The organism is Hutsoniella sourekii ATCC 700629 (assembly GCF_000518205.1).
GTDB lineage: Bacteria > Bacillota > Bacilli > Lactobacillales > Aerococcaceae > Hutsoniella > Hutsoniella sourekii.
The window spans coordinates 1-57,671 of record NZ_JADD01000014.1 but is presented as its reverse complement, the minus strand read 5'-3'; the positions used below and the strand labels follow the sequence as shown (position 1 = coordinate 57,671).

At 40.6% G+C, this 57,671-nt stretch carries 61 protein-coding genes and 1 pseudogene (1 of these 62 running past the window's edge); 44 read left to right on the top strand and 18 right to left on the bottom strand.

Going from position 1 to position 57,671, the window contains the following annotated elements; genetic code table 11:
* The 17 genes from rplF to truA form a co-directional block, all read left to right on the top strand.
* Positions 1–427: the 3' portion of a 50S ribosomal protein L6 gene (gene rplF / locus T408_RS0104135; RefSeq protein ID WP_028118830.1), read on the top strand. Its footprint begins 110 nt before the window's first position; the window shows 427 of its 537 coding nt (coding positions 111–537); the start codon falls outside the window, past its left edge; the stop codon is at positions 425–427.
* Positions 428–457: 30 nt separating this feature from the next.
* A complete protein-coding gene (gene rplR / locus T408_RS0104130) occupies positions 458–811 on the top strand; it encodes a 50S ribosomal protein L18 (protein WP_028118829.1) in 354 nt (117 codons plus the stop codon).
* Between the two features lie 20 nt (positions 812–831).
* Positions 832–1,335 carry a 30S ribosomal protein S5 gene (rpsE, locus tag T408_RS0104125; RefSeq protein ID WP_028118828.1) on the top strand — a complete coding sequence of 168 codons (504 nt, stop codon included), beginning with the start codon at positions 832–834 and terminating at the stop codon, positions 1,333–1,335.
* A gap of 13 nt (positions 1,336–1,348) precedes the next feature.
* Positions 1,349–1,528, top strand: coding sequence for a 50S ribosomal protein L30 (gene rpmD, locus T408_RS0104120; protein WP_028118827.1), 180 nt, complete (start codon positions 1,349–1,351; stop codon positions 1,526–1,528).
* A gap of 25 nt (positions 1,529–1,553) precedes the next feature.
* A complete protein-coding gene (gene rplO, locus T408_RS0104115; protein ID WP_028118826.1) occupies positions 1,554–1,994 on the top strand; it encodes a 50S ribosomal protein L15 in 441 nt (146 codons plus the stop codon).
* Positions 1,994–3,289: a preprotein translocase subunit SecY gene (gene secY, locus T408_RS0104110; protein ID WP_028118825.1), complete on the top strand. Its 1,296-nt coding sequence runs from the start codon at positions 1,994–1,996 to the stop codon at positions 3,287–3,289. The genes rplO and secY overlap by 1 nt, the downstream gene beginning before the upstream one ends.
* A gap of 25 nt (positions 3,290–3,314) precedes the next feature.
* Positions 3,315–3,965, top strand: a complete 651-nt coding sequence (locus T408_RS0104105; protein ID WP_028118824.1) for an adenylate kinase — start codon at positions 3,315–3,317, stop codon at positions 3,963–3,965.
* Between the two features lie 59 nt (positions 3,966–4,024).
* Positions 4,025–4,243, top strand: a complete 219-nt coding sequence (gene infA / locus T408_RS0104100; protein ID WP_028118823.1) for a translation initiation factor IF-1 — start codon at positions 4,025–4,027, stop codon at positions 4,241–4,243.
* 28 nt (positions 4,244–4,271) lie between these two features.
* The gene (gene rpmJ, locus T408_RS0104095; RefSeq protein ID WP_028118822.1) at positions 4,272–4,385 is read left to right on the top strand and encodes a 50S ribosomal protein L36; all 114 of its coding nucleotides are present in this window, start codon (positions 4,272–4,274) and stop codon (positions 4,383–4,385) included.
* 14 nt (positions 4,386–4,399) lie between these two features.
* Entirely contained in the window at positions 4,400–4,753 is a 354-nt protein-coding gene (rpsM, locus tag T408_RS0104090) for a 30S ribosomal protein S13 (protein ID WP_028118821.1), read from the top strand.
* Between the two features lie 27 nt (positions 4,754–4,780).
* Positions 4,781–5,170, top strand: a complete 390-nt coding sequence (rpsK, locus tag T408_RS0104085; RefSeq protein WP_028118820.1) for a 30S ribosomal protein S11 — start codon at positions 4,781–4,783, stop codon at positions 5,168–5,170.
* Between the two features lie 79 nt (positions 5,171–5,249).
* On the top strand, positions 5,250–6,194 hold the full coding sequence (locus T408_RS0104080) for a DNA-directed RNA polymerase subunit alpha (RefSeq protein WP_028118819.1): 945 nt from the start codon (positions 5,250–5,252) through the stop codon (positions 6,192–6,194).
* A gap of 28 nt (positions 6,195–6,222) precedes the next feature.
* A complete protein-coding gene (rplQ, locus tag T408_RS0104075) occupies positions 6,223–6,603 on the top strand; it encodes a 50S ribosomal protein L17 (protein ID WP_028118818.1) in 381 nt (126 codons plus the stop codon).
* Positions 6,604–6,851: 248 nt separating this feature from the next.
* Positions 6,852–7,691, top strand: coding sequence for an energy-coupling factor ABC transporter ATP-binding protein (locus tag T408_RS0104070; RefSeq protein ID WP_028118817.1), 840 nt, complete (start codon positions 6,852–6,854; stop codon positions 7,689–7,691).
* Positions 7,661–8,551 carry an energy-coupling factor ABC transporter ATP-binding protein gene (locus tag T408_RS0104065; RefSeq protein WP_028118816.1) on the top strand — a complete coding sequence of 297 codons (891 nt, stop codon included), beginning with the start codon at positions 7,661–7,663 and terminating at the stop codon, positions 8,549–8,551. The genes T408_RS0104070 and T408_RS0104065 overlap by 31 nt, the downstream gene beginning before the upstream one ends.
* Positions 8,544–9,347 carry an energy-coupling factor transporter transmembrane component T family protein gene (locus tag T408_RS0104060; protein WP_028118815.1) on the top strand — a complete coding sequence of 268 codons (804 nt, stop codon included), beginning with the start codon at positions 8,544–8,546 and terminating at the stop codon, positions 9,345–9,347. Before T408_RS0104065 ends, T408_RS0104060 begins: the two co-directional genes overlap by 8 nt.
* Before the next feature lie 8 nt (positions 9,348–9,355).
* On the top strand, positions 9,356–10,132 hold the full coding sequence (gene truA, locus T408_RS0104055; protein WP_028118814.1) for a tRNA pseudouridine(38-40) synthase TruA: 777 nt from the start codon (positions 9,356–9,358) through the stop codon (positions 10,130–10,132).
* A 237-nt stretch (positions 10,133–10,369) separates the two neighbouring features.
* Here truA and T408_RS0104050 read toward each other — a convergent pair whose 3' ends face one another.
* Positions 10,370–11,020 carry a hypothetical protein gene (locus tag T408_RS0104050; protein ID WP_028118813.1) on the bottom strand — a complete coding sequence of 217 codons (651 nt, stop codon included), beginning with the start codon at positions 11,018–11,020 and terminating at the stop codon, positions 10,370–10,372.
* A gap of 130 nt (positions 11,021–11,150) precedes the next feature.
* Here T408_RS0104050 and T408_RS0104045 point away from each other — a divergent pair, with 130 nt between their 5' ends.
* A complete protein-coding gene (locus T408_RS0104045; protein ID WP_028118812.1) occupies positions 11,151–11,636 on the top strand; it encodes a hypothetical protein in 486 nt (161 codons plus the stop codon).
* A gap of 91 nt (positions 11,637–11,727) precedes the next feature.
* On the opposite strand, the gene T408_RS0104040 is transcribed toward T408_RS0104045, so the two are convergent.
* From T408_RS0104040 to ilvB, 5 genes are all read right to left on the bottom strand, one after another.
* Complete coding sequence (locus tag T408_RS0104040; RefSeq protein WP_028118811.1) at positions 11,728–12,762, bottom strand: branched-chain amino acid aminotransferase; 1,035 nt, start codon at positions 12,760–12,762, stop codon at positions 11,728–11,730.
* 12 nt (positions 12,763–12,774) lie between these two features.
* Positions 12,775–13,569 carry an ABC transporter ATP-binding protein gene (locus T408_RS0104035; protein WP_028118810.1) on the bottom strand — a complete coding sequence of 265 codons (795 nt, stop codon included), beginning with the start codon at positions 13,567–13,569 and terminating at the stop codon, positions 12,775–12,777.
* 62 nt (positions 13,570–13,631) lie between these two features.
* A complete protein-coding gene (gene ilvC / locus T408_RS0104030) occupies positions 13,632–14,633 on the bottom strand; it encodes a ketol-acid reductoisomerase (RefSeq protein WP_028118809.1) in 1,002 nt (333 codons plus the stop codon).
* A gap of 25 nt (positions 14,634–14,658) precedes the next feature.
* On the bottom strand, positions 14,659–15,138 hold the full coding sequence (gene ilvN, locus T408_RS10825) for an acetolactate synthase small subunit (RefSeq protein ID WP_035420071.1): 480 nt from the start codon (positions 15,136–15,138) through the stop codon (positions 14,659–14,661).
* Positions 15,135–16,832: a biosynthetic-type acetolactate synthase large subunit gene (gene ilvB, locus T408_RS0104020; protein ID WP_035420069.1), complete on the bottom strand. Its 1,698-nt coding sequence runs from the start codon at positions 16,830–16,832 to the stop codon at positions 15,135–15,137. The genes ilvN and ilvB overlap by 4 nt, the downstream gene beginning before the upstream one ends.
* A 526-nt stretch (positions 16,833–17,358) precedes the next feature.
* Here ilvB and ilvA point away from each other — a divergent pair.
* The 4 genes from ilvA (at position 17,359) to T408_RS0104000 (ending at position 20,077) form a co-directional block, all read left to right on the top strand.
* Entirely contained in the window at positions 17,359–18,618 is a 1,260-nt protein-coding gene (gene ilvA, locus T408_RS0104015) for a threonine ammonia-lyase IlvA (RefSeq protein WP_028118807.1), read from the top strand.
* A 10-nt stretch (positions 18,619–18,628) separates the two neighbouring features.
* Complete coding sequence (locus T408_RS0104010; RefSeq protein WP_028118806.1) at positions 18,629–19,009, top strand: RidA family protein; 381 nt, start codon at positions 18,629–18,631, stop codon at positions 19,007–19,009.
* A gap of 215 nt (positions 19,010–19,224) precedes the next feature.
* Positions 19,225–19,686 (top strand): LytTR family DNA-binding domain-containing protein, encoded by a 462-nt coding sequence (locus tag T408_RS10820; RefSeq protein ID WP_051444781.1) that lies wholly within the window; start codon positions 19,225–19,227, stop codon positions 19,684–19,686.
* Positions 19,687–19,696: 10 nt separating this feature from the next.
* On the top strand, positions 19,697–20,077 hold the full coding sequence (locus tag T408_RS0104000) for a DUF3021 family protein (protein WP_028118805.1): 381 nt from the start codon (positions 19,697–19,699) through the stop codon (positions 20,075–20,077).
* Positions 20,078–20,182: 105 nt separating this feature from the next.
* Here T408_RS0104000 and ilvD read toward each other — a convergent pair whose 3' ends face one another.
* Positions 20,183–21,868, bottom strand: coding sequence for a dihydroxy-acid dehydratase (gene ilvD / locus T408_RS0103995; protein ID WP_028118804.1), 1,686 nt, complete (start codon positions 21,866–21,868; stop codon positions 20,183–20,185).
* Between the two features lie 173 nt (positions 21,869–22,041).
* On the opposite strand from ilvD, the gene T408_RS0103990 reads away from it, so the two are divergent.
* The 7 genes from T408_RS0103990 to T408_RS0103960 all read left to right on the top strand — a co-directional run bounded on the left by T408_RS0103990 (position 22,042) and on the right by T408_RS0103960 (position 28,458).
* Positions 22,042–22,383, top strand: a complete 342-nt coding sequence (locus T408_RS0103990; protein WP_028118803.1) for a metal-sulfur cluster assembly factor — start codon at positions 22,042–22,044, stop codon at positions 22,381–22,383.
* A gap of 132 nt (positions 22,384–22,515) precedes the next feature.
* Positions 22,516–23,286, top strand: coding sequence for a Fe-S cluster assembly ATPase SufC (gene sufC / locus T408_RS0103985; RefSeq protein ID WP_028118802.1), 771 nt, complete (start codon positions 22,516–22,518; stop codon positions 23,284–23,286).
* Between the two features lie 6 nt (positions 23,287–23,292).
* Positions 23,293–24,585 (top strand): SufB/SufD family protein, encoded by a 1,293-nt coding sequence (locus tag T408_RS0103980; protein WP_169730298.1) that lies wholly within the window; start codon positions 23,293–23,295, stop codon positions 24,583–24,585.
* 23 nt (positions 24,586–24,608) lie between these two features.
* Complete coding sequence (locus T408_RS0103975; RefSeq protein ID WP_028118800.1) at positions 24,609–25,859, top strand: SufS family cysteine desulfurase; 1,251 nt, start codon at positions 24,609–24,611, stop codon at positions 25,857–25,859.
* Positions 25,846–26,343, top strand: coding sequence for a Fe-S cluster assembly sulfur transfer protein SufU (gene sufU, locus T408_RS0103970; protein ID WP_028118799.1), 498 nt, complete (start codon positions 25,846–25,848; stop codon positions 26,341–26,343). The genes T408_RS0103975 and sufU overlap by 14 nt, the downstream gene beginning before the upstream one ends.
* Positions 26,336–27,730, top strand: coding sequence for a Fe-S cluster assembly protein SufB (gene sufB, locus T408_RS0103965; protein WP_028118798.1), 1,395 nt, complete (start codon positions 26,336–26,338; stop codon positions 27,728–27,730). The genes sufU and sufB overlap by 8 nt, the downstream gene beginning before the upstream one ends.
* 200 nt (positions 27,731–27,930) lie before the next feature.
* Entirely contained in the window at positions 27,931–28,458 is a 528-nt protein-coding gene (locus tag T408_RS0103960; protein WP_028118797.1) for an AmiS/UreI family transporter, read from the top strand.
* Positions 28,459–28,512: 54 nt separating this feature from the next.
* Here T408_RS0103960 and T408_RS0103955 read toward each other — a convergent pair whose 3' ends face one another.
* The gene (locus tag T408_RS0103955; RefSeq protein WP_268870433.1) at positions 28,513–29,118 is read right to left on the bottom strand and encodes a TetR/AcrR family transcriptional regulator; all 606 of its coding nucleotides are present in this window, start codon (positions 29,116–29,118) and stop codon (positions 28,513–28,515) included.
* Between the two features lie 138 nt (positions 29,119–29,256).
* On the opposite strand from T408_RS0103955, the gene T408_RS0103950 reads away from it, so the two are divergent.
* Positions 29,257–30,927, top strand: coding sequence for an FMN-binding protein (locus tag T408_RS0103950; RefSeq protein ID WP_028118795.1), 1,671 nt, complete (start codon positions 29,257–29,259; stop codon positions 30,925–30,927).
* A 422-nt stretch (positions 30,928–31,349) separates the two neighbouring features.
* Here the strand turns inward: T408_RS0103950 and leuD are convergent.
* From leuD to T408_RS0103925, 5 genes and pseudogenes are all read right to left on the bottom strand, one after another.
* Positions 31,350–31,946: pseudogene (gene leuD, locus T408_RS10815) on the bottom strand (3-isopropylmalate dehydratase small subunit); the annotation flags it as partial.
* Positions 31,947–33,329, bottom strand: a complete 1,383-nt coding sequence (gene leuC / locus T408_RS0103940) for a 3-isopropylmalate dehydratase large subunit (protein ID WP_028118794.1) — start codon at positions 33,327–33,329, stop codon at positions 31,947–31,949.
* 15 nt (positions 33,330–33,344) lie between these two features.
* Positions 33,345–34,412 (bottom strand): 3-isopropylmalate dehydrogenase, encoded by a 1,068-nt coding sequence (leuB, locus tag T408_RS0103935; protein WP_035420054.1) that lies wholly within the window; start codon positions 34,410–34,412, stop codon positions 33,345–33,347.
* Entirely contained in the window at positions 34,399–35,934 is a 1,536-nt protein-coding gene (locus T408_RS0103930; RefSeq protein WP_035420051.1) for a 2-isopropylmalate synthase, read from the bottom strand. The genes leuB and T408_RS0103930 overlap by 14 nt, the downstream gene beginning before the upstream one ends.
* A gap of 294 nt (positions 35,935–36,228) precedes the next feature.
* Positions 36,229–37,020 (bottom strand): L-threonylcarbamoyladenylate synthase, encoded by a 792-nt coding sequence (locus tag T408_RS0103925; RefSeq protein WP_028118791.1) that lies wholly within the window; start codon positions 37,018–37,020, stop codon positions 36,229–36,231.
* A gap of 246 nt (positions 37,021–37,266) precedes the next feature.
* On the opposite strand from T408_RS0103925, the gene T408_RS0103920 reads away from it, so the two are divergent.
* The gene (locus T408_RS0103920; protein WP_028118790.1) at positions 37,267–38,430 is read left to right on the top strand and encodes an ABC transporter substrate-binding protein; all 1,164 of its coding nucleotides are present in this window, start codon (positions 37,267–37,269) and stop codon (positions 38,428–38,430) included.
* 51 nt (positions 38,431–38,481) lie between these two features.
* Here the strand turns inward: T408_RS0103920 and T408_RS0103915 are convergent, their stop codons facing one another.
* A complete protein-coding gene (locus T408_RS0103915) occupies positions 38,482–39,459 on the bottom strand; it encodes a lactate/malate family dehydrogenase (RefSeq protein ID WP_028118789.1) in 978 nt (325 codons plus the stop codon).
* Between the two features lie 468 nt (positions 39,460–39,927).
* On the opposite strand from T408_RS0103915, the gene T408_RS0103910 reads away from it, so the two are divergent.
* The 6 genes from T408_RS0103910 to T408_RS0103885 all read left to right on the top strand — a co-directional run bounded on the left by T408_RS0103910 (position 39,928) and on the right by T408_RS0103885 (position 45,278).
* On the top strand, positions 39,928–41,091 hold the full coding sequence (locus T408_RS0103910; protein ID WP_028118788.1) for an ABC transporter substrate-binding protein: 1,164 nt from the start codon (positions 39,928–39,930) through the stop codon (positions 41,089–41,091).
* 204 nt (positions 41,092–41,295) lie between these two features.
* Positions 41,296–42,174 carry a branched-chain amino acid ABC transporter permease gene (locus T408_RS0103905; protein ID WP_028118787.1) on the top strand — a complete coding sequence of 293 codons (879 nt, stop codon included), beginning with the start codon at positions 41,296–41,298 and terminating at the stop codon, positions 42,172–42,174.
* Positions 42,175–42,183: 9 nt separating this feature from the next.
* On the top strand, positions 42,184–43,155 hold the full coding sequence (locus tag T408_RS0103900) for a branched-chain amino acid ABC transporter permease (RefSeq protein ID WP_028118786.1): 972 nt from the start codon (positions 42,184–42,186) through the stop codon (positions 43,153–43,155).
* Positions 43,155–43,934: an ABC transporter ATP-binding protein gene (locus T408_RS0103895; protein ID WP_028118785.1), complete on the top strand. Its 780-nt coding sequence runs from the start codon at positions 43,155–43,157 to the stop codon at positions 43,932–43,934. Before T408_RS0103900 ends, T408_RS0103895 begins: the two co-directional genes overlap by 1 nt.
* Entirely contained in the window at positions 43,934–44,638 is a 705-nt protein-coding gene (locus T408_RS0103890; RefSeq protein WP_028118784.1) for an ABC transporter ATP-binding protein, read from the top strand. Before T408_RS0103895 ends, T408_RS0103890 begins: the two co-directional genes overlap by 1 nt.
* A 4-nt stretch (positions 44,639–44,642) precedes the next feature.
* Complete coding sequence (locus T408_RS0103885; protein ID WP_028118783.1) at positions 44,643–45,278, top strand: CBS domain-containing protein; 636 nt, start codon at positions 44,643–44,645, stop codon at positions 45,276–45,278.
* A gap of 95 nt (positions 45,279–45,373) precedes the next feature.
* Here the strand turns inward: T408_RS0103885 and T408_RS10810 are convergent, their stop codons facing one another.
* The gene (locus T408_RS10810; RefSeq protein ID WP_084543897.1) at positions 45,374–46,663 is read right to left on the bottom strand and encodes an MFS transporter; all 1,290 of its coding nucleotides are present in this window, start codon (positions 46,661–46,663) and stop codon (positions 45,374–45,376) included.
* A 244-nt stretch (positions 46,664–46,907) separates the two neighbouring features.
* Here T408_RS10810 and T408_RS0103875 point away from each other — a divergent pair, with 244 nt between their 5' ends.
* Positions 46,908–48,311, top strand: a complete 1,404-nt coding sequence (locus T408_RS0103875; protein WP_028118782.1) for an aldehyde dehydrogenase family protein — start codon at positions 46,908–46,910, stop codon at positions 48,309–48,311.
* Between the two features lie 96 nt (positions 48,312–48,407).
* On the opposite strand, the gene T408_RS0103870 is transcribed toward T408_RS0103875, so the two are convergent.
* Entirely contained in the window at positions 48,408–49,289 is an 882-nt protein-coding gene (locus tag T408_RS0103870; RefSeq protein WP_028118781.1) for a hypothetical protein, read from the bottom strand.
* A 583-nt stretch (positions 49,290–49,872) separates the two neighbouring features.
* On the opposite strand from T408_RS0103870, the gene T408_RS0103865 reads away from it, so the two are divergent.
* From T408_RS0103865 to T408_RS0103845, 5 genes are all read left to right on the top strand, one after another.
* Complete coding sequence (locus T408_RS0103865; RefSeq protein ID WP_028118780.1) at positions 49,873–50,538, top strand: Crp/Fnr family transcriptional regulator; 666 nt, start codon at positions 49,873–49,875, stop codon at positions 50,536–50,538.
* Between the two features lie 14 nt (positions 50,539–50,552).
* Positions 50,553–51,491 carry an NAD(P)/FAD-dependent oxidoreductase gene (locus T408_RS0103860; RefSeq protein ID WP_028118779.1) on the top strand — a complete coding sequence of 313 codons (939 nt, stop codon included), beginning with the start codon at positions 50,553–50,555 and terminating at the stop codon, positions 51,489–51,491.
* 19 nt (positions 51,492–51,510) lie between these two features.
* Positions 51,511–51,822, top strand: a complete 312-nt coding sequence (locus tag T408_RS0103855; protein WP_028118778.1) for a thioredoxin family protein — start codon at positions 51,511–51,513, stop codon at positions 51,820–51,822.
* 17 nt (positions 51,823–51,839) lie between these two features.
* Positions 51,840–53,714 (top strand): aryl-sulfate sulfotransferase, encoded by a 1,875-nt coding sequence (locus T408_RS0103850; protein WP_028118777.1) that lies wholly within the window; start codon positions 51,840–51,842, stop codon positions 53,712–53,714.
* 96 nt (positions 53,715–53,810) lie between these two features.
* Positions 53,811–54,806, top strand: coding sequence for a YeiH family protein (locus tag T408_RS0103845; protein ID WP_084543895.1), 996 nt, complete (start codon positions 53,811–53,813; stop codon positions 54,804–54,806).
* Between the two features lie 100 nt (positions 54,807–54,906).
* On the opposite strand, the gene glnA is transcribed toward T408_RS0103845, so the two are convergent.
* Positions 54,907–56,244, bottom strand: a complete 1,338-nt coding sequence (gene glnA, locus T408_RS0103840) for a type I glutamate--ammonia ligase (protein WP_028118775.1) — start codon at positions 56,242–56,244, stop codon at positions 54,907–54,909.
* Positions 56,245–56,400: 156 nt separating this feature from the next.
* Here glnA and T408_RS0103835 point away from each other — a divergent pair, with 156 nt between their 5' ends.
* On the top strand, positions 56,401–57,282 hold the full coding sequence (locus T408_RS0103835; RefSeq protein ID WP_028118774.1) for a LysR family transcriptional regulator: 882 nt from the start codon (positions 56,401–56,403) through the stop codon (positions 57,280–57,282).
* 76 nt (positions 57,283–57,358) lie between these two features.
* Here the strand turns inward: T408_RS0103835 and T408_RS0103830 are convergent.
* The coding region (locus tag T408_RS0103830; protein WP_028118773.1) for an IS3 family transposase at positions 57,359–57,671 on the bottom strand (313 nt) is incomplete at its 5' end.

Sequence of the window (57,671 nt, the reverse complement as noted above, 5' to 3'; positions counted from 1 at the left end):
TAGCCCGATTATTTCACTCAATATCGAAGATAATGAAATCACATTTGCCCGCCCAAACGATGAGAAGGAATCTCGTTCTATCCATGGTACAACTCGTTCACTAGTAGCTAATATGGTAGAGGGTGTATCGACTGGATTCAAGAAAGAACTTCAATTAGTTGGGGTTGGTTATCGTGCGCAAAAGCAAGGGAATAAGTTAGTTCTTAACGTTGGACTATCTCACCCAGTTGAATTTGAAGAAGCAGAGGGAACCACAATAGAAGTTCCATCTAACACGCAAATTATTGTTGAAGGCTACCACAAGGAAAATGTGGGACAACTAGCTGCTTCAATTAGAGGCGTTCGTCCACCAGAACCTTACAAAGGAAAAGGTATTCGCTATGTTGATGAATATGTTATCCGTAAGGAAGGTAAGACTGGTAAATAATCGTTAAAATAATAAAAAAGAGGTGACAAGATGATTTCTAAACCAGACAAAAATAAACTACGCAAGAAACGTCATTATCGTTTACGTAATAAAATTTCTGGTACTGCTGAGTGCCCACGCTTAAATGTGTTCCGTTCAAACACAAACATCTACGCTCAAATTATTGATGACGTAGCGGGTGTGACGCTAGTGAGTGCCTCAAGTTTAGATGAAGGTATTAGTGGTTCTAAGAAAGAACAAGCTAATGCAGTAGGTAAATTAGTTGCTGACCGTGCAACTGCTAAAGATATCAAGAAAGTTGTTTTCGACCGTGGAGGATATGCATACCATGGACGTGTACAAGCCTTAGCCGAAGGCGCACGTGAAAATGGCCTAGAATTCTAAAAGAAGGAGGATAACCAAGAATGCAATTTATCGATCCAAATACATTAGGTGAAATTGAAGATCGTGTTGTAGCGATTAACCGTGTTACAAAAGTTGTAAAAGGTGGACGTCGCTTACGTTTCTCTGCTCTTGTAGTAGTTGGAGACCGTAATGGACATGTTGGATTTGGTACTGGTAAAGCTCAAGAAGTTCCAGAAGCTATCCGTAAAGCTGTCGACAACGCTAAAAAGCAAATGATTGCTGTACCTAAAACTGGGACAACTATCCCTCACGATGTGATTGGTGAGTTCTGTGGTGGTAAGGTACTACTTAAGCCAGCAGCAGCCGGTTCAGGGGTTGCAGCAGGTGGACCTGTTCGTGCGGTTGTAGAACTAGCAGGAATTGAAGATATTACAAGTAAATCTTTAGGTTCTAACACTCCAATCAACATGATTACTGCAACTGTTAATGGTTTACGTCAATTGAAGGAAGCTGAAGAAGTAGCTGCCTTGCGTGGCAAAACAGTTGAAGAATTGTTAGGATAAGGAGGACAATTAAATGGCGAACTTAGAAATCAAGTTAAAACGCAGCTTAATTGGAAGACAAAAAAATCAAATCGCTACTGCTAAGTCTCTAGGACTTAACAAAATCGGCCAAACTGTCGTACAAGAAGACAATGAAGCTATTCGCGGTATGATTAATCGTATCCAACATTTAGTGGAAGTTAAAGAAGCTTAATTAAATAAATAAGGAGGTGCTAAGAATGAAATTACATTCCTTAAAACCAAATGAAGGTTCTCGTCGTGCAAGAAAACGTGTTGGTCGTGGACAAGGTTCAGGATACGGACATACTGCTGCACGCGGTGAAGGCGGATTGAAACAACGTTCTGGCGGTAAAGTTGCCTTAGGTTTTGAAGGGGGACAAACTCCTTTATATCGTCGCTTACCTAAACGTGGATTCAAAAACATTAACCGTAAGGAATATGCAATTGTTAATGTAGAGACGCTAAACCGTTTTGAAGAAGGAACAACTGTTACACCAGCTTTACTAAAGGAAACTGGCGTAATTAAACAAGAATTATCAGGTGTTAAAATCTTAGGCGAAGGTAACTTAGAAAAGAAATTGACTGTTCAAGCAGCTAAATTCTCTAAGAGCGCGGAAGAAGCAATCACCAATGCAGGTGGTTCAGTAGAGGTGATCTAATGTTTACCTTTATCAAGAATGCATTTACAAACAAAAGTATTCGTCGCAGTTTATTGTTCACTTTTTTTATCCTAGCGATTTTTCGATTAGGATCTCATGTACCAGTACCTGGAGTTAATGCTCAGGCACTGCGAACAATTTCAAACAGTGGTATTCTTGGTTTGTTAAATACATTTGGCGGAGGAGCTCTTCAACGCTTTTCAATTTTTGCAATGGGTGTTTCTCCGTATATTACTGCTTCGATTATTGTTCAACTGCTTCAAATGGACTTGATTCCAACGTTCACCGAGTGGGCGAATCAAGGGGAAGTTGGTCGAAGAAAGCTCAATCAAGCAACTACCTATTTAGCCATTATTATTGGATTTATTCAATCTTATGGTATGGCGTTTAGTTTCAACCAGTTAGCAGGTTTGGGACTGGTCAATAATCCAGGTTTACAAACTTATAGTATTATTGCTTTAATCTTAACAGCTGGAACCATGTTTTTAGTTTGGCTAGGTGAGCAAATCACACGGAATGGTGTGGGTAATGGTTTATCCATGATAATTTTTGCAGGTATTGTCGCACAAGTACCCCAAGATGTTTATCGATACGTTAAGTCATCACTATTGAATGCAAGTGGCGATCAATTTAATCGTAATTTAATAATTTTTGCAGGAATAGTCTTGGCGGTTGTTATTGGCATCATTATTGTTGTCATTATGGAGCAAGCCCAACGTCGGATTCCAATTCATTACTCGAAGAAGGTTTCTGGCTCACGTTACGTAGCTCATTTACCACTGAAAATTAATTCAGCTGGTGTAATTCCTGTTATTTTTGCAACGTCCTTTATGACACTTCCTCAGACCATTTTTGCCTTTATGGACACTTCAAATCCTGGTCCGATCATGAAGTTTTTCATGGAAGTATTTAATTTACAATCACCTGTTGGCGTTGCTTTTTATACTGTGTTACTAATTGCCTTTACTTATTTCTATTCACTGATTCAAGTGAATCCAGAAAAGGTAGCTGAAAACTTACAAAAACAGAGTGGGTATATTCCATCTGTTCGACCAGGTAACGACACAGAAGTATTCTTAACTAAAACCATAAACCGTCTAAGTTTTGTTGGTGCCTTATACTTAACCTTAATTGCCATCATACCAATTTTGGCTGGCATGATTTGGAAAGTACCAACATCTATGGCTTTAAGTGGAACCAGTCTACTAATTGTGGTTGGTGTTGGAATTGAAACAGCGAAGCAAATTGAAGGTCAAATGTTAAGACGTCGTTATAAAGGTTTCCTATACCTTTAAGATGACGAAAAAGGAATGATTTGAAATGAATATTCTATTAATGGGACTGCCTGGAGCAGGCAAAGGCACTCAAAGTGAATTAATTACTAATGATTATCACGTTGTTCATATCTCGACGGGAGATATTTTTAGACAAGCGATTAGTGATAAGACACCTTTAGGATTAGAAGCTAAAAAATATACCGATGCTGGAAATTTAGTGCCAGATGAGATAACAAATGGTTTAGTACGTGAACGTTTAGGGCATGAAGATGTTCTTGAAAATGGCTTTATGCTAGACGGCTACCCACGTACTATTGAACAAGCGCAAGCATTAGATAGTAATCTTGATAAATTAAATAGTAAACTAGATTATGTATTCTATATTGACGTAGATCCAGATACACTAAAAGATCGTCTAAGCGGTCGTTTTATGTGTTCTGAGTGTGGTGCGACTTATCACAAATTGTATAACCCACCTAAAGTTGAAGGTGTTTGTGATGCATGTGGATCTCATGACTTCTATCAGCGTGAAGATGATAAACCTGAAAAAGTTGGTCACCGCATTCAATTACAAATGGATTCCATTCGTCCGATATTAGAACATTATGATTCTCTTGGATTGTTGCATAGAATTAATGGAGAACAATCAATTGAAAATGTTTATCGTGACGTACGCAACGTTATTGGTGAATAATGATATTACGCCGCAACAAAGCATTGATATCTGCTGGTAAATAGAAGGAGGAATGACCGATGGCTAAAGATGATGTAATCGAAGTTGAAGGTACTGTTCTGGAAACATTACCGAATGCCATGTTTAATGTTGAATTAGAGAATGGACATGAAATTCTAGCGCATGTTTCAGGTAAGATTCGTATGAACTATATCCGCATTTTACCAGGAGATAGAGTAACAGTTGAAATGTCTCCTTATGATTTGTCTAAAGGGCGAATCACCTATCGCTTTAAGTAAGTCCATTGCAAATTTAAGGAGGAATAAGATGAAAGTTAGAGCATCAGTAAAACCTATCTGTGAACATTGCAAAGTTATTCGTCGTAATGGTCGAGTAATGGTAATTTGCAAGAATCCTAAACATAAACAACGTCAAGGTTAAAAGGAGGGAAGTAAATGGCTCGTATAGCAGGAATTGATATTCCACGTAACAAACGTGTAGTAATCTCTTTAACTTATATCTACGGAATTGGTAAGAAAACTGCCGAACAAATTTGCCAAAAAGCAAATGTAGATGAAAATACCCGTGTTCAAGATTTAACTAACGACGAATTAGACCGTCTTCGTGAAGTCGTTAATGAAATCAAAGTTGAAGGAGACTTGCGTCGTGATGTAAGCTTAGATATTAAACGTCTGATGGATATCGGATCATACCGTGGTATGCGTCACCGTCGTAGCTTACCAGTGCGTGGACAAAACACTAAAAATAATGCCCGTACTCGTAAAGGTGCTAAAAAACCAGTTAGATAATTCTAAATAAAAGGAGGTTAAAAGTTAATGGCTAAACAACAAAAACGTAGACAACGTCGTGTTAGAAAGAATATTGAACGAGGCATTGCACATATTCGTTCTACTTTCAACAACACAATTGTTATGATTACTGATGAAGCTGGTAATGCAGTAGCATGGTCTTCAGCAGGATCACTTGGTTTTAAGGGTTCTAGAAAGTCTACTCCATTTGCTGCTCAAATGGCTGCAGAAGTAGCTGCTAAGGGAGCGATGGAACATGGAATGAAATCAGTTGAAGTAACTGTTAAAGGTCCTGGTTCAGGTCGTGAATCTGCAATTCGTTCATTACAGGCAACAGGTTTAGATGTAACAGCAATCCGTGACGTTACACCAATCCCACACAATGGTTGTCGACCACCAAAACGCCGTCGTGTCTAATGATAATAGTTGCTGTTAAAGCTGCAGATGTTCTTATGAGTTATCATTGAACATACGTTTTGAAAGGGGAAATAATTTAATGATCGAAATTGAAAAGCCAGAAATCACCACCATTGATGTTAGCGATGACGAAAAGTATGGCAAAATTGTTATTGAACCACTAGAGCGTGGCTATGGAACAACCCTTGGAAACTCATTACGTCGTATTCTATTATCTTCATTACCAGGTGCAGCTGTAACAAGTGTTCAAATTGAAGGTGTATTACATGAATTCGCTACGATTGATGGGGTAGTAGAAGATGTGACGGCTCTATTATTAAATTTAAAGAACCTTGCATTGAAACTTCATACTGACGAAGATAAGATCGTCGAGTTAAATATTACTGGCCCTAAACAAGTAACAGCGGCAGATATTATTCATGACAACGAAGTACAAATTTTAAATCCCGATTTGTATATTTGTACAATTGCTGAAGATGCTGAATTAAAGATGCAGATGAATGTATCTAATGGACGTGGTTATGTTCGCAGTGAATACAACAAGCATGAAGATATGCCAATTGGTGTTATTCCAGTGGATTCAATTTACACACCGATCAAGAAAGTTAACTACACAGTTGAAAATACTAGAATCGGTCAGCAAAATATTTATGATAAATTAACTTTGGATATATGGACTGATGGCTCCATTGCTCCAGAGAAGTCATTAAGTTTAGCTTCAAAAATTCTGATCGAGCATTTAAATGTCTTTGTGGATCTTAACGAAGAAACCCGTGAAGCAGAAATAATGGTTGAAAAAGAGGAAGCTGAAAAAGAAAAAGTATTAGTGATGACAATCGAAGAGTTAGACTTATCGGTTCGTTCATACAACTGCTTGAAGCGAGCAGGTATTAATACTGTTCAGGAATTAACTAACCGGACGGAAGCAGAAATGATGAAGGTACGTAATTTAGGCCGTAAGTCATTAGCTGAAGTTAAGAATAAGTTAGACGAACTTGAATTAAGTTTAAAAGACGATAACTAATCGACTAATTAAAAAGGAGGACGAATAGATGGCATACCGTAAATTAGGTCGTTCAAGCGCTCAACGTAAAGCAATGCTTCGTGATTTAACGACTGATGTAATCATTAACGAACGTATTGTAACGACAGAATCTCGTGCTAAGGAAGTACGTAAGTTTGTAGACAAGATGATCACCTTAGGTAAAAAAGGAGACTTATCTGCTCGTCGTAAAGCTGCAGCTTTCTTACGTAGAGAATTAGCAGATGCTCGCATTGAAGATGATGAAGTAATTATTGAAAGTGTATTAGACCGCGTGTTTAACACTTATGCCGAACGTTACGCAGACCGTAATGGTGGATATACTCGCATCATCAAAAAAGGTCCACGTCGTGGCGATGCAGCAGAAATGGTTATTTTAGAATTAGTATAAGCTAATAGATGGTCACTTTTATGATGGAGAGCGTTACGATCTGGGAAATCCTAGGTCTAGCTCTATTGAACCAAAGCGAGAGTTTAAAACTTTTTGGCTCTCGCTTTGGTCATACATCTTTAAGGGGCTTTTTTTTATAGGTAAGGGTGTCATGACACTAAGACTTATTCTTCCCATTATGGAATGAATTCGCTTATAATAGGTCTAATGGTAGCCTTACCTATGTATAAAAGTCAGGGGGAGTTAGCTTGAGTGAGATAATTGTAAAAGGTGAAAACATAAAATTTCAGTATCCTCAAACCTCAGTTCACGTTTTAAATGGGGTAGATTTTGAAATCTATCAAGGCGAATGGGTGGCTATTATCGGCCCCAATGGATCTGGTAAATCAACCTTAGCTAAAGTCATCAATGGTCTACTAGTTCCTGAATCAGGTAGGATTGAAGTAAAGGGGTTGACCCTAAGCGAAGACACTATCTGGGATGTCCGTCGGGCAGTTGGTATGGTCTTTCAAAATCCCGACAATCAATTTGTGGGTGCAACGGTCGAAGATGACGTAGCTTTTGGCCTCGAAAATAATGGCATTGAGCGTGAAGAAATGATTCGTCGCGTTCACGAAGCACTTGAAGAAGTTAATATGACTTCATTCAAGAAAAGAGAGCCAGCACACTTATCAGGCGGACAAAAACAACGAGTAGCCTTGGCCTCCATAATTGCTTTACGTCCTGATGTTATTATTTTAGATGAAGCAACAGCAATGTTGGATCCCTTGGGCCGCTTGGAAGTTATTGAAGCTATTCAAAGGATCAAAGAACGATATAATTTAACGGTTCTTTCAATCACTCATGATCTAAACGAGGCTAGTCTAGCTGATCGGGTACTTGTCATGAATCAAGGTCGAGTCTTGCAACAAGCTAAACCTGAAAAAATATTCCAAATGGGAGAGGAATTAATTTCGATTGGTTTGGATGTCCCATTTGCAAAACGCTTGCAAGATGCCTTAAGTGATCGGGCTATAGCTGTCCCTGAAGAATTTATGGATAGAGAGGAGTTGATCCAGTGGATAACGACATCGTATTTGACCAAGTAAGTTATACCTATAATTTGGGCTCCCCTTTTGAGCACCATGCCTTAAATAATGTAAGTATTCATATACCTAAGGGTAAAGTCACCTCTATTATCGGTCACACTGGATCTGGCAAGTCGACACTCATCCAACATTTGAATGTTTTATTAAAGCCAACCCAAGGTCGCATCCAAATTGGAGATCGATTAGTAACCCCTGATTCCCAAGAGACCGACTTGAAGCAACTACGTAAACAAGTGGGGGTTGTTTTTCAATTTCCTGAATCTCAACTGTTTGATGAAACCGTTTTGAAAGACGTGATGTTTGGTCCCTTAAATTTTGGCGCAAGTGAAGAAGAAGCGGAAGAAATTGCTAGAAAACAACTTGAATTAGTTGGCTTAAGTGAAGGATTTTATGATCGGTCTCCCTTTGATTTAAGCGGTGGACAGATGCGACGTGTGGCGATTGCAGGTGTTTTAGCGCTCGAGCCACAAGTCTTAGTCTTAGACGAACCCACTGCCGGTTTAGACCCACTAGGACATAAGCAGATGATGGATATGTTTATGAATTTGCAAAAGGAACGTCAATTGACTTTAGTTCTGGTTAGCCATCAAATGGAAGATGTCGCCCAATATAGTGATCAAATCATTGTGATGGAATCCGGTCAAGCTGTCAAGGTCGGTCCTCCTGAAGATGTTTTTAGTGATGTTGAGTGGCTACGGTCCAAACATTTAACTCTTCCTTTAGCTATGCAGTATTATGAAGAGATTATGGACCAGCTGAATATTCATTGTCCAAAGGAAGCTGTCTTAAACGCACCGCAGTTAGCGGATCGCTTACTTGAGTTGAAAAGGGAATGGCAGGGAGGTTTGTCAGATGAATAATCAGTTAATTCTAGGGCGGTATATACCTCTAAATTCATTGATCCATGAGCTTGATCCTCGAACCAAGTTAATTGGCATATTTGCCTTTATTCTAATTGTCTTTCTTGCCAATAGTTGGCCTGCTTACTTATTATTATTACTTAGTCTATTTTTAGCGGTTAAGCTAAGTCAGATTGATCTTAAATTTTTCTTGCAGGGAATTAGACCCATGATTTGGTTGATTTTATTTACGGTGATATTTCAGGTTCTGTTTACTCAAGGTGGGACTACTTATTTTTCTTGGGGTATTTTTTCGATTTCATCCTTGGGTTTAATCAATGGGGCTTATATCTTTATGCGACTTTTGTTAATTATTATGTCATCCACGGTATTGACCTTAACAACGGCGCCCTTGGAAATAGCCGATGGATTGGAACATTTAATGCGACCTCTAGCAAAAATTGGATTTCCTGCTCATGAGATTGCCTTAATGCTTTCTATTGCCTTGCGCTACGTACCTACCCTGATGGATGAAGCGCAAAAAATAATGAATGCTCAACGAGCTAGGGGCGTAGAATTTGATCAGGGTACATTAATTGATCGAGTACGCGCCATTGTGCCTATCTTGGTTCCCCTATTTGTTAGTGCTTTTAATCGGGCTGAAGAAATGGCAGTCGCGATGGAAGCTAGAGGGTACCGTGGGGCTGAAGGGCGAACAAAATATCGTCAATTGTACTTTACTCGAATCGATCTTTATTTTGTAGCTTACTTAATTGTATTAACTATTATTTTAGTTATGCTTCGCTGGTTTTTATAGGAGGGATTATGCCCAAATACGCCTTAAAAATTCAATACGACGGCAGTTGTTATGTTGGCTATCAGGTTCAGCCAAATGGCCCGACCATTCAAGCTGCTCTTGAGCGTGCCTTGTCTTTAATGGCTAAGCTAGACAAAGGGGAGCATATTCCAACTTCTGCCTCTGGAAGAACTGATTCTGGCGTTCATGCCCTGGGTCAGGTGGTTCATTTTAATTATCCAGCGCCTATTAGTAGTCAGGGATTGCTGAAGGGGTTGAATAGTATTTTACCGGATGATATCCGAGTGATAGCGGCTAATCAGGTAGAGGACAATTTTCACTCTCGCTACCAAGCTCGTGCTAAGCGTTACCGATACCGGGTTGACACCCAAGCTTTTCCAGACCCGTTTAAGCGTCTTTATACCTGTCACCATCCTTACCGCTATGATTTACAGCGAATGCAAGAGGCCGCTCAATTTCTGGTTGGACGCCATGACTTTACAAGTTTTTGCTCCACAAAGACGGATAAGGAAGATAAGGTGCGATCTCTATATGAGGTGCAAGTCTATGAGGATTCGCTTAATAAGGAATTATGCTTTGAACTGTACGGTGAAGGGTTTCTCTACAACATGGTGAGAATTATTGTTGGCACCCTGCTTCAAATTGGTGATGGACTCAAGCCGGTTTCAGAGATAGCGCGCTTGCTACAAGTCCAAGATCGAAATGAAGCAGGCCCTACGGCACCACCCCAGGGACTCTATCTGGTTGAGGTTGAATATGATCAAGACCCCTTCCTAAGTGAGTAAAATGGTGCTAGAATTAGCTCTTGCCACTTGCTTTTGCGCGAAATAATGATTCTAGCTATTTTATAGTTTCAAATGATTGATTGAAATAGTCATACTAATCCTGATCATCTAATAAATAAGTCAAAAAAGTCAAATCTTATTGAAAAGGAGTCGATTTCCTTAATCAAGAAGATTTGACTTTTTAGCATCTAACAAGATGTTCAAGCTGAATAGACAAGTTTAGTGACGGTTTCTTATTTATTTGTTGGCTTGGATATAGGTCTCCAATTTATCGATTTCATTACAAATATATTGATGAAGTTTTTCGTTGAGGGTTTCAATACCATCAATATCTTCCAAAATCAATTTTTCTTCCATTAGCTGTTGGACAATGTGAATCAAGAAGTCAGATTCCAGCCCTAGCTTGTTTTGGATAACATTATGCATATCATCAATGAAGTAGTAACGGGTTCCGATTAAAGCAGAGAAATCTTCTGATTTATCTCTTTCCTTAATTAGGACTACACGGCCTAAATAATAGTCATAGTAGGCAAGATAACATTTACCATGGAAGTAATAACGAAGAAGGGTATAGCCATCGTCTAAGGTAAACTTCTTTTTGAGGTTCAGGTTAACGGTATCATAGACTTGTTGGTTGACTGCTTCACGGATATCTTGAGTGATCTCTTGAATCGATTTATCATTAGAAGTGACATCATCCAGGTTAACAATCGGTGTATTCCAGACTGATTCACGGCGACTGAAACGGAAGAAGAAGACATAAGGATTGTGTAGAATAAAGCTACGACGGCGAATATTATAAACCACATATTTCATTTCAGGATTCTCTTTGTAGTTACGAGCTAACAGTTCCGCGCGGTCGCGGCTAATTCGTTGCATTTCCATCATATTAATTAACTCCTTCAAGTAGATTACTAAAGATATTATAACATATTTGTTAGCTTTTCAATGCCTAATCTATCAGATATAATAATTGATAGTTACTAATAATGATAGTCAAATAGAAAGTTGGGAAAATATGCAAATAAGAAAGGCTAGCTATCAGGATGTCCCCCTTATTCTTGAGATATTTGCGGTTGGTCGCCAGATTCAAAGAGAGGTCTCTGGAATCAGACAATGGGCTGACGGTTATCCCGGTCCAGAGATAGTTGAAGAGGATATCCAGCAAAGTTTTGCTTATGTGTGCGTGGATGATTCGGATCTTCCTGTAGCATACTTTTGTCTTCAAACAGGTATTGACCCTTATTATCAAGAGATAACGGGTGAGTGGTTAAATGATGGCCCTTATGTGACAATTCACCGAGTGGCTAGCAAGGGGCAAATAAAGGGAGCCGGTCGTTATTGTCTAACGTGGGTTCTCGACCATTACTCTAATGTTAGGATTGATACCCACCAGGATAACATTCCTATGACCAAGCTGATTGAGAGCCTACCCTTCAGTTTTTGTGGGGTAGTGACAGTTGCTGATGGTACCCAGCGAAATGCCTATCAATTTATTCAATAAAAATTCCTGTTATGATCCATTACATCATCTAAACAAGCCCACCGACCCAATGCCTAGTGCAGTGTATCGGTGGGCTATTTAGCTGATATTCTTATAGCTTAACTTCTTGAACCCAACCTTCTGGTCCTTGAAGATCTCCATATTGAATGCCGGTTAATAAACGGTAAAGTTCTTGAGTCACAGGTCCCACTTGGTCTTCTGGATAGAAGGTATAGACTGTATCCCCAGCTGTAATTGAGGTGATAGGCGTTATAACAGCAGCAGTACCAGTGGACCCCGCTTCAACAAATTGGTCGAGGTCCTTGACATAGATATCACCTTCAATCGCCTTCATTCCAAGTTCATGTTCAGCAAGATAGAGCAAGGAGCGCTTAGTGATCCCAGGTAAAATAGAAGGAGATTTAGGTGTAATAAACTCATTGTTATCACTAATGACAAAGAAGTTTGATGAGCCGATTTCTTCGATTTTGGTATGGGTTTCAGGGTCCAGATAAATTGCATCGGCATAGCCAGCTTCTTTGGCTTTTTTGCCAGCTAGGAGACTGGAAGCATAGTTACCACCGACTTTTTGTCTACCTGTTCCACGAGGAGCAGCTCGGTCGAAATCTGAGATGATAAATTTGGCTGGCTTTAGCCCCCCCTTAAAATACGGGCCTACTGGCATGGCCATGATGGTAAATAAATATTCGGGTGCTGGTCCAACTCCGATATTATCTCCACTGCCGATTAGTAGGGGTCGAATATAGAGGCTAGCGCCACTACCATAAGGAGGCATCCAGTCGGCATTGGCAGCCACTACCTGGTGGACAGCTGCGACAAAATCTTCAACAGGATAAGGGGGCATGAGCAAACGTTCAGCGGAATCGACCATGCGCTGGGCATTTTGCTCTGGTCGAAAAAGTTGAATTTTTCCTTCTTTTGTTCGGTAGGCTTTCAAACCTTCAAAGCACTGTTGACCGTAGTGTAAGGCGGTAGCTCCTTCAGAAATTTTAATGTAGCGATCATCTTCAATTTTTCCTTCTTGCCAAGCACCATCTCTATAGTAGGCGCGGAATCTTTTACCAGTATCAATATAATTAAAACCGAGTTGATCCCATTGAATAGTTTCTGGTGTAAGTTTTGTCATAGGAGACTCCTTTCATTTCTGTGAATGGATAGTAATCCATGGGCGTTGATCTTGCCAGTGTAATTGAATAGGAACCTGGAAAGTCTGTGTTAAGCGTTCACTCGTTAACACTTTTTCTTTAGGGCCTTGACTGACAATTTGTCCGTCTTTGAGTAAGAGGACGTGAGTGATTATTGGTGTAATTTCTTCTATGTAATGGGTCACATAGATTAATTGTTGGGTGGTCTTTGCTAGCTCTTCCATTTGTTGCAGAAGGCGTTCTCTTGCCAGTAAATCGAGTCCTGTACAAGGTTCATCCAGAATCAGTAACTTAGGCTGATTCATCAAGGCACGAGCAATTAAGGCTCGTCTTTTCTCGCCTTGGGATAAGTTAAAGTAATGACGATTCAAGAATGGTCCCATTCCTACTGCATCAGCTAGCGACTTGACTAAGACTTGGTCAACTTCAGTTACTTCATGGTTAGGGTATAAGCCGATTGAAGCAAACTTTCTACTTAGAATTAAGTCACTAACAGTCTGTCGTCGAAAAGTTGATTCGTACCGATCTAAGGCGCTGGATATGAAACCGATTGATTCTCTTAGTTTGGGTAACGATCCCTTGCCAAAAGTGGTATCTAAGACTTGAACTTGACCTTGGCTAGGGAAGGAATAGCCGTTGATAATATTAAGCAATGAAGTTTTTCCGGAACCGTTGAGACCTAAGATAGCCCAATGTTCACCTGGATAAGTTTGCCAGTTAATCCCTGATAGAATTATCTTGCCTTGTCTGATCCAGGAAACTTCTTCTAACTTGATGAGAGGGTTCATAGTCAGGATCCTTTCACTAAAAATTAAGAGCGGTGGCCTAGAGCCACCGCTTAAAAAGTTCGCTAGTCAACGAGAGAATCACCGATAAATGGCATTAACCCACGTAATTCTTTTCCTACTTCAGTAATTGGATGCTCTTTTTCATTGCGTTTGATAGCAGTATACTTAGGTCTTCCAGCTTGGTTTTCTAGAATCCAATCTTTAGCAAATTCACCTGTTTGAATATCTTTTAAGACGGCACGCATTTCGTCTTTAGTTTCTTCGGTAATAATGCGAGGACCTGTTACATAATCGCCCCATTCTGCCGTATCAGAGATAGAATAGCGCATGTTTTCCAAGCCGCCTTCATAGATCAAGTCTACAATCAATTTCATTTCATGCAAGACTTCAAAATAAGCTGATTCTGGTTGGTAGCCAGCTTCAGTTAAGACTTCATAACCCGCCTTAATTAGGTGAGAAACGCCTCCACATAAAACAGCTTGTTCACCGAAAAGGTCGGTTTCTGTTTCTTCCTTGAAAGTTGTCTCTAAGATACCGGCTCGTCCGGCACCAATACCAACCGCATAGGCCATACCAATCTCTTTGGCTTGGCCACTAGGGTCTTGATAGACCCCAACTAGAGCGGGAACACCGGCACCTTCTTCAAAGGTTCTTCTCACCAAGTGACCGGGTCCCTTAGGTGCTACCAAGAAGACATCAACATCAGCTGGCGGAACGATTTGGGCATAGTGAATATTGAATCCATGGGCAAACACAAGGGCATTACCAGCTTCAAGATTAGGGGCAATACTTTCCTCATAGACTACTTTTTGTCTTTCATCCGGTAGAAGAACCATCACGATATCAGCTTTTTTTGTTGCTTCTGCCACTGATTTGACCTCAAAGCCATCTTCACGCGCGCGGTCAAATGAGCCACCTTCTCTTAAACCGATCACAACATCGAAACCGGAGTCACGTAGGTTTTGTGCATGGGCATGTCCTTGGGAACCGTAGCCGATGATGGCAATTTTTTTGCCTTCTAGGATAGCTGTAGAAATATCTGAGTCATGAAATACTTTTGTCATTTTATTTATCTCCTTTATATGTTTATTATTTTCCACGAGGAAAGGCAGTGAGGCCAGTTCGTGACACTTCAATGATACCGTAAGGCATCAGTAAGTTAATGAGCGCATCTACTTTTGAAAGGGCGCCAGTAACTTCAATGGTAATAGAATCCGTAGACACATCAAGAATATTAGTTCTAAAAGGTTGAATAATACTATGAATCTCTGCTCGATTATCAGCTGAAATAGCGACTTTGATGAGAGCTAGTTCTCGTGCAACATGAGCTTGGTCGGTAATATCATTGACCTTAATCACATTGATTTGCTTGTTTAGTTGTTTTAAGAGTTGCTCAGCAGCCTGGGGGCTTTCCAAATCAATGAGCAGGGTGATTTTTGAAAGACCGGCCTGGGTGGTCTTGCCAACGGTGATACTTTCAATGTTGAAATTTCTCCTAGAAAGTAAGCCAGTTAAGCGATTCAAGACGCCACTTGAGTCTTCTACATAAGCAGTGATAATACGTTTCATAATGGCTTCACCCCTAACATTTCATGATTGCTCTTACCGGCAGGAACCATTGGGAATACCTTTTCTTTAGTTGGGATGCGAACATCGACTAGGACTGGTTCGGGCTTGGCAAAGATTTCATCTAATGCTTTTTCCACTTGGTCTTCTTTGGTAAGTTGTAGGCTCTTAATCCCGTAACTAGCAGCTAGTGCAAGAAAATCAGGATTTAAGCCATTATTCAGCATAGATTGAGAATAACGCTCTTCATACAGCAACTCTTGCCACTGGCGAACCATGCCGAGGGTCTCGTTATTCAAGATAAAGATTTTGATTGGCAAATTATATTGTCTAATCGTTGCAAGTTCTTGAATGGTCATTTGAATGCCACCATCCCCTACAAAAAGGACCACAGTCTCATCAGGGTTACCCAATTGAGCGCCAATGGCAGCTGGTAGGCCAAAGCCCATGGTACCAAGACCGCCAGACGAGACAAAGTGGTTGGGCTTTGTTTGGTCATAGAATTGACCCGACCACATCTGATGTTGACCGACATCAGTGACCACAATGGCCTCATTATTGGTTTTCTTAGAGACTTGCCTAATGAACCATTGCGGTGAGATCAGTTCTTCATGGTGGTTAAACCAGAGCGGGTATTCTTTTGCATTATCTTGGTTGATCTGAATCCAGTCACTAAAGTCCACCTCGATCGGTGCTTCTGCCAAGAGGGCAGCTAAGGCTTCATCTGCATCTGCTACAACGGCGATATCAGCCTTGACATTCTTAGATATTTCGGCAGGATCAATATCGATATGGACAACTTTTGCGTTCGGCGCAAAGCCAGCTAAATTCCCCGTTAAACGGTCATCAAAGCGGGCTCCAATATTAATCAACAAATCACTCTGGGTGATAGCTTCATTGGCGGCATAAGTTCCGTGCATACCGGCCATTCCAAGTGAGAGTGGGTGGGTTCCAGGAAAAGCACCAATCCCTTGAAGGGTATTGACTACTGGCATAGGATAGCGGTCAATGAATTCATATAAACGATCACTGGCCCCAGAAGAGATAACGCCTGCCCCAGCTAGTAACACTGGACGTTGGGCTTGATTCAAAGCTTCCAGTACCCGTCTAATCTGACGGATGTTTGGCTTAACATTGGGTTGGTAACCCGGCAAATGGAAATCCCCTGAATAATCTTCCTTAATAATGGTTTCTGCAATATTCTTAGGGATATCAATAATAACCGGACCCGGCCTGCCAGTAGTAGCAATATGAAAGGCCTTATTAACAGTGCTTGGAATTTCTTCAATCGAGTGTAATTGAAAATTATGCTTGGAAATCGGTGTAGTTAAACCGATAACATCAGCTTCTTGAAAAGCATCGGTTCCAATCACGCCAGCAGCTACTTGTCCAGTCAATACAACGATTGGCAAGGAATCTAACATCGCATCTGCAATTCCTGTTAATAAATTTGTAATCCCTGGACCGGAAGTAGCAATGACGACACCGGGTTTACCTGTTGTTCGGGCATAGCCTTCCGCTGCGTGAATGAGCCCTTGCTCGTGACGGCATAAAATATTTTTGAAAGCCGGCTTTTGTTGATATAAAGCATCAAAAATAGGTAAAACGGCACCACCTGGATAACCAAAAACAATCTCGACATTATTTTCTAATAGTGACTTGATCAATAAGTCCGATCCGGTATGGACCGGCTTCATTAGATGCGTCTGAGCATTCAAGATCTTCCCCTCCTTAATTAATAGATAATAAAAAATCCATCCCGCCTAAATCTCTAGGGCGAAATGAATCCACGTTACCACCTAAATTCGCAATTAACTTACATTAATTACCTTAACACCAAACTCATTGGTTTGGTTGGCCTGATAACGTGGGCAGGACGGCCAAATTTACTGACTTTCAATTTGGCACTCCAAGATGATTTAAAAGCTACGCTCATCTAGGCTCTCACCTTCCCCTAGTCGCTTCCATGAACGGGAATAGCTTTTAATTTCTTATCGACGATTTAAAATGTGAGTTTTCTAATCGTTAATTAATAATACTAATAAAGAATAATAATTGCAAGACCTAATTTAAAAACTTTTAAAATAGGATTATTTTGAATTATTTAGAATGATTGTTGACAGATAATTTAATTTCCTCCATAATATTTCTTAATGATTATTAAAAATAACTATGTAATCTCATTTAATTTTGAGATGACTAATTAAAGAAAGGATGAATAAAATGGTTCGACCACTGACGGCAGAAGATGTCTTAGCCGCCTACCGCGACTTAAAGGCGAATATTCAACAAACTCCTCTAGTCAAAGATCGCTATCTGTCTGAAAAATACCAGGCAGATATCTACCTGAAAAGAGAGGATCTACAAATTATTCGTTCTTTCAAGATTCGTGGCGCTTATTATGCGATTGATCAATTAGATGCGTCTCAACTAGAAGGAGGCGTTGTCTGTGCTTCAGCGGGTAATCATGCGCAAGGGGTCGCTTACACTTGCCAGCTCAAGCAAGTACCAGCTGTAATCTTTATGCCTACGACAACTCCTAAGCAAAAGGTGGACCAGGTAGAATATTTTGGTGGAGATTTTGTGAGGGTGGTATTAACAGAGGATACTTTTGATGCTTGTAATGCAGCTGCTCATATTTATGCCCAGGAAGAAGATCGACCCTTTATTGAACCATATGACGATCTAAATGTTATCTTAGGGCAAGGAACGATTGGAGTAGAAATTCACCAGCAAATGGTTGCACAAGGGGAACAACCTGACTTCATCTTAGCTCAAATTGGCGGGGGAGGACTAATATCTGGAATTGGTGCTTATGTCCATGATGCACTTCCCAATACTTGCTTGGTGGGGGTAGAGCCTACCGGTGCGGCTTCAATGATTCGAGCTGTGGAAGCTGGACAGCCAGTGACCTTAGATAAGGTTGATAAGTTTTGTGATGGTACTGCGGTAGCTCGTGCAGGCACGCTTACCTTTGAATATGCCAGAGAATATGTAGATCGCTTCATTCAAGTTCCAGAAGGAAGAGTGAGCCAGTCCATTCTTCAGCTCTATACGAAGCAAGCCATTGTTGCTGAACCGTCCGGTGCCTTAACTGTCGCTGCCTTAGAACAACTGGGTGATACAATTAAAGGTAAGAATGTTGTTTGTTTAATTTCTGGTGGGAATAACGACATCAGTCGTATGGCTGAAATCGAAGAGAAAGCTTTAATATATGAGGGCTTGCAGCAATACTTTATTATTAAGTTTCCTCAAAGAGCCGGCGCTTTGCGGGAATTTGTAACGAATATCTTAAATGAAGACGATGATGTGACTCGATTTGAGTATACAAAGCGGATCAATCGGACTCAAGCGCCTGTATTTATTGGTGTGCGTTTAGGTAAGCGAGAAAATCTGCCACAATTACTAGAACGGATCAGTGAATTTGATCCAAATTACATTAATGTGATAAATAATGAGACACTCTTTCAATTACTAGTCTAGGAGGAATAATATGAAAGCACTGAATTCAAATTTAGCCCCGGATGCAGTTGGTCCTTACTCTCAAGCCGTAAGAACTGGTAACCTGATTTACCTATCAGGTCAATTAGGATTAGACAAAGAAACAGGGGAATTGCAAGAAGGCATTGAAGCTCAGACCCATCAAGCCTTCAAGAATATTTCATATGTTTTAGCGAGCCAGGATTTAGATTTAAGCCATGTTGTTAAAGTTTTAGTATTACTTTCGGATATTAATGATTTCAGTCGGGTCAATGAGATTTATGCAGAGTATTTCCAAGAACCTTATCCTGCTAGAAGTGCCTTTGCTGTGGCTGCTCTACCTTTAGGAGGTCAGATTGAAATAGAAGTCATTGCTGAAGTGGATAAGGATTAGTCGCTAATCTTTTAAAGCGAGCCTGAAGGCTCTTATAGATAGCCAAGAAACGTTTCCAAGTTGTAGTTAATGACTAACTACCGCTAGGAACGTTTCTTTTTGATGTTTACTAGAGAACAGCATTCGCTTAGCCCTTGATTTCTACCGTTTAGCCACAAAGTAGATACAAGGCGATCCCCTTTTGCTATACTAAAGTCGCAGATAGGAGGGAAGATATGACTGAACAATGGCAAATTATGGCCGCTCAAGACCTATCGCTTGAGGATCAGGAAGCTAGAGTCAGCTGCCGAAGGCTAGTAGATGCCCGAGCCTTAGTGCAGGTTCTTGAAGCCGAAAACGGCCATAGGAGCAATCAATGGATCATTAAACAAGGGTCAAACTTTGACCTTATCAATAAGACTCAAATCGTCTATCTTGAAGTTAACAAGGGAATTCTGCAAGTTACTTGTCTACAGAATCGTTATCAAACTCGCCTAACTTTAAAGGAGGCCTTAAGTCAATTAAGCATGGATTCAATGATTCAGATCAGTAAGTACCAGGCGTTGAATATAAACTATCTTCTACGCTTAGAGTTAGCTTTCTCGGGCAATATGTATGCGCATCTGAAGACTGGGAGTCGAGTGGTGGTATCTAGACGATTCGTTAAGCAGCTAAAACAATACTTGGGGATTCAATAAGGAGGACACTATGAAAAAACATGTGCAAAGCATTTATAATAGTGCTACATTGTCACTACTTATCTGGTTGTTATCTGGACTAGTCTTTAACCCATCGGCTGGATATGGCAAGGATTTACTAGGAATCATCTTGTTGGGGGGTATCATCGGTATCGGAGGATTATTATATGAGAAGCTACAACCCTTGTTGCTAGCTCTTATTATCCATCTTATTCTTTCTTTACTTACTTTTTGGTCAGTGGCTTATTTTTTGAATATGTTTCCTTGGCGTTGGGAGATAGTAGTCACATCCAGCGTGATCTTTATCTTTATTTTTCTGGTTATCTGGACGATTAATTATTGGCTGATGAAGCGACAAATAACTCATATCAATAAAAAAATACAGTCCTAAAGATTCTTTAAGACTAGATAATTTAAGTGCACCTTTCCCCATCTCTAGTTTAGATGTGAGGAAAGGTGCACTTATTGCGTATATTTGGCTTAATTCGGGTAAGAATTACTGGTCATTCTTGTGGAAGAAATCAGTGACAGCTCCTTTAGATGACGAAGATACGAGGTGGGCATACTTACCTAAGGCACCACGACTTTCTAGTGGTGGAATCACTAATTTTTCACGTCGTTTAGCTAGTTCGGCATCAGATACTTTCAAGGTTAATTCCTTAGTATCTTGATCTATAATGATTGTATCGCCGTCTTCAACGAGGGCAATTGGGCCACCATCTTGAGCTTCTGGGGCAATATGGCCCACAACGAAACCGTGAGAACCACCTGAGAAGCGTCCATCTGTTAATAGACAGACCTTGAGCCCTTTACCTACTAGCATAGAGGATAGGGAGAGCATTTCTGGCATACCCGGTCCGCCTTTCGGTCCGACAAAGCGTACGATGACGACGTCATCATCGACAATTTCCCCATTTAAGGTCGCCTCAATAGCTGCTTCTTCAGTGTTAAAGACTTTGGCAGGCCCTTCATGGCGACGAACCTTCAATCCAGATACTTTAACTACTGCTCCATCTGGCGCAAGGTTTCCTTTTAGAACAATCAAAGGCCCATCAGCCCGTTTAGGTTGATCTAATGGCATGATCACATCTTGACCTTCTTTTAGAGCTGGTGCATCTTGATAGTTTTCTCGAACTGTCTTGCCAGTGACGGTTAGACAGTCGCCATGAATCATATCGTTTTCTAAGAGATAACGAATGACAGCCGGAATTCCCCCTACTTCATAGAGGTCTTGGAAAACATAGCGCCCACTTGGCTTCAAGTCAGCAAGGTGGGGCACCTTGGCTTGGATATCGTTAAAGTCATCGATGGTCAAGTCTACATCAGCCGCATGAGCAATCGCCAGTAAGTGAAGAATGGCATTGGTTGATCCGCCTAAAACCATCGTTAAAGTGATGGCATTTTCAAAGGATTCTCGGGTCAAAATATCGGAAGGGCGAATATTCTTCTCTAACAAGTTGATGACAGCTTGACCGGCTCGTTTAACGTCAGCCTCTTTAGCTTCAGTGATAGCCGGATTCGAAGAAGATCCCGGTAGACTTAGTCCTAGCATCTCGATGGCTGATGCCATCGTGTTGGCTGTGTACATGCCCCCGCAAGCTCCTGGCCCTGGGCAGGCATTGCATTCAATGGCACGGAGTTCTTCATCAGTAATATCGCCGTTGTTCCATTTACCGACTCCTTCGAAGACGGATACCAAGTCGATATCCTTACCATCTAGATTACCGGGAGCAATGGTTCCGCCGTAAACGAATATTGAAGGAATATCTAAATTAGCCATGGCCATAACTGAACCAGGCATATTCTTATCACAACCGCCAATAGTTACAAAGGCATCGCAGTTATGACCGCCGATAGCAATTTCAACAGAATCTGCTATCGCATCCCGACTGGGGAGTGAGTAGCGCATCCCTTGTGTTCCCATTGAAATACCGTCGGATACCGTAATCGTTCCGAATTGAACAGGCCAACCGCCAGCTTGCTTGACGCCTTCTTTGGCCACTTGTCCGAGGTCATGGAGGTGGATATTACAGGGAGTATTCTCAGCCCAAGAGCTGATAACGCCGATTAATGGTTTAGTAAAATCATCGTCTTCCATTCCGGTAGCCCGCATCATCGCTCGGTTGGGAGCTTTTACGGCACCGTCGTAGACGTGACTACGTTGTCTTAAGTCTTTTGACATTGTCAGGTCTCCTTTTTCTAAATTTTGATTAGATATATTTTAACAGAATGATTAGAATTATGGTAGGATATTAAGAAGAAAATGATTATCATCTTAATTTTGTTCTAAAAAAGATAGGCCTTAGGTCAAAAATTTAGTATGATAGTAACATTCACACTAAAAAGGAGTTAGCTATGAGAGAAGATATCCAAATGAATAAAGCATTAGAACCCTATCAAGAAGAGCTAGTTAATCAACTACAGACCATTTACGACCCGGAGATTGGTTTAGATATTTATAACTTAGGCTTGATCTATGGCATTGAACTAGACGCTACTAATCATTGTATCTTGACCATGACTTTCACGGGAGTTGCTTGCACTTGTATAGAGACGATGCCTGGAGAAATTACCGATAAGCTCACCCAAATTGATGGTATTGATTCAGCTGAAGTGCAGGTGGTCTGGCAACCTGCTTGGCGCTTAGATCGAATCAGCCGCTTAGGTCGAATCACTCTCGGAATCAATCCTAACTAAGTGAGACGGGCTGATTAGATCCTGTCAATAACTGCACAAACTATTATCTTGAATCAAATCTCGGGGTTTAGTAGAATGAAAGCGTATTGGCACATGTGATTCAAGCCTAAATATGATAGAGGGAGAAATAAAATGTCGACATTAGAAATTAAAAATTTACACGTTTCAATTGAAGATAAAGAAATCCTCAAGGGATTAGACTTAACGATTAATACCGGAGAAATTCATGCCATTATGGGGCCAAACGGAACTGGGAAATCAACACTAGCAGCAGCTATTATGGGTAACCCAGCTTATGAAGTGACGGCTGGTGAAATTTATATTGACGGCCAAGATGTGCTTGAAATGGAAGTGGATGAACGCGCCCGTGCGGGGCTCTTCTTAGCCGTGCAATACCCTAGCGAGATTCCAGGGGTGACCAATGCCCAGTTTCTAAGAGCAGCCATGAATGCTGGCAAGGAAGATGAAGACAAGATTAGTGTGATGGACTTCATTACTAAGCTGGATGAGAAGATGGAGCTATTAGAGATGCCGGAAGAGATGGCAGAACGCTATATGAATGAAGGTTTTTCCGGTGGAGAGAAGAAGCGGAATGAGATTTTACAACTTCTAATGATTGAACCGAAATTTGCGATTTTGGATGAGATTGACTCCGGCTTGGATATTGATGCTTTAAAGGTTGTTTCAAAGGGTGTTAATTCGATGCGCGGTGATAACTTTGCCTCTCTCATCATTACCCACTACCAACGTCTGCTTAATTATATCGTGCCAGATTTTGTTCATATTATTATTGATGGAAAAATTGTCAAATCAGGTGGACCAGAGCTGGCCAAGCAGTTAGAAGCTGAAGGTTATAGTGGGATTATTGAAGAATTAGGCTTAGATTTTGAATTAAAGGAGTAGATGGAATTGACGGATCATATCAAACAAGAGACGGGCAAACTTCCAGTTGATGGGGCTCCATTCTTCAAAGACCGACAAGCCAAAGCAAGGGATACTTGGCAGTCGTTACAACCAGCCTTTATAGAAAGAACCCAGTACCAAGATTGGCCACTCTACCAAGAGACTATTGATGCCGGCGTATCAAGTCAAGATTTAGTAGATACCTTTCAAGATCATATCGTGAGTTCAAACCAAGACCAATTAGCGGCACAAGTGATCCTGGCAGGTAACCAAACTCAAGTGACCTACAAGGAAACTCAGGCTGGCCAATCAGGTCTAATTGTGATGGACTTATTTGAGGCCATGGAAACTTATCCAGACCTTGTTGAAGAGCACCTTTTCCAAGTGTTGGATAGTCAAGAAGACAAGGTAGCTGCTTATCACACCGCTCATTTAAATGGAGGTATCTTTGTTTATGTTCCTAAAGATATGGAACTAGACTTATCGATAGAAGGGATCTTATTACAAGATAGTCGCCAGCAGCAGGCTTTTAATAAGCACATCTTATTGGTGGCGGATACTAATAGTCGGGTCCAATATATCGAGCGTTTAGGAACAGTGGGTCATGAAGCCAATGCGGCGACTGTTTATGTGGAAGTGATCACCAAAGCAGGAGCTCAGGTTAAATATGTTGCCTTAGACGGGTTAGCCCAAGAGACCACGGCCATGGTTAAACGATATGGCCAGACTGGTGTTGACAGTCAAATTGACTGGGTTGTTTCGGCGATGAATCAAGGAGATAGTATCTTAGATATTGATACCAATTTGATGGGTCAAGGGTCAACCTCGGATATTTCCATAACGGCCATTGCCAATGGAGATCAAGAACAAATTGTCAATGCCCATGCACTCAATGTTGGTAACCATACAGTTGGTCATATTTTCCAACACGGTGTCACCTTAGACCAAGCGCGACTTACCTTTAATGGCATTGGACGGATTGTTAAGAATGCTAAAAATGCCGACGCCCAGCAAGAAAGCCGAATTATGATGCTATCGCCACAAACTCGGGGAGACGTGAACCCGATGCTTTATATTGATGAGTTTGAGGTGACCGCGGGCCATGCAGGAAGTATTGGTCAATTAGACCCCGAACAACTCTATTATTTGATGAGTCGGGGATTAAGTCAGGAAGAGGCAGAGTATTTATTGATTCGTGGTTTCTTAGGACAGGTCATTATGACCATTCCGTCCAAGGAAATTCGTAGTCAAATGGTTGCGACCATCGATGAGAAACTATCTGGATACCGCAATCAATAAGGATTCAAGAAAGGGGGATCATCATGTTAACAAATAATGAATTAGCTAAGATTCGTAGATCCTTTCCAATCTTGGACCAAGAAGTGAATGGCGAGCCTTTGATTTACTTTGATAATGCAGCCACTTCACAAAAGCCCCAATCAGTGATTGACTGTTTGGTAGATTATTATCAAAACGATAACGCCAATATCCACCGAGGTGTCCATCAATTAGCGGAACGGGCTACCGGGGCTTATGAGGGCAGTCGTCAGAAAGTGGCGACGTTTATTGGGGCTAACGACAGCAGTGAAGTGATTTTTAACCGGGGAACCACTGAAGGGATCAATTTCCTTGCAAGAGGCTTAGTTGAACCGATGTTAGAAGTCGGTGATCAAGTGATGACAACCTTGATTGAACACCATTCTAACTTTGTTCCATGGCAAGAAGTTTGCCGCCGGACTGGGGCACAATTAGTCTTTGCGCCCTTAGATGAATGTTACCAGGTTGATATGGATGCGCTAGAAAGAATAGACACGAGTAAAGTGAAAGTGCTTGCTATCAATCATGTGTCTAATATTCTTGGAATTAGCCAGCCCATTCAATCTCTAGTAGAGTGGGCTCATGATAGAGATATTATGGTGATCGTGGATGGTGCCCAAGCGGTAGCTCACCAACCCTTAAATCTAGCGGATCTCGGAGTGGATGCTTATTGTTTCAGCGGTCACAAAATGTTTGCTGCCACAGGGATTGGCGTGACCTATCTCAATCGTAAATGGCACCGTGTCTGCCAGCCAACCTTATTCGGTGGCGAAATGATCCATCAAGTGGGCGATTATGTTAGTAACTATAAGGAAGCCCCTTGGAAATATGAAGGGGGAACTCCTCCCATCGCTCAAGCGATTAGCTTGCTTCCAGCTATTGACTTTATTGAGTCGATTGGCTGGAGCCAACTTCATAGTCATGAAGAAGCCTTAGTTAGAGCCCTTTATCAAGAGCTAAGTGAGATTGAAGGCATTCAACTCTATCAGACACCAGCAATGTTAGAATTGGGCTTACATGGTATTGTCAGCTTTAATATAGATGGTGTTCATCCTCATGATGCTTCAACTGGTTATGATATGGAAGGAATTGCTTTAAGAGCAGGTCACCATTGCGGTCAACCCTTGATGCGTCATTTTGGGGTGGCGGCGACTTTAAGGGCGAGTGTTTCAGTCTATAATACCTTAGATGAGGTGGCTCAGTTTATTGATTCCACTCGGAAAGTAAAGGAGTTTTTTACGGATGGCTTTATTTGATCTCAATCAATTATACAAGGCAGTTATTATGGAACATTCAAAGTCACCCCGCCACCGCGGTCATGTGAGTCAAGCAGATAAGCGGATTGAGCTCTTGAATCCTACCTGTGGTGATGCTATCGTTGTAGAGTATCGCTTGGATCCGGCGGGCAAAATCGAAGATGTGAAGTTTAATGGCGAAGGTTGTGCCATCAGTCAGGCTAGTGCAGATATGATGTGCCAAGTGCTCAAGGGTCAATCTCAAGCTGAGGCACTCTCGACGATTGCCGGATTTGACGATCTGATCGGAGGTCTACGCGAAGATGTCACCTGGAAGCCAGATCAATTGAAGCAGACCTTACAAGATGCTTACCTTTTGCAAGGGGTCAAAAAATTTCCAGCTCGCTATAAATGTGGCATTCTCGCTTGGCGAGCCATTGAAATGGGCTTAACCGGAGCACAGGGGCAGGGCCCAGTGAAATTTAAGGAGGATATTTATGAGTGAAGTACCTGTAGTTGGGGAATACCAATATGGTTTTCGAGATAATGCAGAGATAATTTTTTCCACAGGCTTAGGCTTAGATGAAGAAGTTGTCAAAACCATATCCAAAGAAAAGGAAGAGCCAGAATGGATGCTAGAAAAGCGTCTTGAGGCTTATCGGATCTATCGCCAAAAAGCGGTTCCAACTTGGGGAGCAGATTTATCAGGGATGGATTTTGATGATATAACATACTATCAAAAAGCAACTGACCATCCAGTCAGAAGCTGGGAGGATGTACCTGATGAAATTAAAGAAACTTTTGAGCGTTTAGGTATTCCTGAAGCAGAACGAGCTTACCTAGCTGGAGCCACTGTTCAATATGAATCCGAAGCGGTCTATTCTCGGATGAAGGAAGAATTTGAGAATTTAGGTATTATCTTTACGGATATGGACACGGCCCTACGTGAATATCCAGAGCTAGTCAAGGAGTACTTCGGAACAGTGGTCGAAGCCGATGATAACTTTCAATCTGCTTTGAACACCTCTGTGTGGAGTGGGGGGACTTTTATCTATGTGCCAAAGGGAGTACAAACAGATATCCCTCTACAAACCTATTTTCGGATGAATAATGAACGGTCAGGGCAATTTGAAAGAACCCTTATTATTGTTGATGAGGGGGCTAGTATCCATTATGTTGAAGGATGTACGGCTCCAACCTTCTCGAGAGCGAGCTTGCATGCGGCAGTGGTAGAGATTATTGTCAAAAAAGACGGCTATTGTCGCTATTCAACCATTCAAAACTGGTCTGATAATGTCTATAATCTAGTCACAAAACGGGGTACCTGTGAAGAAGGAGCGACCCTGGAATGGGTGGATGGTAATCTTGGATCACGTAAGACAATGAAGTACCCAGCGATCGGCCTTAACGGTCGAGGAGCTCGGGGAACCATCTTGACTATTGCCTTTGCTGGAGCGGATCAGCATCAACATACTGGAGCTAAAATTTTCCATAATGCGCCGGATACATCCAGCTCGATCGTCTCTAAATCGATTGCCAAGGATGGTGGCATGGTTGACTACTTAGGTCAAGTGAAATTTGCCGAAAATTCGGATCGTTCAATCTCTCATATTGAGTGTGATACGATTATCATGGATGAATTATCAAAGTCTGATACCATTCCATTTAACGAGATTCACAACAGTAATGTCGTCTTGGAACATGAGGCCAAAGTATCTAAGATCTCTGAAGAACAGCTCTTCTATTTGATGAGTCGGGGGTTAACGGAAGAAGAAGCCACCGGAATGATTGTGATGGGATTCGTGGAGCCATTTACCAAGGAATTACCCTTGGAATATGCTGTCGAATTAAATCGATTAATCGAATATGAGATGGAAGGATCTGTCGGCTAAGTATCATCGATATTTTAAGAAGTAATTAAAAACTAGGATCAATGGATTCATTGACCCTAGTTTTTTTATTTTGGTCATCAATACCCTTAGCTATTAGATACACTTTTGCTTTTTTGTTTCTGTGAGGGTAAATTCTAATTGAAACTATTTCACAAATTGTTAAGATGAGAAGGTAAACATTAGATGAAAGAGGTGAAAAAATGTCTGGAATTACACTTATGTTTTCAGGGATTGTTTTGATAAGTAATGGCTTTAATTACTTGGATAAAGTTGAGGATCATTCTAATTCCCTAATCAATATATTTACAGGACTATTATATATTGTCTTGAATATTGCTTATTGCATCCACGGCATTCAAATGAATGCTGATGCGACTTATTATTATGGAGCGATCTCAGGTTTATTGTTTGGCTATACTTATTTATCTTATGGTATTAATCGAATTTTCCAGTGGGATAACCGCAATTTAGGTTATTTCTCTTTATTTGTTGCTTTAAATACTCTATTCTTTGCGCTTTGGATAGTCGTCAGCAATCAAGGTAACTTATGGGATATTGCTAATTGGTTGATATGGGGCTATCTCTGGTCAACCAACTATACTGCACATAATCTAGGTAAATCTTATGGAAACTGGCTTTATTACGCCACTATAATAGCTGGTATCTTTACTTGTTGGATTCCAGGATTAATTATTTTAACGGGATATTGGCCGACTAGCCTTTATTAAGAGCATAAAAATAAAATTAAATGGTCAAGTCTTATTGATATTAGATAGGGAGAATTAACGTTGATTGATATCTGCCTTAACCTCCTCTAGAATCACTTGAATATGTTGGTCGGTTAAATAGTGGTGGCCGAAGGAGATCGAGTCATCAAAAAGTCTGAGAACATGACTAGGAGCATTCTTTAATTCCCAACGGGTTATTTGGTCCATCGGAACTTGCATATCATCAGCTAACCAACGTTCTAACATTTGCACACAACCAGCTGATGCAAAATCAAAGGCATATTGATCTTCTGTTGGAACCTGATCTGTCTGATACTTGATGCGATAAATAGCTAAAAGCCACTGGTAAAATTCTCGGTGAATAAAATTTTTAAACGAATGGTAACCGGTGGTTTTCATGGCTTGATGGTAGAAATCGGGATCCTTAGCAACAATATAGTAGTATTCAACGACGGATCGAGCATAGTAGTCTAAGCTAGCTTCATAACTAGTTGGCTTGGACTGCAATTGTCTCTTAAAGTAATAATTCATCACATCGTATTTATCATGGAAGCGACGGTAAAAAGTAGATCTAGCAACCTTGGATTGTTTAAGGATATCTTCAATTATGAAGTGATCGAATCCTTTTTCGACCATTAGCTGACGATAAGCCTGAGTGATTCTATTTTTGATTAAGATAAGGATTCACCTCGAATCATATTAGATTAGAGAAACAGCACAATTAAGTTTCTTACTGAAAATGATCAGATGTTAATAAATGAAGTTTTAATAAAATAAGTTTAGGAAAGGAATATAATTATGTCAAGATTTACGCCCGGTACCTATGCAGGACAAGCTCAAGGATTCGCAGGGAAAATTAAAGTTAATGTACAAGTAGATGAAGCGCACATCCAATCACTTGATGTTGAAATTCAGTCAGAAACGCCTGAAGTAGGAGGTCAAGCCATACCACTGCTTGCTCAAGCGATGAAGCAAGCTAATTCAGCAGAGGTTGACATTGTATCAGGCGCTACACATACCTCGCATGCTATGCAGAGGGCGGTATCATCAGCCTTGAACGCCGCTCAAGGTTTACCTACAGTGACCGATGAAGTGACTTATGAACCAGGATCTTATATCGGTGAGGCTGAAGGTTTTTCGACGAGAATAAGAGTAAACGTCACCGTTGACCAAGAAAAAATTACCTATATTGATGTCATCCAACAAAAAGAAACAGCTGAAGTAGGAGGACAGGCCATTCCGATTTTGGTTCGACGTATATTAGAAGCTAATTCAACCGATATTGATGGCGTATCGGGAGCTTCTCTATCATCAAATGGTTTACGACAAGCCGTGCAAAATGCCTTGGATGTAGCTAGTGGCAAGAGACCGCCTTTGTCAAAATATCGTCCTGGACAATATCAAGCCCATAGTGATGCCTTAGAGGTTAGGATGACTTTTTCGACTTTACAGATCGAAGACTTAGAATATAATATATTAAATCCTGAATTAGAGGATTTCCGGCCAGCCTTGGATCAAATGAAAAATCAAATTTTAGATCTACAACGTTTTGAATTTGACTCAATATCCGGAGCTAGCCTTGCTAGTCAGTCAATGCGACAAACTACGATGCAAATTTATGATGAGGCAGCCGCTGAAAGCTATGATGACCGACTAGCTGAATCTCCCTTAAAGAATGAAATGCGTGTTGAATTTGCTAATGGTTCCCTGACCCTGGATCAAATTGATGGCATTTTAAATGCTATCACTGAAGAGATTATATTTGTTGGGCCTGATTTAAGATTCCAATATTTTAATGAAGATGCTAAAACATATACCTATTCGAAATCTCATTTAGGGGAACTTTATACCGATTGTCACCCTCCTCAAGCACGAGCCATTTCAAGAAAACTTTCCTATGAACTAGCCACCCGCCAACGTAAGAGCTACAGCTTCTGGTATATTGATGGCAATGGGGATAAGTTATTCATTACTTATCAGGCGATTTTTAATAAGCAAGGAGAATTTATCGGACTTTTGGGTTGGACAATGAATGGCCAGCCAATCCTAGATACCATTGATGAGCCTGTGAGGAGGGGTTCCTTTGATGATCCAATGATTCCGAACCCTCTACTTGGAGAAACTGAAAAAGAGTTACAGGAATTCTTTGCCTCTACTATTGATAAGGATCCTATTCGGGACTATGCTGTGCGAGAATTAAATAAATTAGACCGGTCAGCTGGCCTAAGTGGAGAAGGTCCAGATACTTCATCGTCAGCCACAGTTAAGAAAGAGACAGGTCCCACTCAAGCGGACACGACGAGTTCGGCTAGCCAAATAGCAACGGACACCAGTGAGCCTACCGTATCCGTTGATACCCAATCTAGCGCCAGCCAAAGTCAAGAGGCTCCTAAGCCAAGGAAACCCATGCCTAATTTAAGTCATTTAGAAACAGATAGCCACTCATCAGCTAGCCAAAATAATCATTAGTTTAATAGCCTATTTAATTAAGAGAGGCTGTAAGGTAAGTCCCAATCACCTCTAATAACACAAATAAATCGTTAGGATTTGTATCTTTTGTTCGTTAATAAAATTGGTTGGTTTATTATTGGCAAGAAAAGGCAACAATCACTCAGCAGTAGTCTTAGGATAATTGGCCCATATCTCTCCCTTATGCGCTTTAGCGCTTAGGGAGAGAATAGCCAATTAAGCCGGAAGAGCCGTGGCTCTGAAGGCGATCCACTACAGCTGAGTGATTGTTTGCTTTTCGAAGCTTTTATTATAATTATTGTAACTTATCTGACAGCCTCTCTTAACTTATGTTTAGATTAGGGCTTATAGCCAATGAGTGAGTCTGGTATCGGAGTCCAAATTTCTTCCTTAGTGAAAGTATTACTATCGGATTTTGTTTGATAAAAGTTGTTCCATTTCTCTTCATAGGCTTGGATGGCTTTCTCATAAGCCATGGTTTCCATGATATCATCGATACCATTTAAGAGTTTGTGTCGAACTTGAGGATCAATTTGAAAGGAATAGTCTTTGTGAGGGGTATGGATAAACTCTTCTTCCAAATTAATGGTAATTTCCGTATCTCCGGTTAGTTCAGAGAGTTCCATCCGATCTTCGAGAGGGAGAGTTAAAGCCAACAAACCGTTTTTGAAGCTATTATTATAGAAGATATCACTAAAGCTTCCAGCAATAACGGCTCGAATTCCCCAGTCATCCAGGGCCCAGACAGCATGTTCTCTAGAAGAACCACCTGCAAAGTTGTCGCCTGTTATCAAGAATTTGGCTTGACGTCTTTGGGGTTGATTCAGGACAAAGTTTGGGTTTTCTTCAAGATAATGAGGACCGGGCTCTTGAATATAGCGCCAATTGGCAAAGAGGAATTGGCCAAAGCCTGTCTTTTCAATACGGCTTAGAAAGCGGCTTGGCAGAATTTGGTCCGTGTTAATATTATCTTCCATCATGCTAGCCGTTGTTCCAGTTTCAATTCTAAAGGCCTTCATTTATTTCACCTCCAAGTCATCTAGTCGAGTATCATAAAAATGTCCTTTTACAGCTGCTAGGACAGCCATGGCGGGACTACAGAGATGGGTCCTGGAACCAGGTCCTTGACGCCCTTCAAAGTTACGGTTAGTGGTTGAAGCACAATGAACTCCTGCTGGGACCTGGTCACCGTTCATTGAGATACAGGCGGAACATCCAGGTTCCCGCCAGTCAAAACCAGCGTCAATATAAGCTTGTGCTAGTCCTAGTTCTTCTGCTTGTATCTTAACAGCCCGGCTGCCTGGTGCTACAACCGCATAGACTCCCTCGGCGACTTTACGGCCTTTCAAGTATTTGGCTCCTTCGATTAAGTCTTCAATACGGGCATTCGTACACGATCCCAAAAAGATGTTTGTAACGGGGATATCCTGGGCTGTCATCCCGGCTTTTAAATCCATGTATTCATAAGCTCGTTCATCATTGTGGTCTCGGGCTTCTGGGAAGGCCTCTCCATACGGCAGTCCCATAGCCGGTGTCGTACCCCAGGTAACATATGGCGCCAAGTTAGAGACATCTAAGTGGATCTCCTTGTCATATTTAGCATCGGGATCGGTGTATAAGGTTTTCCAGTAGTTGACCGCTTGATCGAAGTTTGCGGGCGCTTTAGGTCTGCCTTCTAGATAATCGAAGGTCTTCTGATCGGGGGCGATCAAGGTATACTTGGAGCCGAATTCGATTCCCAAGTTGCACATAGTCATGCGGGCTTCCATTGAGAGAGCTTCAATCGTATCGCCAAAGAATTCAATCGCATATCCTGTTCCAAAGTCTGTGCCATATAGATGGAATAAATGGAGCATAATATCTTTAGAATAAACACCAGCTGGCAACTGACCAGTAACCTTAATTCCTAAGGTTTTGGGTTTCTTTTGCCACAAGGACTGGGTGGCGAAAACATGTTCAACTTCCGAGGAACCAATTCCAAAAGCGATCGCGCCAAAAGCTCCGTGGGTGGCGGTGTGTGAGTCACCACAAACTACGGTTTTACCGGGCTGGGTAGCTCCTTGTTCCGGTCCTACCATATGAACAATTCCCTGTCCTAGGCTACCATAAGCCATTAACTCTACACCAAAATCGCGACAATTGGCCTCTAAGGTCTCAATTTGTTGTTTAGCAATAGCATCCTTGATGTTCCAAATATCTTTGGTAGGATTGTTATGGTCAATGGTAGCGAGCGTTTTTTCTGGGGCGCGTAAGGGACGACTTTGTTCGCGCAAACTTTCGAAGCCTTGAGGAGAAGTAACCTCGTGGATCATATGTAGGTCTATATATAAGAGTTGGTTATCTCCCGTTTCTCCAGCTAGGACATGGGGTTCCCAGATTTTGTCAAATAGTGTCTTAGCCAATCAATCTTCCTCCTTCTATTGGACTTGAGTTTGCATCTGTTGAATCACTGCTTGGGTAAAGGCGGAGCTTGTTGCGCTACCTCCTAGATCTTGCGTTAGAACCCCTTTGACCATCACCTTTTGACAAGCTTGTTGAATAGCTCGGGCCAAGCCTTCTTCTGCAAAGCTTAACCGTAGCATTAGGGTGATTGAAAGTATCATGGACATTGGGTTGGCAACATCCAAGCCAGCGATATCAGGAGCTGATCCATGGATCGGCTCATAAAGTGAGGGACCATCCAATGATAGTGAAGCACTCGGAAGTAAGCCCAGTGAGCCAGTTATCACGGAGGCTTCATCACTTAGAATATCGCCAAATAAATTTTCGGTCACAATGACGTCGAAGGCTGTTGGTTGGGTTATCATCTTCATAGCAGCAGCATCAACGTACATATGGGTAACTGTTACTTCTGGGTAACGTTCCTTGGTTTCTTCAACAATTTGTCGCCATAATTTACTTGAAGCAAGTACGTTTGCCTTATCAATTGAAGTTAAGTGTTTGCGGCGAGTCATCGCTAATTCAAAGGCATAGTTAACAATAGCTTGAATGCTTTCGCGGGAATAATACAAGGTATCAAAGGCTTCTTCATTGTTATAGTATTTAGGCTTACCAAAGTAAAGACCGCCGATGAGTTCCCTAACAATCACAAAGTCTGCTCCTTGAACACGCTCAGCTTTCAAAGGAGACAGATCAAGCAAGGCAGGATTAATTTGCGTGGGCCTTAAGTTGGCATAAAGCTTGAGTTGTTTTCTTAAAGCTAAGAGGCCCTCTTCGGGCGTTTCCTTGGCATCCACATATTGGGGTCCGCCAATGGCTCCTAATAGAATGGCATCAGCACTTTGGCAAATAGCTTGAGTTTCTTGAGGGTAGGGGGTGCCGAAGTGGTCAATAGCTACCCCGCCAAAATCAGCTTCAACTAATTGATAATCGTACTGGTGGGGAAATAGGTACAATGCAGCTTCCAATACTAGGCGACCGGCTTGGGCAATTTCGGGGCCGATTCCATCCCCTGCTAAGAGGACGATTTTTTTAATCTTTGACATGTTGACTCCCTCTTTCTAATGCTTGTAAATAGGCCTTGGCTGAGGCTTTAAGAACGTCATAGTCAATACCTGCCGCGTAGACCTCTTGTCTGTTCGGCATTTCAACAAGTACATGGACTTGCGCTTGGGCATCAATGCCATCAGTAACAGCGTCTAGACGGTATTCTAATAATGTTACTTCTTCTTGACCTAGTAATTGTTCAATAGTGGTAAAGATAGCTTCCACACTTCCTTGTCCAATAGCGGTATCTTGTTTGATTTGTGGCTGTGATCCGGTGTGATCAACGATAGCAACTGTTGCCACGTGCGTGTTTTCATCAATGGATTGAACTTGCATCTTAATAAGATCATAATGGCTAGTTGCTTCCATATTTTGACCCGTCATAATAGCGTGCAAGTCTGTTTCGGTGATCGTCTTTTTCTTATCTGCTAAGTCTTTAAAGTTATTGAAAGCGATCGATAGGGCTTCCTTGTCAGATGTATCGTAGCCTAATTCTTCTAAGTGACTGATAAAGGCGTGACGGCCTGAGAGTTTACCTAGAGGCAAAGCATTTTCTTTGACGCCAACCAATTGAGGCGTAATAATTTCGTAAGTTTCTGGATTCTTTAAGACACCATCTTGGTGGATGCCTGATTCATGAGCGTAAGCATTGGCCCCTATGACTGCCTTGTTACGAGGAACAGCCATTCCTGATAGACGGGCAACCATGTCACTGGTTCGCTTAGTTTCTCCAAGGTTAATCGATGTGCTTGCTTGATAGTGGTCACGACGAATATATAATCCGACAGCTACTTCCTCTAGGGCTGCATTACCCGCTCGCTCACCAATTCCATTAACGGTCCCTTCTACACGGAGGGCACCATTTTCAATAGCTGCTAGTGAATTAGCGACTGCAAGGCCTAAGTCATCGTGGCAGTGACAGGAGAAGATGGCTTGGTCGAATGAAGGCACATTTTCTTGTAAATAGTTGAAGAGCTGACCGTATTCGCTGGGGTTGGTGTAACCGACAGTATCTGGAATGTTGATAATCGTTGCTCCACATTGAATGGCCAACTCACAAGCTTCTGCTAAGAAGTCTGGTTCAGTTCGGGTGGCATCTTCAGCAGAGAATTGGACATGGTCAAACAGTGATTTGGCGTAAGTGACATGTTCTTGAATACTATCTAGAATTTCTTGTTTACTTTTGTTGAGTTTATATTCCCGGTGGATAGGACTTGTTGCGATAAATACGTGGATCTGTTTATGCTTAGCGTCAACTAGTGCTTCATGGCAGCGATCAATGTCTGCTCGGTTACATCTGGCTAGACCACAGACTCTTGTCGTGGTTAGCTCTCGTGCGATAGCTTGAACGGCTTCGAAGTCTCCTTGAGAGCTGATGGGAAATCCGGCTTCAATGACATCGATCCCCCAACTTTCTAACTGTTTGGCTAGTTGAATTTTCTCTTGGGTATTAAAGTTAACCCCTGGTGTCTGTTCACCATCTCTTAGGGTGGTATCGAAGAATTGAATGTGTTTGGTCATGATGTACCTCCTTGATTTAGATAGAAAAAGCCAAAAGAAAAGCATTCACTATCCAATTGGATGAAGGTGAATGCTGAATAGGGCTTAAATTATTAAATTTAAGCCCTAGATTAATAATAATAAAGAAGCTGAAAATGAAGCATTAAGCACTTCAACTTGATTAATCGTAGTCATTAGCATCATGGACAGCTCCTTTTCTCATTGTTTATACTGACTATTCTAATTAAAATCTCATAATATGTCAAGGGATATTAGAATAATTTTAAGCTATGCTTATGATATTTATTAAGCAAATTAATAATAGAATCCGTGACGGTAATTCCAAGAGTTCCAACCTTCAGATAAGTATTCCATAATTTCTGTTGTATAGAGTCCCTTGCGAATAAAGACAGGACAAGGTTCAACACCTCTTGAATCTGGCGCTTGATCTTCGATTAGGTTACCATCTTGATCAACAAAGGAAACCATCACCCCTTGCTCATAGCGAGTCTCTGCTGTTTCTTCTGGTTGAATAGAAGCTACGTAATCGTTGCCCTCGATAATTAAATCGGCTTCTTCAGCAATATCTTCACCAATTCCTTCTACCAGTCCACGGTTACCCTTACCAGATGGGTTAGCAGAAGAAGCAAACATCAAGCGACGCTCTTTTTCCCACAAGTCTGCAGCAATTTGTGCACCTGGAACACCGAAGTGAATAACAAAGCATGAGGTTCCTCGGACGTCAGTCATCAATTCTTCTGATCCATCTTGAGGAATATATTTTTTGCCTTCTTCCTTCCATGGGAGGATACAACCAAGTAAGACATCGTTATCCCAGCACTTTTGATAAAGCTTTTCAATTTCCGGTGTTAAGACAGCCAATTCCTTTAGTTGTTCCATTGATCCGACCAGGACGACACCCGGTTTATTTCTAGCTCGATGCTTGGCTTTGAATTTTCGTTCTAATCCTTTCATATCTGAAGTGGCGATAATATATCCTACTTTAGTGGGGGTGACGACGAATCCACCTTCTTCTAATAGTAGGTCACGCCCCTTTTCGTTGAGCTGACCATCCCAATGAACCATTTTATCTTGGTAATTCGACATATCTAACATAGTGTTAACCTCCATAATAATTATAATGATATTAAAAAACTAGCACAAAAAATGAGAAAAGACAAATAATATTTAAAGCTAATAAGAATTAACAGTCAAACAATCTTGATGGAAAAGTGATTAGGTCAATGATTAATTAATTATGAGTAATTTTTATTTTTTGATTATAAAATACTTTCCATTTTATAATTATTTGTTATAATAGAAAAAGATTTAAATTTAGGAGGGAATTTTTTAATGGATATTAAGAAGATAATGAAGGGGGCTTTGGCTCTGCTGGTAGCAGGCGCGGTCACGGCTCCAGCTGGGGCGGCTTTTGCTGAGGAGACAGTCAAGATTGGTGCTAACTATGAATTATCTGGAGACGCAGCGTCTTATGGACAGAAGATGCTAGAAGGCCTTGAGTTAGCGGTTAAGCAAACAAATGAAAAAGGCGGCGTTTTGGATGGTAAGCAATTAGAAATTGCCAGCTATGATAATAAGTCAGATGTAACGGAAGCAGCTTCTGTGGCTTCAAGACTCGTCTCTGACGGCGTAGTCGGTGTGGTTGGACCAGCATTAACGGGACCATCTGAAGCACAAATCCCAATCTTAACTGAGGCGAATATTCCTAACGTCCTACCAGCGGCGACTGGTGATGATGTGACACTAGCAGATGATGGCTCAGCCTTAGAATATATCTTCCGCGTCTGCTTCAAGAACTCTTACCAAGGTCGTGCGGGTGCCGTCTTCGCTGCTGATAACTTAAAGGCTAAGAATGCAGTGGTACTGGTGGACCAAGGTTCTGATTATTCACGCGGTCTAGCTGATAATTTCAATGAGGAATTTAAGGCTCGCGGTGGCAACATTGTAACGGAAGAATCATTCCAAACGGGTGATACCGACTACTCAGCTATGTTAACGACGATCCAAGCTCAAGATTTTGATGTTATTTATATTCCAGCCTACTATACAGAAGCTGGATTAATCATCAAGCAAGCACGTGAAATGGGAATTGAGCAACCGATTGTTGGACCAGATGGATTCTCAAGTGAAGTGCTTGTTGAATTAGCTGGAGCTGAAAATGCATCAAATGTTTACTATACTGACCACTTCTCAACGGAAAGTGAAGAGCCAGTTGTTCAGGAATTCTTGAAAGCTTTCGAGGCAGAATATGGTAAGCCTGGAGAAACTTGGCATGCCCTAGGTTATGATGCAGCTATGCTAATTATTGATGCGATTGAGCGTGCAGGTTCTACAGATACAAAGGCCATCACTGAGGCAATTGCTTCTACGGAAGCTTTTGAAGGAGTAACGGGAACCTTTGCTATTGACGAAGAACATAACCCAGTTAAGCCAGCTGTTATGATTGAATTACAAAATGGAGAAATTGCCTCTGTTGAAAATGTATCAGCTGAATAATTTTTAATAGATAAACCCGCTAGTCATTAGAGTGACTAGCGGGTTTGTTTTTTATGAATCTAATAGGTCTTTAGCTAGTTGAATGTTAGCATCGATACTAGCTATAGATTCTTTTAATTTTTGTGTCTCCCAATCATTTAGACTCACTTCTAACCGTTTAATCCAACCGTTACGCCCGATAATGGTTGGTGCAGCGAAGGCGGTAGCTTGCTGAGTCTGGAATTCTCCTTCATAGAAGGAAGTAGAGACGTTATAAATAGCTTGTTCATCTAAGAGTATGGCTTGACAGAGCTCAATAGCAGCTTGGGCGATCGCTGCATTAGTGACACCTGATTTATTATTAAACACGTCGTAGGCGGCAGTTACCACTCGTTTTTGAACTTCGTCAGGGGATAGAGTCTCAATTTCTGGGAAATATTGGTCCAGCTCCTGATAGGGGATGCCTGCTAGACTGACGCGACTTAAGATCGGAACAGCGGTATAGCCATGCTCACCCATCATATAACCAGAGACACATTTAGGGTCGACATTATAATGTTGGCCGATAATTTGGCGAAGGCGACTGGAATCTAACATACATCCTGTCCCCATAATTTTGTGATTAGGATAATCAAATTCATCAGTAGCCATAAAAGCTACTGTATCTGCAGGATTAGTAATGAATATTAAGATCGCTTCCTTAGTTACTTGACTGATATCCGACATCACCTGGCGAATGATCGCAGCATTATTGGCTAAGAGGGCTTGCCGGTCCCCAGGAGTTTGCCCTTCTTCATAATAATGAGTAGCAGTGATAATAATAATATCGCTATCTGCTAAGTCTTTATAATTTCCGGCATAAATCTGGATATTAGCCCGACTATTCAAACCGTTAGCATGTAATTGATCCAGGGCCTCTCCGTAGGCTTTATCTCCTCTAGTATCCAGGCAGACAATTTCTCCAAACAAATGAGAATCTCTAGCGTAAGCTAAAACTAATTCTCCTACGTGTCCCATACCGATTATTCCAAGTTTTTGAGTGTGTTTCATCTGAGCTACCTTACCTTTCTATCTTTTAATAATCTAATCATTTTTATCATTATCTTGCAAGAGGAAAATCAGCTAGAATCAAATAAAATGTGAAAAACAGTCAATGGACAAGATGTAACAGGATAAAAAACTTTAAGGAAAATGATTTTTTAATTAAAAAACTATTGACATAAATTAGAATTCACGTTATGATTGTTTTACAAATTGGAGGGAATTAAAATGTTTAGCTCATCTCGTTTAAGTGAAGCCATTATTATTAGCATTATCATTAGATAGTGTTTGTGCTTACGAATTAGGTACAAACACGGACGTCATGTTTGTATCTATGAGGTGCTAAGTATTTGCATTGCCCGCATAGATCACCATAATCTAGCGGGTTAATTATTACCGATACCGTTTATTAACGACGCTAGATTTGGATGAATCTAGCGTTTTCCTTTTGTTAATAATATTTTAGGAGGATTTATCATGGATTTTAAGAAAGTTAAATTAGGAGCACTCGCAGCAAGTTTATTATTATCATTAGCTGGACCTGCTAGTTCAGCGATGGCTGAAGAGTCTGTTAAATTAGGGGCTAACTACGAGTTAACCGGGGCGGCCGCTTCTTACGGAACGCCAATGTCTAAGGGAACAGAGTTAGCGGTAAAACAACGAAATGCTGATGGAGGTGTCCTTGGAGGTCAAGAAGTTGAATTAGTAACTTATGATAATAAGTCAGACTTAACAGAAACATCATCGGTAGCAACTCGATTAGTTGAAGAGGGCGTATTTGCCATTGTAGGGCCAGCACCATCAGGAGATGTGCTTTCACAAGCAGCTGTTATCAATAAGGCTGGAGTACCTGCTGTATCACCTGCTGGAACGGTAGACGATTTAACTAAAGACAATAATGGAAATTTGATGGAATATTTATTCCGCGTTTGTTTCGAAGACCGTTATCAAGGTAAAGCTGGAGCTAAGTACGTGGCTGAAGAATTAGGTGCGAAAAAAGCTGCTCTTGTCGTTGACCAAGGCACCGACTATGCACAAGGAATGTCTAAGGCTTTTGAGGAAGAATTTAAGGCTAAAGGTGGCGAAATTGTTGCCAATGAATCTTATAATTCAGGGGACACAGACTTCTCAGCTGTATTAACATCATTAATGGCACAAGATTTCGATGTCTTATTTGTACCAGGATACTACACCGAAGTGGGTCTATTGATCAAACAGGCTCGTGAAATGGGAATTACTCAACCTATTGTTGGAGGAGACGGCTACCACTCTCAGACCTTAGTAGAATTGGCTGAACCTCAAAATGCTTCTGATATCTATTACACTACTCACTTCTCACCAGAAAGTGAAGATCCAAAAGTCCAACAATTCTTAAAGGATTATAAGGAAGAATTTGGAGAAGAAGCGGATACATTTGCAGCCTTAGCCTATGATGCGACTAACTTAATCTTTGATGCGGTTGAAAGAGCAGGTTCAACAGATCGTGACGCTGTTCGTCAAGCGCTTAGTGAGACCAAAGGATTCGAAGGTATTACTGGTACCTTTGATATGGGAGAAGATAATACGCCAATTAAATCTGCCCTAATGCTTAAATTAAACAACGGGGAAGTTGAATCCACTCAAGAAGTTACAGCTGAATAACAAGCGTCCTTAGAAACGGTGGGCATGGAGCGCCTGCCGTTTCTTCTATTAATTTTAGAGTTCTCTAAATTCTCTAATCGCATGTATTAATTATATTATGAGGTTTTTGATGCCGAAATAGACACTATCTTCTCTCATTGCATTAAGCTTTTATTTATACTATAATCTTTTTATCTTATTAAATTTTAAGAAAGGACTTTTAATATGCAATTATTTTTCCAGCAACTTGTTAATGGTATTGCATTAGGAAGTATTTATGCCTTAATTGCACTGGGTTATACGATGGTTTATGGGACCATTCGTTTAATTAACTTTGCTCATGGGGATGTCTTCATGATGGGTGCCTTTTTGGGTTACTACTTTATTACAGTGCTTGAACTAAATATCTTTCTGGCACTTCCTTTAACAATGCTGACTTGTGCCGTTTTGGGTATGGCTATTGAACGAATTGCCTACAAGCCTTTGCGTAACTCGACACCCATTGCTGCATTAATTACAGCGATTGGGGTTTCTTATTTTCTACAGAATATTATGATCTACTTCTTAGGGCCGGAAGTCCGTTCTTTTCCTTCGCCAATCAAAACACAGGTTTTCAAAGTGATGGGAATAGTTATCAATTCCAAGCAAATTCTGGTATTTGTAATTACGATTGTCATGATGTTTGTCTTGCAAATGATTGTGCAACGGACCAAGATGGGGACAGCTATGCGGGCCGTATCAACCGATAAAGAGGCAGCTCAGCTAATGGGAATCAATGTAGACACAGTGATTTCCTTTACTTTTGCTCTAGGTTCCTCTCTAGCAGGAGTAGCCGGTATATTATATGGAATATACTATAACTCCATTGCGCCAACTATGGGGACAGCGCCTGGTATGAAGGCCTTTATTGCTTCTGTTGTCGGAGGTATTGGTAGTGTCCCTGGAGCGATGGTTGGGGGCTATTTAATTGGGATCCTTGAAACAATAGTTACCTTCATGGGAGGATCCATGTACAAGGACGCAGTCGTTTATGGCCTCTTAATTGTTATTTTGCTAGTATTGCCTTCTGGCTTATTCGGCAAAAAAACGGGCGAGAAAGTGTAGGGGGTAAATATGCAAAGATTTCATTTCAGAAACATCGCATGGCTAGTTTCTATTCTAGTTGCTTTTGCGATTATTTTTAGTTTGGTTGAAGCTGGAATTATTAATCCATTCTACAAAATTACCTTAGTAACAATTATGCTCAATATCATTTACGCTGTGGGCCTTAATTTAATCCTCGGTGTAGCTGGCCAATTCTCGCTGGGACATGCTGGTTTTATCGCTATTGGTGCTTATTCAGCAGCTATCTTTACAACTAGAATGGCCAACCCTCAACAAGGGTTATTAGTTGGCTTAATCGTAGGTGTTCTGGTATCAATGGTGGTAGCTTTAGTGGTTGGTATTCCTACCCTCCGTTTAAAAGGCGATTACTTGGCCATTGCGACGCTAGGTGTTAGTGAGATTATTCGTGTTTTAATTAATAATTTAAGAGACCTTACCAACGGACCAGCAGGTATTTCAGGTATTCCTATTATTACTGACTGGTGGCATGTATTCATCGCCCTGGTCGTGACAACTATCTTTATCTTGAATTATGTTTATTCCAGTCAAGGACGCGCAACGATGGCTGTTAATCAAAATGAGATTGCAGCACAAGCCATGGGTGTTCATACCGCCAAATATAAGGTAGCGGCTTTTGTGCTAGGTTCAATTACGGCAGCAATTGGTGGAGCCTTACAGGCGACTTATTTAGGTATTGTCACACCGAATGATTATACATTTAACCGTTCGATTGATGTCTTAATTATTGTGGTATTTGGTGGCATTGGTTCCTTTACCGGTAGCTTTATCGCAGCAATTGTGCTAGGTTTGTTAAACTTATTCTTACAGGATTATGGTCAATTGCGGATGGTAATCTATGCTGTTGCCCTAATCTTAATCATGATCTTCCGTCCAGGTGGCCTATTAGGTACCAAGGAAGTGCGAGTAGGACAATTAGCTAGCAAGTTATTTAATCGAAACAAGGATCAGGAGGTGGCCTAATGACAATTCTTAAAGTTGATCAATTAACAAAGAACTTTGGCGGGCTCACTGCCGTATCAAACGTATCGATGGAATTAGAACAAGGCGAGCTTATTGGTTTGATTGGGCCCAATGGGGCAGGTAAGACCACTTTCTTTAACCTTCTGACAGGTGTCTACACACCAAGTGAAGGAACCGTATCACTTGGGGATGGTTCCGGTGGTCTCCAGGAAATTCAAGGTAAACGGCCGGATATTATTAACGGTTTAGGAATTGCTCGTACCTTCCAAAATATTCGCCTCTTTGATAATATGACGGTCATCGAGAACGTTATGGTTGCCATGGACCGCGAAGAGGGGAACTCCTTGTTTTCTAGTCTAATTAGAAGTAACGCATACTATGAGACTGAAGAAAAGATGCGTAAAAAAGCCCTTGAATTACTTGAGATATTCGATTTAGGTCCCTTTGCTGAAGATAAGGCTAAAAACTTAGCATATGGTCAGCAAAGACGGTTGGAAATTGTACGTGCTTTGGCTACTCAGCCTAAGATTCTCTTCTTAGACGAGCCAGCTGCCGGGATGAACCCGAATGAGACAGCAGACCTAACTAATCTGATTGAACAAATTCGTCAACAATTTGACTTGACTATTGTCCTGATTGAACACGACATGTCTCTAGTGATGGATATTTGTCAACGAATCTATGTCTTAGAGTATGGTCGCTTGATTGCTCAAGGTACCCCAGAAGAAATTCAACAAAATGAAGCTGTTATCAGAGCTTATTTAGGAGGCGAGGACTAATGTTAAAGGTAGATAATCTAAAGGTTAATTACGGAATGATTAGTGCCGTCCATGATGTCAGCTTTGAAGTAAACCAAGGGGAGATTGTCTCTCTGATAGGAGCCAATGGGGCTGGAAAAACAACTATTCTTAGAACAATTTCTGGGCTTGTTAAGCCAGCAGGTGGTACAATAGTATATGAGGGCGAGGATTTATTATCCTTATCGCCTAAGAAAATTGTTGAACGTGGTCTATGCCAAGTGCCAGAAGGACGTCATGTATTCAGCGGTTTAACCGTTAAAGAAAATTTGGAAATGGGAGCCTTTTTGAGAAAGGATAAAGATGGTATTCAGGCTGATCTTGAGAAGATTTATCAACGATTCCCGATTCTAAAGGAAAGACTTGGACAAGATGCAGCGACTTTATCAGGGGGAGAACAACAAATGTTGGCAATGGGTCGGGCATTAATGTCCAAGCCTAAGTTACTCTTGCTTGATGAGCCGTCGATGGGGCTTGCACCTATCTTTATCAAAGAGATCTTTAATATCATTGTCGATATCCAAAAACAAGGAACCACCATCCTACTGATCGAGCAAAATGCACGGCAAGCTTTGCAGATTGCTGACCGTGGTTATGTATTAGAGACTGGAAACATTTCGCTAACTGGCTCTGGGCAGGAACTGTTAACAAGTGATGAAGTTCAGAAAGCTTACCTAGGAGGATAAATCGATGTATGTAAAGGATTTTATGGCAACAGACTTAGTAACGGTGACGCCTCAAACCAAGGTGTCTCAGTGTCAAGATTTGATGAATGGTCATGATATTAATCGTTTGCCAGTGATTGATAATGATCGCTTAGTTGGGCTAATTACCCGTGATGTTATTGCGAAAGCATCTCCATCAGATGCGACTAGCTTAGATCGTCATGAGCTGAATTATTTACTTGAAAAGACAACGGCTGGCGATATTATGAAAAAGAAAGTTATCACTGTTGAACCGAATACCTTAATATCACAGGCAGCAGCCTTAATGGCTGATAACAATATCGGTGTACTAGTGGTACTAGAAGCAGACCAAGTCAAAGGAATTATCACTGATAAGGATATTTTTAAAGCCTTTATCGATGTTTCTGGCTACGGTCAACCGGGGGTTTCTCTGGTTGTTCAATTGCATGAAGACCGAGCGGGTGTTATTGAAGAGATCGGTGACGCCTTAGTGAGTGCAAATGAGAACCTTACCCACCTAACGGTCTATCATAATGATGAAGGGATTCGTATTGTCATGCAGGTTAACAATGGACATACTAATGTCTTGAAGCAAGAATTAGAATCAAGAGGATATCAAGTGACCTCAGTGGTAGAATAAACAAGTAATAAGATAATACTAAAAAGCACCGGAACAAAAATTTCTTGTTCCGGTGCTTTTTGTATGAGCTGGCTATGAAGGGCAGGTCGTTCTTACTAGTCTTTAGCTTGCTGTGGCAGAGCGCTTGCTCGTTGGTAAGCCAAGAACCAGAATACTGCGGCTGCTATAGTAATAGCTGTCATTAGAATCCAAGCAGGATTATAGTGACCTGTTAAGTCAAAGATCAGTGGGACAATTAATGGACCAATGGCTGTCCCGATTTGGGTAGCAGAGGTCACGTAGCCGTAGGCTTCAGGATAGCGATCATTGCTATAGATACAAGAAGTAACAATAGGAGGTAGTACAGTACCTGTGCCGATCCCTAATCCACCAAAGGTAATTACCAAGGCCCATGGTCCCCAAGAGGTACCGATGAAAAGCATCGACACAAAAGCTAAGGCCATCGCACCCAAGCCAGAGAATAAAGTTACTTTCAGTCCAAATTTATCATCAATCCAGCCCATCAGTAATTTACCGAAAACTCCTACCAGTAAGTAAGCTGAAACGGTCCAGGAAGCAACTTCTAAACTTTGATATTCTTGTAATGCCGGTGCGAATTGAAGCCCCCCGCCATTGGCCAAGCCGTTGGCGACCGCTCCAAGAAGAAGCATGATAAAGAAGGCACTCGTCAAGGTTTCCTTGACTGGTAGATTAACATCAAGATCATCATCCGATTCGGCAGGCTGATCAGAGTTAGCATCCTCGAGTTCAATATCAGCTTCTTGGTAGCCGTAAGGTTTTAGTCCTATTTCTTCAGGGGTTCTTCGAATAACAAACAAACCTAAGACCAGAGCAATAACAATAACAATAATAGCGTAAACAAAGTAAGCCTGCCGCCAACCTAAGTTCTGAATCATTCCAGTCACCGTCGGACTCAGGATAAAGCCTCCGGCAGATATACCAGCAAAAGCAATGGAGGTAGCTAAACCACGTTTTTCGACAAACCAATTGTTAATAAGCATAGTCATTGGAATACTAGTTGTGGCAATAAAAGATAAGCCTAGAAAGAATGAAGCGATATAGAAATGCCATGCTGATTGAGCAAATGAGTAGCCAAGCAAGGAGAGGCCAAAGAGAACAGCAAAGCCGGTCCACATCGCTTTGAAATTGCGCTCTCCCAATTGTTTAGAGAGGATGGGGCCGGTGAAGATACCGACAGCCTGGGTAATAGTTGTGTTCAGTGAAAAGGCGCTTCGGCTGAACCCAAGGTCCTGGGTCACAGAAATTTGAAATAAATTAGCTAAAGAAGTAACAATTGGCATAAAAATACCAAGTACAAGAATGGTCGCTAATAAAATAATCCAAGCAAAATGCAGACCGCCTTGCTTGTTGTTTGTCTGGTTCATAAAATCAGTCCTTTACATAATGATTAAAAATAATAACAAATAATTGCAACTCAATGTTAATTATAAAGAATCTAGTTCTAACATGCAATGAAACTGAATATAAGAAGCAAAATAATCAACAGTTTATTAGATTGGAATTATAAAATGATTAATTTAATTGTAAAAAATCACCTAAAACAATTGAGTTGTTTGTTAATTATTGTTATATTAATTATCCATACAAGCTTATAGGAGGTATATAAACTTGAAAACTTATCAACTATATATTAATAATCAATGGATGGATGCTAGCCAAGATAAATATATCGAAGTGATCAATCCATCAACTGAAGAGGTGATTGCTAAAGTAGCCTCAGCAAGCAAAGAAGACGTTGATGCAGCTGTGCAGGCAGCTAAAGAAGCTTTTCCAGCTTGGAACGGACTAGCTCTTGAAGAACGGGTAGCCTACGTGCGAAAGATTGGTCAAGCAATCGAAGCCAACCAGGACCGGATCATGGATGTTATTACGAAAGAACTGGGAGCGCCACGTCAGGCACAGGCTAACAGTCAAGCGGGACGGGCACGATCAGAGATGGAAGCTACCATTGACGGACTTGAAGCGATTGACTTCGAAGAGACAATTGCTAATGCAGAGATTATAAAGGAAGGTATGGGTGTTGTTGCAGCTATTACTCCTTGGAACTATCCATTAAACCAAATCCAACGAAAGATCACACCGGCTTTATTAGCTGGTAATACGGTTGTCGTTAAGCCAGCCTCTGATACCCCCTTAACCGCGGTTCTCTTAGCCGAAATTATCGATGAATTAGACCTGCCCAAAGGGGTCTTTAATCTCATTACCGGATCTGGATCCAGTGTTGGCGATCATTTAGCTAGTCATCCAGATGTAGACTTAATCTCTTTTACCGGATCAACTCAAGTTGGACAAAACTTATACCACCAAGCAGCCAATAAAATCAAGAAATTAGTGCTTGAATTAGGTGGCAAATCGGCATTGATTTATTTAGAAGGTGGTGACTTTGATTTAGCTGTGAATTCAGCTGTATCAGCTATTTCATCTAATGCAGGGCAAGCCTGTTCAGCTTTAACTAGATTATTAGTTCCCCAAGACCGATTAGCTGAATTTGAAGTAGCTATTAAAGAGAAAGTGGAATCACTCAAGGTGGGCGACCCATTTGAAGAAGGCACTGATGTTGGCCCGCTAGTATCTGGTAAGCAACGCCAGACAGTTCTTGACTATGTGGCTAAGGGGGTTGAAGAAGGAGCCAAGCTTTTAGTCGGCGGGAAAGCCATTGAAGGGAAGGGTTACTTTATACAACCAACCGTCTTCACAGAAGTCAGCAATGATATGACCATTGCCCAAGAAGAAATTTTTGGACCGGTCTTGTCTATTATCACTTACCGAGATGTGGAAGAAGCCATTGCCCTAGCTAACGATTCGGAATATGGATTAAGTGGAGCCGTTGTCGGCCCAGAGGAAGAAGCGGTGTCAGTGGCCCGTCAAATTCGTACAGGTAATGTGATTGTTAATGGAGCTAAAGTTGATCCTCATGCGCCATTTGGTGGCTATAAAGTATCCGGTCTAGGACGGGAGAAAGGTCAATATGGGATTGAAGATTACCTAGAAATTAAAGCGATATTCAAATAAAAATTATAAAATGTAAAATGAATTAAACTGCCCTCTAAATTTGGTTTTGTGTCCAAATTTAGGGGGCAGTTTATTAGTTAAAATCTGTTCTGGAAATTAATTTTTTGCAATTTGTTTGCGACTCCATCCGACTAAGCTTTTAATTGTAAACATAGCTAATGATGAAAAAATAACGACAAAGGATAGCATTTTAGGGTTGTCAAAATTAGTGGCTGCTACAATCATTGCAATACCAGCGTTACGCTGACCTGCCATAAAAGCAGAGGTAAATTTTTCAGTGATATTGTGATTATTGAACTCTATTAAGTAACCAATAAAGAACGCTAAGATAACAAATAAGGCGCCGATAACCATTCCCCCGATAAAACTAGCAGATATCATACTAATAATATTTGGAATATTACCTAGAAGCATTCCATAGATAACAATATCGGTCGTAATTTTTTGTGCCATCCGTGAATAGGGAAGAATAGTCTTTGTAATGCCAGGTAAGAATTGTTTAAAAACTAAACCGATTATCAAAGGAATGAGTGCTGTTCGAATCAGTACTTTAAAGATGGCCATGAAAGTGATGCTGGCACCTGCAGCAATAAAACTCACTTGAAATGGATAGATAAACATGGTAGCGAACATGAGGATAATAAGCCCTGCTGTTCCTTGGCGCGTCGGTAACGAGCAAGCTTCAATTAGGCCTAGAACAAAAGGGCCACCTGCTGTAAAGAAGTAAATCAGTAGTCCGAGTGCGTAATGTTCCTCGATAGGAATAATCTTTAATATGAACCAAAGAACAATAGGTACGATAAAGTTATTGACGATAACCATCTTAAGGTAATATTTCCAATCTTTACGTAAAGAATCCATCAAAGTCATTGGTGTTTCAATGAGTGCTGCGTTAAATACCATCAAGAAGATAAAGATTGGCATCGCCAAATTTGCCACCCACAGTATTATCTCTAGTATTTTATATATCCATTCCATTATAACTGCCTCTTTTCTAAGATTTGTTTCCTTAATAATAGTTCAATGATTCACATAAATGAAATAATTTTTTGGAATGCCATCATTACTAAATGTTATTTCAATTACAAAGTAACTTGTGATATTATGAACACATACCAGGAGGGCTGGTAAACAAAAGAAATAGGGTTGTGATTAATCGATCAATAACTAATCCACAGACAATATATTTTTCGTAGCAGTGATTCTTTTAACTTTAAAAATGCAGTTTTACTAGTAGGATTTAAAACTCCTGCCTTTATTTTCTCTACTAAAGCTCAATTAAACACAATGTTAAATTAGTTATCCTCTTATTAATCCATAACTAGATATTATTAATCTATAAAATTAGAGAATAATTGATGAAATAGAATTAAATCACAAAAAATTATGCCATAATAGATGATGAGAAAAAGAAAATAACTAGCCGATAGCATTTTACTTCACATTTAAAGAAAGCGTTAACTTTCTAACACTTTAAAAATTTTTTAAATGTTATTATGTTCACATGATTGGACTAGTTTTCTTGGATATTTCTCAAATTTTCCAATGGCAGGTGTTATTAGTGGTTAATCAGAAAAAATACCTCTTCCTATCAGAAAATGAAATTCTTGAAGCAATGCAGTTATGGTTAATGAGCTTACCTTATAAACGGCGTGTATATCACCGCGGTGATGTGATTTACCAGCAGGGAGATCCAGTTGAAGGACTGGGTTACCTGTTAGAAGGAACTCTAAAATGTGTAAGATATACCATGGAAGGTGAAGAAGTAATTCCACATTACTTTTATCCTCTTGAAATCTTTCCTGAATATCTTATATTGACCCATGAAGAAACCTATATTTACACTCTAGTAGCTGAAAAGACTGTTGAGTTAATCTTCATCAAGGAAGAGGACCTGCTGGAAGATTTATATAGCCATCCTCAACGGCAAAGTCTGCTGCTATCATACTTAGCCCATCGTGGTTTTCAGGCTGAAAAATGGACTCTATGTAATAGTTACAAGACCTTAAAAAGTAAAATGGCCTTTATGTTATTAGAGATTTTCCAATCAGATAGTCAAGGCGTGATTCAGTTAATTGATAAGCAAGAAGTTATTGCTAGAAAACTCCAAGTTTCCCGGTCGATGTATAATCAGGAACTGGCTAAATTGGAAAAAATGGGTGTTATCCAAAAAGGAAAAGGGACAATCATTATAATTGATGCCCAATATTTAGAAAAATTAATTTAGTAAGGAGAAAATAAATGAAACAATATGATTTAGTTATTATCGGAGCAGGACCAGCAGGAATGACGGCGGCCATTTATGGCGTTCGTGCTAACCTTTCTGTGTTGCTCTTAGATAAATTAGCACCAGGCGGTCAAATCATTAATACTAATGAAATCGAAAACTATCCAGGTGTTGGTAAATTAAACGGTGCGGAACTAGCTTTCAATATGTTTGAACATGCACAGTCTTTAGGTGTTGAATTTGATTACTTAACAGTTAATCAAGTTGAAGACCAAGGTGATGTTAAGTTGATTCATACTGAAGAGCAAGAGGAAGCTATCCAAGCAACAACAGTTATCGTAGCAACTGGTACACGTTCTAGAACCTTGAATATTCCTGGAGAAGAAGAATTCAAAGGCTCAGATATCAGCTGGTGTGCTATCTGTGACGGAGCTAAATACCGCGGTAAAGATGTCGTTGTTATCGGTGGTGGTAACTCAGCTGTCGATGAAGGAACTTACTTAGCAACAATCGTTAATTCACTAACTATCGTAACGGACTTTGACTTAACAGCAGATCCTGTTTCATGTGAGTACCTACGTAATTTGGATAATGTAACGGTTTATCCATACAAACGCGTCACAGAATTTGTTGGTGAAAATGGAAGCTTAGCTGGCGTTAAATTCGTGGACAAAGAAACTGGCGAAAACGAGACGGTCGTTAAAGCAGATGGTGTCTTCGAATATATTGGAGCAGTACCATCTACTGAATGTATCCAAGATTTAGGTATCACAGAATCCCATGGATTCATTGAAACCAATGAAAGAATGGAAACATCGATTCCTGGTATCTACGGAGCAGGTGACTGCAATAGCAAACACTTACGTCAAGTGGTTACTGCTACTTCAGATGGAGCCATTGCCGCACAACAAGCAAGTGCTTACATCAAAGAACTAAGAAGAAACAATAACTAATTTTATAGGAGGAATATAAATGTTAAAAGAAATCAACCGTGAAGAGTTTCAATCAGATATCCAAAGTGGAGCAGTCTTACTAGACTTCTACTCTAAGACTTGTGGACCATGTAAAATGCTTTCATTTATCTTAAATGATATGGAAAAAGAATTTGGTGACCAAGTAAAAATCATCAAGATTGACTTTGAAGAATATGGCGATTTAGTTGAAGAATATAATGTTGAAGGCTACCCAACCCTAATTATGTTAAAAGACAACGAGGAAATCTCTCGTAAAGCTGGTCTACAACAAAAACCAGTGATCAAGGCAATGATTGAAGAAGCATTATAAAAAAAGGAGAAAAACAAATGGCAGTAAAATATGAATTTAAAGAGCACTTAATCGAAACGCAACATAAAAACGAATTAGCCATGTTAAAGGAGCTTGATAAAGGCAACTATACCATGGAAAATCCGTTGATCAAGTACAACCCATATGTGGTTAACGCCTTATCAGCAGTCATCTTATTTGAAACAGAAGAAGAAGTAGGGATGGTTGTTCGCGTTAAAGGTAAAACACCTGAAGCTGACTTCTATCAAGCTTTCCCTAAAGCTAAACGCCATGTTCTTCCAATTGTTGGTTTATATTCTGACTATGAAAATAAGATCGAAATTCATCCATGGCAAAAGGCCGACCAAGTGGTAACTCATACGATCAAAACGCCAAAAACGCCAAACTCTGACTTAGTTCACTCAATGGAAACAACAGCAGAATATATGCAAGATAACTTGATGATCTTATCTTGTGCGACTTCTGATTTTGTTATTGGAGTTGATAATCAGGGAGATGTTCGTCTAGAGTTCACAGTGCCTACCTTATGGGATATCAAGCACTTAGATAATGGAAATATCCTAGTTGGGTCTGACCGCCTAATTAAGATGCCTTACTTTGTAACTGGAATGTATGAAATGAGTTTGGTTGGTAAGATCTATAAGGAATACCGAGTACCAAGAGGTTACCACCACGACCAGTGTGTATTACCGAATGGGGACATTGTATCCTTGAACTGTGATTGGGACAACGGAACAGTTGAAGACCAAGCAGTCTTAATTGATAAAGATACTGGTGCCGTTAAGAAGGTATGGAACTTCCGCGACTTTATCAAGCCAGGATCACAAAAATCAGGTTCATGGTCAGATGAAGACTGGTTCCACTGTAATGCGGTATGGTATGATGAAAATACCAACTCATTGACCTTCTCTGGTCGTCATATCAATGCGATGGTGAATATCGACTTCGATTCAGGCGAATTAAACTGGATTATTTCCGACCCAGAAATGTGGGCTGAAGAGTACCAGAAATATATGTTTACTCCAGTTGGCGATGGCGACTTCGGTTGGCAATATGAACAACACTCTAACCTAATTACTCCTCTAGGGGATGTTATGTGTTTTGACAACCACCACTATGGAACGCAAAACCCAGACAAGTACTTAGCTGCTAAAGATAACTATTCTCGTGGTGTTAAATATCGTATCGATACAGATAAGATGGAAATTGAACAAGTATGGCAATATGGTAAAGAACGTGGTCACGAGTTCTTCTCTCCTTATATCTGTAACGTTAAATACTATAATGAAGGTCACTACTTAACTCACTCTGGCGGTATTACTTATACTTCTGAAGGTGAACCTTCTGAGGAATTAGGACCATTTGCTCAATTAGATGATCCAAATGCTGATCTACGTTCCATTACGGTTGAAACGATTGGCGATGAGAAAGTATTAGAATTGAAAGTTAAGTCTAACTACTACCGTGCCAATAAGTACCCAGCTTACAACACCTACGGTAACAACCTAGCACTTGGCCGTGGTAAATTAGTTGGAGATATCGGTGAAACTCTACAAATGGATTACGATATTCCAGCAGAAGATACTGGCGAAATTTTACCAGATATCCATGAAGCACGTATTGTTGATGAAGCAGATATGCTTACATTCCATGCTAAGTTCTCTAAAGGTCAACTCGTTATGTTGTTATTAGAAGGTGAAGAAGAAACTCGTCGTTACTTCATCTCTACTGCTAAAGGTAAACGTGGCGCTATGTGTGCGGGAACTTTCCTATCTGCTGATGACCGTGATACTCGTACAGGTATTACAAAAGAAGGAATGAACGGTGCTTATAGAGTTAAAGTCATTGTTGATGACAAGAAATACGATACAGGCGTAACTATTAACGCTTAATCAAGAAAAGATTTATATAATTTTTAAAGGGCATTATAAGAGGGCTTAGGCGCTTATAATGCCCCTTTTTTTATCAAATATGGGGAAGGGTTGACTATGAGAAAAATTATGACTGCAGGTCTGCTACTAGTAAGTACTTGGTTGGCCTTGCAAATTGGCTCGGCTATTCCACTGCTGGGTTCATCGATTTCAGCGATTATCATCGGGGCGATTATTCGCCATACGCCATTATTTAAAGAGTTAGATTCTCAGATTACCGGATTTGTGTCTAAGTATTTATTAAAGGCAGGAATTGTCTTACTCGGTTTTACTTTATCATTTAGAATTGTAAGTGAAGTTGGCTTGGAAGTTCTACTAGTTCTAGCAGCAGAAATTATTGCTTCAATATCCATTGCGGTAATTGCCAACAAATATTTAAAGATGGATAACACATTGGCCCTTCTAGTCGGGATTGGAACTTCTATTTGTGGTGGGTCTGCTATTGTTGCTACAGCGCCGATTCTTGAAGCAGAAAATGAAGACATTGCGGTATCTGTAACGACTATGTTTATTTATTCCATGCTAGCTCTATTGCTTTTGCCAATTATTGGACAAGTCTTGGGTTACAATGATCAACTTTATGGTATCCTTGCTGGGGCTGCGGTTAATGATACGGCTTCTGTAGTAGCTACTGCCTTCGATTGGAGTGATTCAGCAGGGAAGGTCGCAACAGTTGTAAAGTTAGTACGGACGCTTTATATTGTTCCGGTGACTTTAGGAGCCATTTATTTTAAATTGAAGGCCCAAAACAAAGGTAATCAGGGACAAAAGAACAAGATTGATTTCCAACAAATTATCAAAACGATTCCTGGCTTTGTCGTTTTATTTGTGGGAGCGGTAATGGTTGCTAGTATTTTTACTATTCCTGCGGATATTACTAAGAATATTTCTACTATTTCTAAATTAATGATGACCCTAGCGCTAATAACGATTGGTCTGGGTGTTCATGTCAAACAAATTCAAGAAGCTGGCATCAAGCCCGTCTTAATGGGTGCTATGTGTTGGGCAGGTGTCCTAATGGCTTCAGTGGCATCGATTGCCCTACTCTATTAATTGCAAATAATTTACAAAAGGCCCCCCTAAAGTTGGACTTCACCGTCTAACTTTAGGGGGTTGCTTTGTGTTCCATTCGAAATGGATTGCCTATTCTCCTTTAATATTGTTTTAGATAATGGTCGATTTCCCAAGCAGTAACTTGCATTTCGTAGTCATGATACTCCATTTGTTTACTTTCAAGGAAGTTTTCAAAAATATGTTCGCCTAAGCTTTCCTTGACAATATCGTCCTTTTCAAGGTGGAAGAGGGCTTCTGCTAAAGTCTGTGGAAGCTTCTCGATACCTGCTTGAGCAATGGCTAATTCATCCATGGCATAGATATTCTCATCTACTGGATCTACTAAGTCTAATTTTTGGTCGATAGCATTAAGTCCAACATTGATCAAGCTAGCCATAATGAGGTAGGGGTTAGCCGAAGGATCCACTGAACGAAGCTCCACGCGTGTGGATTGTCCTCGCGAAGAAGGAATTCGAACTAGCGGTGAGCGGTTTTGGCTAGACCAAGCAATATAAACGGGTGCTTCGTATTCGGGAACGAGTCGTTTGTAGGAATTTACAATTGGATTAGCAATCGCTGTCAGAGCTTTGGCATGTTCAAGAATACCAGCGATAAAATAACGGGCTTCCTGAGAGAGCTCAATGGAATCATTGGGATCATAGAAGACATTTTGCCCTTGATCGTTAAAGAATGAAAGATTGCAGTGCATTCCGGAACCCGCAATCCCGAATACAGGCTTGGGCATAAAGGTGGCATGTAAATTGTGTTGTCTAGCCACGCTTCGAACAATTAATTTAAAGATTTGGATTTGGTCGCAAGCATGTAGGACGGAACTATATTTGAAGTCAATTTCATGTTGACCAATAGCTCCTTCATGGTGGGACGCTTCGATCTCAAATCCTAGTTCTTCTAAGGTTAATACAATGTCACGACGGCAATTCTCACCCGTATCAACAGGCGCTAAGTCAAAGTAACCGCCATGGTCATTAACTTCAGAGGTTGGATCGCCATTTTCATCTAATTTGAATAAGAAGAATTCAGCTTCAGGTCCTAGCATGAAGTCCTTAAAGCCTGCCTTGTGCATAGCTTCCATATTGCGTTTCAGATTGCCACGGGGATCTCCGGGGAAAGGTTTGCCATTTGGTAGGTAAATATCACAAATCAATAGGGCAACTTTTTGGTCATGGCGACCCCAAGGAAGCACTAGATAGGTGTCTAAGTCTGGATAGAGGTACATGTCTGATTCTTCAATTCGAACGAATCCTTCGATGGAAGAACCGTCAAACATCATCTTATTATCCAAAGCTTTATCCAGTTGACTGATTGGTATTTCAACGTTTTTTAGCTGGCCGTTTACATCAGTAAACATTAAACGGATAAAGTGTACGTTCTTAGCTTCTACGTCTTGACGAATTTGTTCGGCTGTCCAATGGGTCATATAAATACCTTCTTTACTATATAGGATGTTTTTATTATGAAAGAAGATTTTCCTCAGGTCAATAAAAAAATGTGAGATTTTCATGAAAACGAAATTTTCTAAAGCATTTTCTTCACAATCTTGTATAATATGAATAAAGATGTTAGGAGGCTGGAGATGCTTTTAGATTATAAATGTTACACCTTCTTAGAGGTAGCTAAGCAATTGAATTATACCAAGGCGGCGGAAACCTTGAATTTGTCACAGCCAGCTGTATCCAAGCATATTGCTAACTTGGAGGAAGAATTAGGGATCAAACTTTTCTTGTTTAACAAGCGTCAATTGCTTCTCACTAGAGAAGGCAGATTATTAAATGATACGCTTAGGCAAATTAATTTGCTGGAAGATGAATTCTTGCGTCATCTGAAGGGCGACCATATGTCTCCTGAAATCAAAGTTGGGGCTAATCCAACGATAGCCTTGCACTATATTCCCGAGCAGACGGATATGGTAGAAGGGGAGACCATCCACCAAGTTGACCTAGAAGTTGGCATGACTGATTATTTATTGGAGTCTTTGATAGAGGGGACGATCGATGTGGCCTTGTTATGTGGCCCAGTCTTAGACAATTTATTTGTTGAGATTCCCTTCTACGAGGATGAGGTCGTTCTTGTGGCCCATCCTGACCATTCCTTGGCTGGAGCGGAGGTTTCTTATCGACAGCTTTCTGGTGAGCGCTTTGTCATGTTAGATAATCGCTCGCATCTCACTCAAAGCGTTAGACGGCAATTTTTAGCGACCGACTTTTTGAATATGGACTACGATATTCGCTACATCAATGATATCACTTTAATGAAGCAAATCATTAAACGTAACAAAGCGATAGGCTTTTTTTACCGTCAAGCTGTAGCTAAGGATATTGAAAAAGGTGAACTAGTTGAGATTCACCTTGATCAACTGAATATTTCGGACTTTTTCTATTTGGTTTATCCTAAAACCATGCAGGATATGGATAAAATTTCAAATATTTTGATGAAGCTCACCTACCGGACTTTTTAAGGGGTAGGACAAAGAAGACCACCCACTAAGTTTTTCTTGATGTGACCCCCAAAAGTTGGAGTTTATAATTGAATACTTAGGCAACGTACTGAGTGTCCTGTTTCCGGTAATCAACTGGAGATAGGCCACTCAATTTTTGTTTAACTCGCTTGTGATTATAGTAGTGAATATAATTATTGATTCTTTTCTCGAGTTCTTCAAATGAGACTCTTTCTTCTCCATAGTACATTTCTTGCTTAAGTAGACCGAAGAAATTTTCCATGGCTGCGTTATCTAAACAATTTCCCTTGCGGGACATACTCTGATATATCTTATTATCCTTTAATTTATCAGTCCATTGCCAATTTTGATAATGAAACCCCTGATCACTATGAATAGTTGTTCGGTAA

Bases quoted from the DNA above. Each gene is read 5' to 3' on its own strand.
- rplR (WP_028118829.1), top strand. From the start codon at position 458: ATGATTTCTAAACCAGACAAAAATAAACTACGCAAGAAACGTCATTAT.
- rpsE (WP_028118828.1), top strand. From the start codon at position 832: ATGCAATTTATCGATCCAAATACATTAGGTGAAATTGAAGATCGTGTT.
- rpmD (WP_028118827.1), top strand. From the start codon at position 1,349: ATGGCGAACTTAGAAATCAAGTTAAAACGCAGCTTAATTGGAAGACAA.
- rplO (WP_028118826.1), top strand. From the start codon at position 1,554: ATGAAATTACATTCCTTAAAACCAAATGAAGGTTCTCGTCGTGCAAGA.
- secY (WP_028118825.1), top strand. From the start codon at position 1,994: ATGTTTACCTTTATCAAGAATGCATTTACAAACAAAAGTATTCGTCGC.
- T408_RS0104105 (WP_028118824.1), top strand. From the start codon at position 3,315: ATGAATATTCTATTAATGGGACTGCCTGGAGCAGGCAAAGGCACTCAA.
- infA (WP_028118823.1), top strand. From the start codon at position 4,025: ATGGCTAAAGATGATGTAATCGAAGTTGAAGGTACTGTTCTGGAAACA.
- rpmJ (WP_028118822.1), top strand. From the start codon at position 4,272: ATGAAAGTTAGAGCATCAGTAAAACCTATCTGTGAACATTGCAAAGTT.
- rpsM (WP_028118821.1), top strand. From the start codon at position 4,400: ATGGCTCGTATAGCAGGAATTGATATTCCACGTAACAAACGTGTAGTA.
- rpsK (WP_028118820.1), top strand. From the start codon at position 4,781: ATGGCTAAACAACAAAAACGTAGACAACGTCGTGTTAGAAAGAATATT.
- T408_RS0104080 (WP_028118819.1), top strand. From the start codon at position 5,250: ATGATCGAAATTGAAAAGCCAGAAATCACCACCATTGATGTTAGCGAT.
- rplQ (WP_028118818.1), top strand. From the start codon at position 6,223: ATGGCATACCGTAAATTAGGTCGTTCAAGCGCTCAACGTAAAGCAATG.
- T408_RS0104060 (WP_028118815.1), top strand. From the start codon at position 8,544: ATGAATAATCAGTTAATTCTAGGGCGGTATATACCTCTAAATTCATTG.
- truA (WP_028118814.1), top strand. From the start codon at position 9,356: ATGCCCAAATACGCCTTAAAAATTCAATACGACGGCAGTTGTTATGTT.
- T408_RS0104050 (WP_028118813.1), bottom strand. From the start codon at position 11,020: ATGATGGAAATGCAACGAATTAGCCGCGACCGCGCGGAACTGTTAGCT.
- T408_RS0104045 (WP_028118812.1), top strand. From the start codon at position 11,151: ATGCAAATAAGAAAGGCTAGCTATCAGGATGTCCCCCTTATTCTTGAG.
- T408_RS0104040 (WP_028118811.1), bottom strand. From the start codon at position 12,762: ATGACAAAACTTACACCAGAAACTATTCAATGGGATCAACTCGGTTTT.
- T408_RS0104035 (WP_028118810.1), bottom strand. From the start codon at position 13,569: ATGAACCCTCTCATCAAGTTAGAAGAAGTTTCCTGGATCAGACAAGGC.
- ilvC (WP_028118809.1), bottom strand. From the start codon at position 14,633: ATGACAAAAGTATTTCATGACTCAGATATTTCTACAGCTATCCTAGAA.
- ilvN (WP_035420071.1), bottom strand. From the start codon at position 15,138: ATGAAACGTATTATCACTGCTTATGTAGAAGACTCAAGTGGCGTCTTG.
- ilvB (WP_035420069.1), bottom strand. From the start codon at position 16,832: ATGAAGCCGGTCCATACCGGATCGGACTTATTGATCAAGTCACTATTA.
- ilvA (WP_028118807.1), top strand. From the start codon at position 17,359: ATGGTTCGACCACTGACGGCAGAAGATGTCTTAGCCGCCTACCGCGAC.
- T408_RS0104010 (WP_028118806.1), top strand. From the start codon at position 18,629: ATGAAAGCACTGAATTCAAATTTAGCCCCGGATGCAGTTGGTCCTTAC.
- T408_RS10820 (WP_051444781.1), top strand. From the start codon at position 19,225: ATGACTGAACAATGGCAAATTATGGCCGCTCAAGACCTATCGCTTGAG.
- T408_RS0104000 (WP_028118805.1), top strand. From the start codon at position 19,697: ATGAAAAAACATGTGCAAAGCATTTATAATAGTGCTACATTGTCACTA.
- ilvD (WP_028118804.1), bottom strand. From the start codon at position 21,868: ATGTCAAAAGACTTAAGACAACGTAGTCACGTCTACGACGGTGCCGTA.
- T408_RS0103990 (WP_028118803.1), top strand. From the start codon at position 22,042: ATGAGAGAAGATATCCAAATGAATAAAGCATTAGAACCCTATCAAGAA.
- sufC (WP_028118802.1), top strand. From the start codon at position 22,516: ATGTCGACATTAGAAATTAAAAATTTACACGTTTCAATTGAAGATAAA.
- T408_RS0103975 (WP_028118800.1), top strand. From the start codon at position 24,609: ATGTTAACAAATAATGAATTAGCTAAGATTCGTAGATCCTTTCCAATC.
- sufU (WP_028118799.1), top strand. From the start codon at position 25,846: ATGGCTTTATTTGATCTCAATCAATTATACAAGGCAGTTATTATGGAA.
- sufB (WP_028118798.1), top strand. From the start codon at position 26,336: ATGAGTGAAGTACCTGTAGTTGGGGAATACCAATATGGTTTTCGAGAT.
- T408_RS0103960 (WP_028118797.1), top strand. From the start codon at position 27,931: ATGTCTGGAATTACACTTATGTTTTCAGGGATTGTTTTGATAAGTAAT.
- T408_RS0103950 (WP_028118795.1), top strand. From the start codon at position 29,257: ATGTCAAGATTTACGCCCGGTACCTATGCAGGACAAGCTCAAGGATTC.
- leuB (WP_035420054.1), bottom strand. From the start codon at position 34,412: ATGTCAAAGATTAAAAAAATCGTCCTCTTAGCAGGGGATGGAATCGGC.
- T408_RS0103930 (WP_035420051.1), bottom strand. From the start codon at position 35,934: ATGACCAAACACATTCAATTCTTCGATACCACCCTAAGAGATGGTGAA.
- T408_RS0103925 (WP_028118791.1), bottom strand. From the start codon at position 37,020: ATGTCGAATTACCAAGATAAAATGGTTCATTGGGATGGTCAGCTCAAC.
- T408_RS0103920 (WP_028118790.1), top strand. From the start codon at position 37,267: ATGGATATTAAGAAGATAATGAAGGGGGCTTTGGCTCTGCTGGTAGCA.
- T408_RS0103915 (WP_028118789.1), bottom strand. From the start codon at position 39,459: ATGAAACACACTCAAAAACTTGGAATAATCGGTATGGGACACGTAGGA.
- T408_RS0103910 (WP_028118788.1), top strand. From the start codon at position 39,928: ATGGATTTTAAGAAAGTTAAATTAGGAGCACTCGCAGCAAGTTTATTA.
- T408_RS0103905 (WP_028118787.1), top strand. From the start codon at position 41,296: ATGCAATTATTTTTCCAGCAACTTGTTAATGGTATTGCATTAGGAAGT.
- T408_RS0103900 (WP_028118786.1), top strand. From the start codon at position 42,184: ATGCAAAGATTTCATTTCAGAAACATCGCATGGCTAGTTTCTATTCTA.
- T408_RS0103895 (WP_028118785.1), top strand. From the start codon at position 43,155: ATGACAATTCTTAAAGTTGATCAATTAACAAAGAACTTTGGCGGGCTC.
- T408_RS0103890 (WP_028118784.1), top strand. From the start codon at position 43,934: ATGTTAAAGGTAGATAATCTAAAGGTTAATTACGGAATGATTAGTGCC.
- T408_RS0103885 (WP_028118783.1), top strand. From the start codon at position 44,643: ATGTATGTAAAGGATTTTATGGCAACAGACTTAGTAACGGTGACGCCT.
- T408_RS10810 (WP_084543897.1), bottom strand. From the start codon at position 46,663: ATGAACCAGACAAACAACAAGCAAGGCGGTCTGCATTTTGCTTGGATT.
- T408_RS0103870 (WP_028118781.1), bottom strand. From the start codon at position 49,289: ATGGAATGGATATATAAAATACTAGAGATAATACTGTGGGTGGCAAAT.
- T408_RS0103860 (WP_028118779.1), top strand. From the start codon at position 50,553: ATGAAACAATATGATTTAGTTATTATCGGAGCAGGACCAGCAGGAATG.
- T408_RS0103855 (WP_028118778.1), top strand. From the start codon at position 51,511: ATGTTAAAAGAAATCAACCGTGAAGAGTTTCAATCAGATATCCAAAGT.
- T408_RS0103850 (WP_028118777.1), top strand. From the start codon at position 51,840: ATGGCAGTAAAATATGAATTTAAAGAGCACTTAATCGAAACGCAACAT.
- T408_RS0103845 (WP_084543895.1), top strand. From the start codon at position 53,811: ATGAGAAAAATTATGACTGCAGGTCTGCTACTAGTAAGTACTTGGTTG.
- glnA (WP_028118775.1), bottom strand. From the start codon at position 56,244: ATGACCCATTGGACAGCCGAACAAATTCGTCAAGACGTAGAAGCTAAG.
- T408_RS0103835 (WP_028118774.1), top strand. From the start codon at position 56,401: ATGCTTTTAGATTATAAATGTTACACCTTCTTAGAGGTAGCTAAGCAA.